The following is a 57,671-nucleotide window of genomic DNA, read 5'->3' on the forward strand; positions in this document are numbered from 1 at the left end:
TGGGATTTTTTTTGTATGCATTCAGTGCGGTTATCGCATAGTTCATCTGCTCCGTCATTTTTTGTACGATATTTTGTTCGTTTAATTGATTATCCTGTGTAAGTAAACCAGTTAATACTTGACCCTCATTGATAAATTCTTGGTGACTTTTAATGATTGTAGCATCTTCTACCTTCTCGTTTAGATTAGTTAACATTTTTACTGATTGGTCGGTTAAAAGAGTGACTAGTTGCTCGCCTGTATTGATCCATTTTGTGAAGCTTTCAGCTGTTTGCTTTGACATATTACCGTTAAAAGCAGGGATCACATACTCTTTTACATAGGCTTCCATACCGCTTTCTGTTAAGATTTCTTTTAACTTATCTGCGTTTTCTTTTCTTATTGCAATCCCCATAAATACCCGGTAAGGTGCGCTATTTGTTACCACACCTACTTTCCCTTTATTCACAAGCGTATTGATCACATTTTGCGCCCCAGTTTGGTCAGAAAATACCCCAGCTTGAATCATATACATGAATTGCTCTGGAACCAATGCAATAGCTCCTTGATTCTGTTCAGGATTATTCACCACAGAAATTTCATTGATCGGAGGGGTAGTAGGGGCCGCATCACCATTCATCATTGGATAAACAAAATATTGAAGGACGATCCAACCAAATAATAACCCAGTTGCAATGGCACTTACTCCTGCTGCAAACGTTTTTAGCCAAAGTAAATTCGAGTGGGAAGAATTTCTTTTTCTCTTTGAACTATTCCTAGGTAGTAGTTGATCATTATACATTTGGCGATTTTCTAATTGTTCATCAATTTCAATATCATATTTAGGTTTCGAATGTTCTTTTTCCAAGATGTTTTCATCTCTTTTTTCACTTTTCTTTTCGCTTTGCTTTTCGTTTTTTATATTTTGATTTAGTAATTCGATAGGTAATAATAGGGGTTCTGTAGGTTCTTTTTTCGATAGGGTGGGTTTTACACTTGGTATCGTTAGTTCCTTTTCCATATTCCAGGTAATCGTTTCCTTATTTCTTTTATCAAGAGGTTTCCATGCTCTTACATTTACTTTTGGTTTGTCCATCCTCAAACACTCCTTGTCCTAATCTCTTAATCCCATATATATGTATTTAGAAGATTAATAGAACATGGAGAACAAAAAAAGTAGAAAGAAATACACGGACAACGCAGCGCGTTGGATTGTACAAACTTATTTTATTGGATTTGTTTTATTTTCAGGTTTGTAAGTTGGGATGGCTGGAAGGTTTGGAATCAAGTCTTTCATCTCAGGGTAAAAATAGGTATATAACGTTAATTCTGCTGTCAGTTTAGTGCTTGCTTCGCTTTCTCCACTTACTTCCCATTTCCAATTGACTAAATCAATCAATCGCTCCGATTCATAAACATCTTGAATAAAAGCTCTCATTCTATCATAATCTCCCTCTAGCTTTAACTGAATTGCTAGAGTTTGCAATCCATTAGTTGGTTGCTCCGAACTTTTAGCTTGATTTGACTGTCTTTGCATTTCATCCATATTAATCGTGAGTATATCGATATCATTCTTGTCTGCTATTTGATTTAAATACAACAAAATCTGAGGTACCCCTTTATTCGCAGGTAAATGGACAGAATAATTAGTAACTTCCTTAGAGATCGGTTGTTTTTTTATTTTGGCTATTTGATCTGATGTCAAGGTGGATAGTTCTTTTTCTTGCTCAATCTCATTTACGATCTGGTCGATTTGTTTATCTAACCGATTCACTTTATAAAAGTAAAAGCTTCCCATCAATACAAAAAAGGCGAAGAGGAGAAGTAATGCTTTTTTACCTTCATTCATTCTTATAATTCCCCTCCTTTATGGCTAAGGATGGAAGATTAAGATCGATTTGAATTGTAATTTGATAAACGTCTATTTCAGGTGGTTGTATCAACGTTTCTGTAGGTTCCTTTGTTATTGTAAGATTGCTTTCAGAAACCAATATGTCTTGGATATACGTTTCCTGTGTCGTTGTTTCCTGTGTGTTAATAAAATTAGCTTCCTTTATCCATTCGATTTGATTTAACCATTGAATATATTGTCCCACTCTTTCTAATGAATGAAAATAACCGATCATCTCTATTTTCCCATTATTTTTCCAGCTCATGCTAATAATATTTCCATCTTTTGGTAATTTTTTGCTAATCTCATCTACTAATGATATCCAATTGATATGAGCCGAATCTAACTGTTTTATGGTTTCTAAATAAAGAGCAGGCAATTGACGTTCTTGCCTCAATTGATTTAATTGATTTGTAGAAGCCTTACGTTCTTTTTTTAGTTGCTCTAATATCTGCGTTTGACTCGTTAACTGGTTAGATTTACTCCAGATTTGTAGCCCTACAAAGGAACTATAGACAATGACAATCAAACCTATTACAACTGCTATCGGCCAAAGAAATTTTTTAGTTGTCGGCACCTGTGGTAATAAATTAATTTCCATGGCCATGTCTCACCTCTTTAAAAAGCATACCAGCAGCCACTTCATATCCCAATAATTGTTCATTAGTCATAGGAACATTGATTTGTTTAGGCTGACAAGTCAACTGATGAACAGTAACATCAATTCGCTCTTGTAAGTATTGGTAGAAACTATCCGTAAAAGGAAGATCAGTAGCAATCCAACATCCTTTCATTCGTTTGTCCCTCTTGTTTAAGGTATATTGGAAGAAATTGATGGCCCGCTCTATTTCATTTCCTAAGTCGAAGACATAGGATTGGTAATTCTCCTTCTTTTGAATTCTTTCCAACAAGGTTTTTGCATCCAAAACTTCTTCAACCGACAAATCAGATAAAAACGATGTAATAACCATGGGAATATGCCGAGTAAACCAAACAATTCCTTCATCTAAGATATGAATATCGATGCCTTCTTTTGTTACATATGACAGAAGGATCGGTTCATCCTTTAGTTGTGGATGTAGCTGTTTAAACAAACGATAAAGGCTTAAGGCTGGAATATCGATGATTTTTGCTTTCAAACGGTTTTCTTGCAGCCCTTCAACCAGTGGATAAATGAGTTGACCTGGTGCAGCTACTAATACGACTTGGGCAGCCAATTCCCCTTCTTCATTCAATATTGGTTCTTTTGTTTTTATTTTTACTAGGTCTATAATCGGTTGTTCAAACGGAAGATGGATAGTACTCCCTATTTCGAATTGTACCATTTGCTTTAAATCTTTTTCTTGCACGTCAGGCAAAGTAAGCTGTCGGACAATAATGAATGAACTTGGAATCACAAGATGTACCGATTTAGCTTTAATCTTATATTGTTTTACTTGAGTTTTTAACAACTCCGTCCATTTCTTTTTATCTAGTATCCCACCTTCATCTACGATGGAATTTTCTATGGAAAATACTTGATGAACGGTAGAGATTTCCCTTTCTATTATCGAAGCTTCTAAAAAACGAATCTTGTGCTCTTCAAATACAATCGATAATAGCCGTTGTTTTTTTGAAAAAATATTTCTCATGTTGATCCTACCTCCTCCCCGTCAAAAACAATATCTTGTTCAAATGATAATAAAATGCTTAATCTACTTTCCAGCTTATAATGCTTAGACCCTTTACCTTGTACCCTTTATTCCAACCATTGTGGTTTCCGTTATCATTGCCTTCATCTTGTATGTTTTCTTTGTCTTTATCTTTTTCCTTCTTTTGTTTGTCAATTTCATCAAGCCACTTATACCAACCATAATGGTTGCCATTTGTCGCGGTGAAATCAAACTCAACAGTGATCTTTGTGGAATAAACTAGATTGCCGTTTGTCGCCGTTCCTGTGGAAATTAAGTGTTCTCCATCTTGAACGACTTGAAACTCTAATTTTATCTTATCTTCAGATAATATCGTATCAGTTAACGGGAATTCAGAGATCGTATCACGGTTTTTAAGTCCTATTTTCTTACCGTTCCCATTCTCATTCCCATTTCCATTATTATTTTTCTCACCATCTACTTCATCTTCTTCTTGTCCAGCAAATAGACCAATAAGATCAATTCCCCTCGCTATCCCTGCCTCTGCAGCGTAATATGCTTGCATTTTTAATTCTTCTTTTAATACATTTTGATGATGTGTAAATAAAACATATAGCAAGCTTGTCCCTAATATACCAATGATCGTTGTGAATAATAGGACCATGATGAGTGCAGAACCATTCTCTTTATTCAATTGATTCTTGATTTGGCACATGGATCTCATCCTTAATTCTTTTTATCATCTACTTGAGAAAAAATGGTTATTTCAATAGGAGCAGATTGATTTTGATTCAGAAATTCTATTGAAAGGTTAACACCTATTCTGTTCCCTTGTATTCTTTTTACAACTTGAAAGGAAGAAACATCTTTCAACAAGGTAAGTTCAGAGTCTTTCATTTTGATTTTTTTCGTAACTTGATCATATTCAATTGAAATGGATGGTTCAATATTTTTTGTAATCGTGACTGATATGGCATTTCCTAAGAAATCTGTCTGAATAGTTATGTCACTAGCATCTCGGACTTGATTGGAAAACCATTGAATAAAAAAAGCGGACTCATCATTTTTAAAAGAGCCTTCATTGATTTCTTTATGACTTTTTAGAAAGTAAAGTTGAACAGAAGAGATCGCCAAAATAATCACACTTAGGATCATAATCACAGCTAATAGTTCAATTAATGTAACCCCTTTTTGATTCCTAAAGTATTTTCTCATCATTTTGGATCCCTTACTTCTGTCATTAAAAAGGTCAAACGTTGATTTGGATCAATATTTTGCCAATAGACACTTACTTTGATTTGATCCAATTTCGATTGATTATTTTTACTTACTTCTACTTGTGTTTTATATGACTCGTCTGTATAAACCCCAGCCATTTTTGAATCGATCTTTGCTTCTTCCATATACTTTTGAGCAAGCGAAATAGCTTTTACTTTTCTTAGATCATCGATGTAGGAGGAATAACTATACCCCAATAGCTGAAAAACAGGAATAATGATGATTGCTAAAATAGTAATGGCAGCAAGTAATTCAATCAGGGTAATCCCCTTTTGATTCTGTATATATTGATTTTTCAAAGGTACTACCTCCTTTTGAATTGTTAATATAACCCAAGATACCACTGCCAGATTTGATTTCCAAGGAAATAAGTAATCATTGTTCCAATAAAAATAAAAGGTCCAAAAGGAATCAATTGCTTTTGTTTTACAACCCCTAATAACATCAGGATTCCACCAATCACGGCACCGATTCCTGTCGACAAAAAGAGTGCCAGCAAGGTGTTTTGCCATCCTAAGACCAAGCCAATGAGGAAGAATAACTTAATATCCCCACCACCCATTCCACCTCGACTTAAAATAGCAATTAGTAAGAGTAACCCTCCACCTAAAACTGCGCCAATCCAATAATTCCAAATCGATAATGGATGAATCCAAAAACGAAGAATCAAAAATAAGGCGATCCCAAAATAAGTAATACGGTTAGGAATCACTTGATACTTAAGATCGCTTAAGGTAGCGGCGATCATGATCATAGCAAAAGGATAAGCGATGATAAGCTCCTTAGAAAAATCAAAAGAAAACTGAATCAAAAAAAATAGAACAAGAGTCAAAAGCTCTCCTAATGGATAAATAGGAGAAATCTTAACCCGACAATATCGACACTTTCCCTTTAACCCGATGTAGCTTAAAACAGGAATTAAATCTAGTACAGATAAACGATGTTGACAAGATGGGCAATGGGAAGGTGGATAAATAATCGATTCATTTTTGGGTATGCGTAAAGCGACTACATTTAAAAATGAGCCGATAAATAAGGTTAAGAGAATATAGATTGTCCAAAATAGTAAATTCATAGAGATCCCTCGATTTTTAAAAAATAGGGAAGTGCCAACTCAGGAAAGTTGGCACCTGAAGATAATTGAGTATAAGTTTATTTTAGTTTGCAGTTACAGTCACTTTTCCATTAGAATCAATTGTAGCACTAAAATTAGTCTTACCTTTTTCTTTTGGTACGGGAACTTCTTTTAAATATCCCTTGTCAACTAATACACTTAATTGAACCGGTTCAGTTTCTGAAGTTGGAGTTGTAATGTCTCCCTTAATAGCTGCCCTTTGAACAGCATCTGCTATAATTGCTATTGATGCTTCGTCAGTATTCTTGCCAGCATCAGAGATCTGATTAACAACTACCGGAACAGCCACTGCTGCAATAATACCTAAGATCACAATAACAGCCAGTAACTCAATTAAAGTAACACCGCGTTGATTCTTTACATGTTTACGTATCATTTCTCTCATGGTTCTCACCTCCCATTTCTCTTTTTATCTTTACATAAAAGTATTAACTTTGTTGTGGCCACTGAGGATCGCACTCTCGGCCACACTAACTCCCAATCAGATTATAAATTCCAAACATCGGCATAATGACAGCCAGTATTATTGTACCGACAATCACCGTTAAAAAAACGATCATCAATGGCTCAATCAATGATTTTAATTGGTCTGTCATCGTTTCTACGTCAGCTTCATAAAAATCCGCCACTTTATTCAACATTTCATCAATCGAACCCGTTTCTTCTCCAATCGCCATCATATGTGTTAATAATGGTGGGAAAAGCGGATTTTTTTTCAAAGGTTCGTGTAAAGGATTGCCTTGGCGCAAATGGTCTCTTGCATCGCGAATTGGTTTTGCAATCGCTTCGTTATTCACCACTTGACTCACCATCGTTAAGGCCTGAAGAATCGGTACGGCACTCGCTAATAAGGTACTAAAGGTTCTTGAAAATCTGGATAAAGCCGATTTTTGCATCAACTTACCAAATACAGGAATTTTTAATTTCGCATAATCTAAATAGTATTTCCATTTCAGGTTTTTACTAACCATATATAAAGAACCAACGATAAGAAGAACAAATCCGATCAGCATATACAACTGATGGATAAAAAAGTTACTGATTCCAATCACAATCCTCGTTGGGAGTGGAAGCTCCGCACCAAAATCGGCATACATATTCACAAACCCTGGTACTACTTTAATTAGTAAAAAGATGGTTACGAGAACGGCAAAGATACTGACCACTGTTGGATAGGTTAAAGCCGATTTTACCTTTTTCCTTGTGTTACTCTCTTTCTCTAAAAAAATGGCAACACCATTTAAAGTTTCATCTAAATTCCCGGAAATTTCCCCTGCTCTTACCATGTTGATGATTAAAACAGGAAAAATTTTAGGGTGGTTGGAAAGTGCTGAAGAGAAGGTTTCTCCATTTCGCACATCTGCTTCAATTTGTCGTAGGATTTTACGAAATTTTTTGTTTTCTGTCTGTTCAGTTAAAACAAATAAGGCATCAATAATTGTAACCCCTGCTTTGATTAAGGTAGCTAACTGTCTAATGAATACTACTAATTCTTCCACTTTGACTATTTTTCCAATTTCAATTTCTCTTTTTAAAGCATTGGTTCTCGATTTTTTAATTTGTAGAATATAGAAGCCTTGATTTTTTAATTCCATAATCGCCATATCTCGTCGATCGCTTTCGATGGTCCCATTGATTCGATTTCCTTTTCGATCAACGACTAGATATTGAAATTGGGCCATCCTTCTCACCTACTTATACATTCCAATTAAGTACTACTTTTTTTGCTATCTCATCATTAATTTTCCCTTGTGCAACTAATTGCTTTAATGCCATATCCATCGTTTGCATACCAAACCCTTTTCCTGTTTGCATCACGGTTTTAATTTGATGAACCTTTTCCGTGCGTATCAGATTGGCTACTGCAGGTGTATTCACCAAAATCTCCATTGCCACCACTCGACCTTTTTCATCAATCGTTGGTATTAGCCTTTGTGAGATGATTCCTACTAAAACCGATGCAAGCTGAATACGAATTTGTGATTGTTGGTAGGCAGGAAATACATCGATGATTCGGTCGATTGTATTCGCTGCATCAGTCGTATGTAAGGTAGCAAAAACCAAATGGCCTGTTTCTGCTGCAGTAATAGCAGTTGAAATGGTTTCTAAATCTCTCATTTCTCCTACTAAAATAACATCTGGGTCTTGACGTAAGGAGGAGCGCAATGCAGTTGCAAAACTAGAAGAATCAACACCGATCTCACGTTGGTCAATTAAACTTCTTCCATGGCGGTGTAAGTATTCGATCGGATCCTCCAACGTAATAATATGCTTATCTTGAGTCTGGTTAATCAGATCGATCATGGATGCTAAAGTTGTTGATTTTCCGCTACCTGTTGGTCCTGTTACCAAGATTAACCCCTGCGGTTTTTCAATAAAGGTTTTCAAGATTGGAGGAGCCCCTAATTCTTCTAAACCAGGAATTTTGGTAGGAATGACGCGCACAGCCAAACTTATTGTCCCTCTTTGTTGATAGGCATTGATTCTAAATCTTGAGATACCAGGGACTCCATAGGAAAAATCTAATTCTCTCTTTTCTAAAAACTCTTGGTATTGGCTTTCTGTTACAATTGATCTTAAAAAATCTACCGTGTCCGTAGGGGTTAACACAGTATCCCCCATCGAAACGAGTTTCCCATGAATGCGAAAGGTAGGTTTTGCCCCTACTGTAATATGTAAATCAGAAGCTTGTCGTTTAAATGCTTCTAGCATTAACTCTTCAATCGAATACATATCGATTCACCTCAATCATTCATCGTCGCCCTCATTACTTCTGAAATCGTAGTTAGCCCCAGGCGTACCTTTTTCAGTCCATCTTCGACCATCGTGACAAAACCCTTTTCTTTAAAATACTCTCTATAGGCTGAATCGGGCTTTTTCTCTACAATCATTTGTTTCATTTGCTCATCTAATTCTAACAATTCATGAATGGCAATTCTACCTCGATATCCAGTACGATTGCATTTAGAACAGCCCCGTCCTTTTAATAGTTTGGGCTTTTCTATATGATATTGATCAAGTAACAATTGTTCCTCAATAGTTGGCCTATATTCTTCTGCACAATCGATACAAACCCTTCTAACTAGCCTTTGGGCAACCACGCCACTTACAGAAGAAGAGATAAGAAAGGGCTCTATTCCCATATCGATTAACCGAGTCATACTTGATACAGCATCATTGGTATGTAATGTACTTAAAACCAGATGTCCTGTTAGTGCAGAACGGATTGCCATTTCTGCCGTTTCTGTATCACGAATTTCCCCAACCATGATAATATTAGGATCTTGACGTAAAATAGATCTTAAACCTTTAGCAAACGTTAGTTCAATTTTTTCATTTACTTGAACTTGGTTAACTCCTTGCAGTTGATATTCCACAGGATCTTCTACAGTGATGATATTTACATCGTCATGATTTAATTCATTAAGTGCTGCATAGAGTGTGGAAGTTTTCCCACTACCAGTTGGTCCTGTAATTAAGATCAATCCATATGCTTTTTTAAACATTCGGCGAAATTTTTGTGCATGCTCTTCTGTAAAACCAAGTTGTTCAATGTGTTTTACTGCTTGACTTAAATCTAATAATCTTAAAACTACTTTTTCACCATTAACGGTAGGAAGAGTAGAAACCCTAATATCTATGGTACGATGGTCAATTACCATTTGGATACGGCCATCTTGAGGCAGTCGTTTTTCAGCAATATTAAGGTTCGCCATCACCTTTAGTCTTGCTGTTACAATTGGTTGCATATGTTTGGATACCGTTTGTTCCGTACGAATGACGCCATCGACACGAAAACGAATCCTTAATTCATGATCTGTCGGATCAAAATGGATGTCACTTGCTTGTTGCTGAACGGCATTTTGAATAATTTGATTCACCATTCGACGAATCGGTGCATCATCCGATTGATTCTCTTCATCTTCATCTTCCTCTTTTGGAAGTTGTTGCATAATCTCTTTTACTGTTTCCTGCATCCCGTAATAGCGATCAATCGTTTTTGATAATTCATCTTTGGTTGCAATCACAGGTTCAATTTGAAAACCGGTGGTCATTCTCAAATCATCAATTGCATAATAATCTAAAGGATCAGCCATGGCAACAGTAAGTTTATTTCCTTTTTTTTTAATTGGAATAACTTGATAACGAATAGCTAACGATTCTGGAATAATCTGGGCGATTGAGCGATCGATCTGATATTTATATAAACTAACGTGAGGGATTCCTAATTGGAATTCTAATACTTCGATCAATTGTTGTTCTGTAATAAAACCATTTGTAATCAAGGTATCTCCTAATCTTTTTTTGGTTTGCTTTTGGATCTTTAATGCTTGCTCTAACTGCTCCTGTGTAATTAGACCACTTTCTACTAAAATATCTCCGATCCGTTTTTTTGCCATAAAAAGTATCCACCCTTCAACCCTCGGAATAGGACTATTGAACTATAATTCTTAATCTTTATATATTCGTTAAAAGGAGTCGTTTCCCTGCAATGATTCAATTGTTAATCAAGGAAATTTTTTTAAAAAACTGTGGCAAAAGGAAAGACACCCTTCACAACAAGAAGGATGCCTCATTGGTCACAATCATTCGATTTCTTTTTTCTTTCTCTTCCAAACCTCTGCCAGTTGGGAAGCTACCTTCCAAATATCTCCTGCTCCCATCGTTAGGATCAGATCATTTGGTCTTGATGATTCAACTAAATAGTCGAATACTTCTTCTTTTGTAGGAAAAAATTTCACGTTTCCATTACTGTTTTGGCGGATTAATTCCACCAATTTTTGAGCATTAACCCCTTCAATCTTATTATCACCCGCAGGAGAATAGATATTGGTGATGATTACTTCGTCTGCTTCTGCAAAAGCACGGCTAAATTGATCTAAAAGGAAAAAGGTACGTGTATAACGTTGAGGTTGAAATACAGCTACAATTCTCTTTTCAGTTGCTTTGGCAGCACTAATCGTCGCTTGAATTTCTGTAGGATGATGGGCATAGTCATCAACAACTGTCATTCCATTATATTCCCCAATCACTTGGAATCTTCTTTTTGCTCCTGTGAATTCATGTAAAGCCCGAGCAATTCCTTCAAAGGAAATGTCTGCTTCAAGACCAACAATCAGGGTAGCCATTGCATTTAAAATATTATGTTTACCAGGAATTGATAATTGCACTTGCCCTAACTCTTTTCCATGATAAACAGCAGTAAAAGAAACCGTTCGATCAACAAAAGTAAGCTCTTTTGCATACATATCTGCCTTTGGATCAAATCCAAATGTGATCACTTTACCTTTTAAGTCTGGAAGAAGCTCTTGTATGTAAGAATCATCGTAGCACACGACAGCGATCCCGTCATGTTTAACTTGATTAAGAAACTTGCAATAAGCTTCTTTTAAATTATCAAAATTTCCATCATAGTTTTCTAAATGATCGGCTTCAATATTGGTTACAACAGCAATTGATGGAAAGTATTGCAGAAAAGTCCCATCGCTTTCATCGGCTTCAGCAACCACATATTCACCTTTCCCAGCTTTAGCATTACTGCCAATATTCAAAACCTCTCCACCGATTACAAAGGTTGGGTCTAATTGATTATATTCCATGACTAAAGCTATCATTGAGGAGGTTGTTGTTTTTCCATGAGCTCCAGCAACAGCAACCCCTTTCTTTTCATTTAAAAGTCTTGCCAACATTTCAGATCTGTGAATAAGAGGAATATTCTGTTTCTCCGCTGCTAGCAATTCGACATTGTTTTTTGGGATATCTGTGGAATAGACAACTAATTCCGCACCGTCAATATTGGATTCGTGATGGCCAATAAAAATATTTGCTCCCCTAGCACCTAACTTATCTGTTAAATCCTTACGAGTGACATCAGAACCGCTTACTTGATATCCTAAATCAAGCATGACGCGAGCAATGGCACTCATTCCATAGCCACCAATCCCAATAAAATGAACATGTTGTGTTTTATTCACCTTATTCACCAACCTTCAATTCTTTTCACGTTCGTTTAAAAGAAATCGACGAACATCAGAAATCATATACAATGACCCAGTAATGATCACTAGATCATCAGGGTCAGCCATTTGAATCGCCCGATCAACAGCTTGTTGCCAATTAGAAATCTCTATCACTTCTTTTTGTTGATCAATAGAATGAATCTTATTTCTTACGTCTTCTGTTTTTGCTGCTCTTGGAAAATCAGGTTCTGTCACAATCAGCAGATCAGCAATGGGAAGTATCGCTTGATAAAAGTTGCTAATCGCTTTATCTGCTAAAATCCCTGTAACCATGATACAGCGCTGATAAGAAAATAGAGAAATGGTCTCTGCTAAGCTTTTAGCCCCTTCAGGATTATGAGCACCATCGATCACGATTTTAGGCTGTTCAGAAAGCACTTCTAATCGGCCTGGCCAAAACGTGCTTTTCATCCCTGAATAAAATGCCTCTTCATCTATATAGAAAGCATAGAACTGCCGCAAAACATCTAATGCCATAAGTGAGACAGCCGCATTTTTCACTTGGTGTGGGCCTAACATCCTAATTTGAATCTCAGGCATGGTCAAAAAAGGGTCTGTAAAATCAAAGGAACTTCCCTCTTGATTTATTTTATTGGCAGTAAAAGTAAAGTGTTCATTTAACTGATAAATTGGGGCTTTTTTAGACGCAGCCATTTCCTTGATCACTTGTAAAGCCTCTTCATCTTCAACCCCGGAAATAACAGGAACACCTGGTTTGATAATCCCCGCCTTTTCCCATGCAATTTCTTTGATGGTATCTCCTAATAGATTCATATGATCGTATCCCACATTAGTGATCACAGATACAATAGGGTGAACCACATTGGTGGAATCTAGCCTTCCTCCAAGCCCTGTTTCCCAAACCACTACATCAGGATAAGCTATAGTCGCAAAATATTGAATAGCAATCGCTGTTACCACTTCAAACTCAGTTGGCGCCCCCAATTCCAAATGGGAGAGCTCTTCAGCTAAAGGGATCACCTGATTTAAGGTCTTAACTAAGTCCTCGCCTGAAATATCCTTGCCATTTACTTGAATTCGATTGGTAAATTCAATTAAATAAGGAGAGGTAAAGGTACCTACTTTATAACCAGATTTCCTTAAGACTTGGCTAATAAAGCTTACTGTTGACCCTTTACCGTTCGTCCCTGCAACATGGACAAATTTAACCCTTCGTTCAGGATGGTCTAATCTCTCTAACATCCATTCCATACGATCTAGTCCTGGTTTAATCCCTAATGTTTTTAAACTGTGAATCCATTCAATTGCTTCTTCCTTTGTTCTCACTTTACCTAACCCCATGACAATCCACCACTCTCAAAATATACTATGACATTTTTAGCTCTTTGATTCTTGCTAATACTTTGTCTCTTTTTTCTAGATAGTCTTGCTCTTTTTCTTTTTCTTTGGCTACAACGTCAGCAGGTGCTTTATCTACAAAACCTTTATTAGCTAATTTCTTTTGAACTCGTTCTACTTCAAAATTAAGGGTCTCTAATTCTTTTTCCAATCTGCTTATTTCTTGACTAATGTCAATTAAGCCAGCTAAAGGCAAGTAAATCTCTGCTCCTGTCACGATGGCGGACATTGCTTTTTCAGGTGAAGTAACCTCTGTAGAGATTTCTAAGGTTTCTGGATTACAGAACTTTTTAATATATGAGATTCCTTTGAGTAAAATCTCTTCATTGGTTTTATTCACTGGTTTAATGAGAAGCTGAATTTTTTTACTTAATGGCACATTGACTTCTGCACGGATATTACGAACAGAGCGGATCACATCCATTAATAATACCATTTCTTTAGCTGCTTGTTCATTAACAAATTCTTCACGATATTCTGGCCAGCTTGCTAGAGTAATACTTTCCCCTTCATGTGGAAGGTGTTGCCAAATCTCTTCTGTAATAAATGGCATATAAGGGTGTAACAAACGTAAGGTACGATCTAAGACATAGGTAAGAACCGATTTCGTCGTTTTCTTCGCTTGCTCATGGTCACCATATAAAGGAAGTTTGGCTAATTCAATATACCAGTCACAAAATTCATCCCATATGAAGTTGGTCAACATTCTTCCAGCCTCACCAAATTCATATTGTTCTAACAGTCTTGTGACATCTTTTACTGTTTCATTAAAACGATGTAAAATCCATTGATCCGCAGACGTTAATGTACCTGATAAATCAATATCTTTTACAGAAAAATCGCCTAAGTTCATGATGGTAAAACGGGAAGCATTCCAAATTTTATTTGCAAAATTGCGGGCAGCTTCTACCCTTTCAAAATGGAATCTTAAGTCTTGCCCAGGCGTACCCCCTGTTGCCAGCATGAAACGTAGGGCATCTGCACCATATTGATCAATCACTTCGATTGGATCAATTCCATTTCCTAAGGATTTGGACATTTTTCTTCCTTCACTATCACGAACCAAGCCATGAATATAAACATCTTTAAATGGATTTTCTCCTGTAAATTCTAGGGCAGTAAAGATCATTCGTGCTACCCAGAAGAAGATGATGTCATATCCAGTTACCAATACATCTGTTGGGTAAAATCTTTGTAAATCTTCCGTTTGCTCTGGCCACCCCATCGTCGAAAATGGCCATAAACCAGAACTAAACCAAGTGTCTAAGACATCTTCATCTTGATTAAGAAGGGAATTGCCACAGTTTGAACATGATTTTGGCTCTTCCATTTGGACGATTGTTTCGCCACAATCTTCACAGTACCAAGCAGGTATACGATGACCCCACCATAATTGTCTGGAAATACACCAGTCGCGAATATTTTCAATCCAATTTAGATAGATCTTTTCAAAACGTTCTGGTACAAAGTGAACACCATTACCGCTTTTTTGTTGTTGAATTGCTTTTTCTGCCAGAGGCTTCATCTTCACAAACCATTGGGTAGATAAATAGGGTTCAACAACCGCCCCTGTTCGTTGACTATGTCCAACAGAATGAAGATGTTCTTCAATTTTAAAAAGAATCCCTTGTTCCTGAAGATCTTTGACAATTTGTTTACGACATTCAAAACGATCCATGCCTTGATATTTTCCAGCATTCTCGTTCATATGTCCTGATTCATCCATCACTAAAACCTGTGGAAGTTGATGACGTAAGCCAATTTCAAAGTCATTCGGATCATGGGCAGGTGTTATTTTTACTGCACCACTTCCAAACTCTTTTTCAACATATTCGTCTGCAATAATTGGAACCTCACGGCCTGTAATAGGTAAGACTACCGTTTTGCCGATTAAATGTTGATAACGTTCATCATTTGGATGCACAGCAACCGCAGTATCCCCTAACATGGTTTCAGGACGAGTAGTGGCAACGACAATATGACCACTTCCATCCTTCAGTGGGTATTTCATATGATATAATGCACCCATGATTTCTTTATATTCTACTTCAATATCTGATAAAGCGGTTCTTGCTTCTGGATCCCAGTTAATAATATATTTTCCACGATAGATGAGTCCTTTTTCATAAAGACTAACAAAAACCTTACGAACTGCTTGGGATAAGCCTTCATCAAGGGTAAAACGCTCTCTAGAATAATCTAAAGAGAGTCCTAATTTGGCCCATTGTTCATGAATTCGATTAGCATACTTTTCTTTCCATTCCCATGCGTGCTCAAGAAATTTTTCCCGACCAAGATCATAGCGGCTAATCCCTTCTTCTCGAAGCTTTGCCTCTACTTTGGCTTGCGTCGCTATTCCAGCGTGATCTGTTCCTGGTAACCATAAAGCGTCATATCCCTGCATTCGCTTCATCCGAATGATGATATCCTGTAAAGAGAAGTCCAATGCATGACCAATATGCAACATCCCTGTCACATTGGGTGGTGGAATCACAATACTATAGGGTTGTTTTGATGTATCTTTGCCTGCTTTAAAAAATTCGTGCTCTAACCAATATTCATACCACTTTTTCTCAATATCCTTCGGATCGTATTGAGTTGGGATTTGTAATTCAAGTTGTTCAGCCATTTATTTTCCTCCTATTCATAATACCCATAAAATATAAAAAACCCTTTCCATCCCAAAGGACGAAAAGAGTTTGTTTTCGCGGTGCCACCTTTGTTCATGAAACACAACTAGCTTAGACCTAGGTCTATTTGTGTGTTCATGCACTCAATCAGTAACGGTTGATGATCCGGTCCATTCTACATCATTTCAAATGGACAACTTCAGGGCGACCTTCAGTAACTTCTGCCTTAGGAAACCTTACAGCTAATGGTTTCCCTCTCTTGAAGGTAAGGTTACTTACTCCTCCCTTTCATGGTTATTCCTCTATTTACATGTTAACCGACAAAATATTTAACTATATTGTAATCACAACAAAAGATAAAGTCAAATTTCTTTTTACAATTATTCTATGAAAGTAGGTCATTGGTTGTTCATGAACTCATCTTTTAATATACCCATATAGATCACATCCCAAAACCTACCATGACGGTAAAGCTGCTGACGTAAGCGTCCCTCTTCTTTAAAACCGGCTTTAAGATAAGCTCGATGTCCCCTTTCATTAAATTGATAATGACGTAACACCACTTTGTTTAAGTTCATTTCCATAAAAGTGAAGTGAAGTAGCGTTTTGATTGCATCAGTTCCATAACCTTTACTTAAGTGCTTCTGATCGCCTATCACAATTCCTAATTCAGCGACTCGATTCCGCCAATCGATATGATGTAAGCTAATATGGCCGATATAGGATTCCTCTCCCTCAGGAAGATCTAGTGCATGGATAGAAAAGTGTTGATCTGTTTTTGAGGGTTGTTGAGCCTGATCCCCAAAATTCTTGGATAACTCCATTGGCATAGGAAGGGTACCCCATTGCAAATTTTCCGTAATGTGAGGATCATTAAACCATTGGTTAAATAATGGTGCCTTTTCTGGATCGATGGTCTTAAGCTGAACTCTCTTTCCTTTTAAAAGGTTTTCCATCTCTCTTCATCCTCCTTTTGGTAGCGTTCAAGGTACTCTTCTCGAAGAATAGACATCATCACTTCATCGTAAAATTGACCATTGCGGTACAAAAATCTTCTTCTTCTACCTTCTTCAACAAAGCCAAGCTTTTGATAGCTTTTGATCGCTCTTTCATTAAAAGCATAAACCCCTAATTCAACTCGCTGTAATCCTAATTCTTGAAACCCTATATAGAGACATAAACGAAAAGCCTCTGTTCCATATCCTTTCCCCCAATAATCTTTATCTCCTATAAAAATCCCTGCGATTGCCCATTGATTTTTCCAACTAATAGAATGTAACCCAACACTTCCAATCATTCGATCATCTGCTCGCGTATAAATGGAAAAGACAAACTTATCATCCTGCTTTAAAAGGTTATCGTACCAACGATGTTCCTCTGCAAGCGTCTTTGGAAAACGTGTTTGTGGTGATAAATATTGGGTGACTTCTGGATCATTCACCCATTCTAGGTATTTGGATAGATTTTCTCTTTCTACCGCTTTTAATTGAACCAGCTTTCCTTTTAACATCATAACCCTCCCCCTTTTTTATTTAATTCTTTATCATGGTAAAACAAAAAAGACTCGTTCCTGATAAGTTCACCATTGGAACTTACCGCACGAGTCTTTTATCCCCACGGTGTAGCAAAAAGCTTGGAATCGCTCGGACCTGTCTTTGCCTTTGCAAACGGAACCCTAGTTTCCCTTCCATTGTTAGAAATTATTATATTGACATTTATATCGCATGTCAATATAAAATTGGAATATTTTTTAAAAGTTCTGATATTAACCAAATGGATCTTTACTACATAAAGTATAGAAGATATAAAATAGGGTAATTGCTGATTAAGGAATATACAAACCCAAATGATAACGTAAAGGATGTGTGGTCATATGGATGGGTTGAAAAGGTTTCGTTTAATCCTTCGTACAATCCTCTTTCCTCTTATTGTTTTGCAATTTTTGAGAACCTTATTTTTCCCGACTCCGTTTGATGTGTTCATTTTATTCATTCTTTTCATTGCTTATATTGGTTTTATGATGAATATTATATAAATTGTTGGTCAATAAACCATATGATTTCTTTCATTTGACCCCAACGAATCTGAAGTTTTTTTAAATACTGTTCTTCTAATCCATACTGTTGCTTTTCCTCGTATTTTTTTGCTAAGGTGAAAATTCGTTCTGGAAAAAAAAGGTATATTGCTAATAATTTCTTTTCCGGTTCTGTCAAGGAAACAATTTTTTGATAGCGATCAAACCACTCTTGCGCCCAAAAACGGTGTTCTTTGTTTAAAATATATTTTCGGATAAAATTAGCCAAATCTCTAACAGGCGTATCAAGACTTACATGGTCAAAGTCAATCAATACCATTTTACCATTTGGTTTAAGTAGCATATTCCGATGATGAAATTTGCCGTGGCAGATGGTTTTCCGTAAATCACCAATCGAGTTATATTGTATGACCCATTGAGTTAAATGTTCTAAAGCTTCTTCAGACCATTCCTTGAGAAATGGTAGATAACTTAAAAAGACATGTTCAAAGGTGGTTAAAGATTCTTTTCTCGTTAATTTCTTTTGGTATTTTTTTAACCACTTTAAGCGTTCTTCCCATGAATTGCGAAGATACGTTTCATCAACAAAATGATAAGAAAATGGTTCGGGGTTATATTCAAACCCCAGCTTATGAAGATGAGCCATCACCTTTACCATGATCAAGAAATGAGGCCGATGATTTAAAGTTAAGTGTTCACCTTCAACCCACTTTGTCACATAAACAATCCCATTTTTGACTGGTACAAACGGTTCAGCAAATTTATTAGAAACAATTGTAGAAGTATTCCATCTATGTTCCTGTAAGAATTGTAAAATCTCATTCATCCGTATGGCTTGCGACCCACTCATATTTGCTTTTTTAACGGCAAAAACACCTAGTTGGGTTTCTATTTTCGCTACTGAACCATACCATTTTATCTGACTTACCTGAAAATCATACTCATCGATTACGTGGGGATGTATATCAAATTCAAACCATTCTTGGGTAAGGACCATGATATGCTCCTCCCTAATTACGTCAACTTAAAGTTGAAAATAAACATACAAGACCTGATAAAGTTGCTCAGTATTGATCTGCAACCCTACTAATTGTTGATATTGCCTCTCTAAAGAGTATCCCTTTTGAGGCACCTTTGCAATAAAATAGATATAAAGAAATTTCCATAGATCATGCGGATAGGACAAGTAGGTTAAAATCCACTTTTTATCGTCTATTTCTAAAGGATTCTTTTCTTGGTAAGCATCGAGCAGCTTATAGATGATATCTTCTTGAAATCCATTTCTTTGATAAACATGTGCAACCATCTTAGCCAAGTCATAAGCTGGAAGATCATAGATTGGTAAACCTAGATCAAAAATCCATCCCTCTTCAAATCGATCGATTCTAAATCGGTTCAGTTGGACATTTCCTAAGCACCATCCGGGTTCTTTTTCATTTCGAAAATAAGTTCGTTCCAACTTTTCAGACATTTCTATACTTCTTCTCATTTGTGCTTGTTGACTAGGGATATATTTTAATACAATGTCATCTAAGGGTGTTTTTCTTTGCTTTTGTGAGACAACCTTTTCTATTTGCATTAAATGTCCTAATCCCCGTTTAAAATGATGAGACCAAGGTTCAAACGTTTGGTTTGTCTTTATTTTCACCATCGCCTGATGAAACTCTGCTAATGTTTTCCCAATCGTTTTCATGTGTTCTGGGTTAGAGGAGACAGGGATTTTTCCTTCGATCCAATCTGTTAAAACAAATCCCTGATCCCCATTTAAAATATAGGGTTGCCCATCATTGGTTCTAATAAAGCGATCAATCTTTCGAAACCCTTCATACGCCAGAGATTCTCTAAATTGAAAAGCAAAATCTAGAGTTTCTACATCATTCCAAGTTCTTAATATTTTTGTTCCTCGGTTTGTTTTTAATTTATAGAAGGAGGAGTATTCTTCTATTTCCTCTACTTGTAGATTATAGTTTTTTAGAACATCATCTATTACAGGATAATCAATCATATCAAAAACTCCCTTTGTCTAACGGATCGGAAGAAAAAGAATCTGTCCTTCTTCTAATTCATCACTTTGCAAATGATTATGGTTCATTAAATCAGCAGTACGAAGCTGATATTTCTCTGCTATTTGTTCAAGTGTATCTTCCTTTTGTACAAAGTATATTTTTAACGTATATTTATTCTCTTCATTTCCTTTTAACAAACTAAAGAGCATATCTTTCGTTGATTGTTCTTCAGAATCTTCACCGATTTCTTCGGTTACCTCCTGTTCTACTTTCTCAATTGCTGGATTGATATCCGTTTCAACGTCTTCTGTATTTATCTTCTGCTTGGACTCTTCTTCCGTAATATTGGCTGCTAATTCCTTTTCTTCAATCACTTCTTCTGCCTTTTCTTCGACGACCTGTTCTTCTTTTATGACATTGGTTTCTTCCCTTTTCTCTTTTTTCAATAGGGAGTATAGCGGATTTGTTGAACTCTTCTGATCATGGTTAAATTCTCGATTTTTGCCTTGGATGCCTATCTTCATTGTAGGAGTAGGAAGAGGAGTCTCTACCGTCTCGACAGTTTCAATAGTTTCTGAATTTTCTGCAGTTTCATCTACTTTCTCATCTATCACTTCTTTTGCTTCAACCTCATCAACATTATCATCAACCGGATTTGCTTGAACTTGTTCTACTTCGGTTTCTTCTTCTTTCATGATATTGGCATCATTTTCGAAGGTAACATCCACAGGATATTCTGTTTCGAATTCTTCTGTCACATCGACTGGGGTCTCTTGTTTTGGATCAGGATGGACGCCTAGTAACTGAACCTGGGCAACGATCTCAATTTCTTGATCTGAAAGGACTTCATAATCAAAAAATTCTACCGTTACGAACACATCGTTTGGATCGTTTACTCTTTCATGTTGAATTTGAATTGAGATAGGGATTTGATATTGGAATGTATCAGCAATTTCATTTTCTGTAAAAAATGATCCATGATGAATAGCGTCTGCCTGATCTGCTTCTTCTTGCCAATTATTATCGAGTGGTTTTCTTTCAAATTCTCCATTTAATACCAAATGTCCTGTGATATCTATGTGATGTTTAGAATCATAAACTTTTACTATCGGATGTAATTCTAAACTAGATAGCGACTGAAAACTCTGATTTTCCTTAAAATGTTTTACCTTTTCCCTAATCTCAAATCTCATAAATGGTTGGTCTGTCAATTTACTCACCCCTTATAAAGGTCTTCTTCGATTAAATATATTTTAACTTCGTCCTTGTTATGACAAAAAAGTAGACCTAATCAGCCTACTTTAGAACTTACACGGTTATTTTTTTAAGAAACCTTTTTGCATTTTCAAGAAATTGTTGTAATAGAATGGGTGAAACACGTAAAACCTCTCCAGATTCTTGGAGAGGTTTTACCATTTATCATTTTATTATTTTATTATTATATTATTATTAGGCAGAAACAGGGTTGTTTTTCTTAAAGGTTTTATTGTAATATTGTCTGATGTATGGAAGTACCCAACGATCTAAACCAATTCTTCCAGAGTTAGCTCCACCAACTAATACGATGAAACCGAGAAGAGCCATCCAAGGGTTGGAAGAAACTGTACCAGCAAACATGAACATGAAGTTCATAAATACACCAAAGAACATTGCAGCTTGAGTTAAGCAACCAAGAATTAAACCAAGACCTACAAGGAATTCGCCATATTCAACTAAGAAACTGAAAAGTCCAACATTTGGTAAGGCAAATCCTTTAAGAAATGCAGTATAAGTAGGGTATACAACTGCATCATGACTTGTTACAGGATTTTCGATTGCTCTGTTTATTAATCCTGCTGCACTAAAAGGTTTTTCACCAGTAATCTTTCCCCAACCTGCAGTTAACCAATCGTAACCAAGGTATAAACGTAAAACTAAAAGACCAAAACTTGCATACAAATTTTCTCGTAACCACTTAAAAACCATATGATTCCTACCTCCTTAAATTATTATTATTTAATAAAGGGCCCTTACTACAAGATCATTATATTAAGTTCTTACAAATTTAAACATATCCTTATCACGTTTTTCATATTTTTGCAAAAAATTTATGACGTACTTGTGAATAAATATAAATGATACTAGTTTTTTCAATAAAGACGATATAAAATAATCTATACAACCCAAAAAGCACCTAGTTGACTGAGTCATTCAGTTCCTAGGTGCTTTCTCATTATAGGTTTATTGTTATTGAGGCAATATTACTTTCTGTATTGAAGTTTATATCTTTTGCATCTACTTCTTTACCGTTGATGATGAGTTTTAGATCGGGAGTTGCGTGATGAACCTTTAATGTCCAATGCTTCCATGTAGGTTGATAACCCGTTACAGAATTTTCAATCGTCAATTTGATGACATTTCCATTTGCTTGATAACGGATTTGTTTTTCTAGATATTCTCCTTTTTCATAAGCAAAGGTTTCACCATCATCATCATATAAAGTATAATGGGATTCCCCACTTTCTGTTTGATAAAGATGGATGGTCATATTCTTTTCTGGTACAGAAGTAGATTGTTTGATCGAACCGTGGCTAATCATTGTTCCTGCTTTAATAAAAATAGGTAATGTTTCAAGATTAGCCTCGACCAAGATATGTTTTCTACCTTCATAGATTTGATCTGTCCAATAGTCAACCCATGTACCCTCAGGTAAATAGACAACACGATGGTAGGTATCTGGTTTTATGATAGGGGCAATGATTACATTTTCTCCAATCATAAATTGATCAGATAAATTAAAAGTATGACGATCTTCTGGATATTCTATAAACAATGGTCTCATCACTGGAATTCCTGTTTTGCTTGTTTGTGCAAAAAGACTATATAAGTGTGGCAACCACTGGTAACGCAATTGAATATATTTCTTAATGATTTTTTCAATTTCTGGGCCAAATGACCATGGCTCTTGACGTGCAGTTCCAATGGCACTATGGTTACGGAAATAAGGAGTAAAAGCTCCTACTTGTGTCCAACGTGCAAGCAGTTCCCCAGTTGTATCATGGGCAAAACCACCTATGTCTGGTCCTGATAATGCAACGCCAGAAAGTCCTAGATTCATACACATTGGAATGGATAATGCTAGATGCTCCCAGAAACTACGATTATCCCCTGTCCATACGGCTGCATAACGTTGAACACCAGAGTAACCTGCTCGTGTTAATAAAAAAGGCCGTTTTCCATGAAGTAGATTTTTTATTCCATGATAAGTCGCTTCCCCCATTAATAAACCATAGAGATTGTGCATTTCCCGATGGGTTTTGGGATCACCATCATTCTCGTGAACAACGTTTACATCCATGGTTTTTGTTTCGTTAAATACAGCTGGTTCGTTCATATCATTCCATATACCTTCAATCCCTAAATCAGTATAGAAACGATGTTTTTCTCCCCACCATTTTCTTGTTTCTGATTTTGTGAAGTCAGGGAAAGCACTTTTTCCAGGCCAAACGTTTCCATAGAAAATATCGCCTTCAATATATTTAGAGAAATGGTTTTGGCGAATTCCTTCTTGATAAATGGAATACTCTGGATCCACTTTAACACCTGGATCAACAATCGGAACGATCCTCTTACCTACAGATTTTAAATCTTTCATCATTTTTTCTGGGTTAGGGAATCGATCGCGATCAAAGGTAAAGACACGATACTCATTCATATAATGAATATCCAAATAGACCGCATCTAAAGGAATCTCTTTTTTGATAAAGGAGTTCACTAATTCACGAACCTCTTGTTCACTTTCATAGCTGTATCGGGATTGATGGTAACCAATCACCCATTTAGCAGGTAATGGCATACGCCCTGTAATCCATGTATACTGTTCAAGAACCTGTTTTGGAGAAGGCCCTGCCATTACATAGTAATCGATTTGACCACCTTCAGCAGCAAAAGAGTATTCTTTCTCCTTTTTCATATCAAAGGTAGTTTTAAATGTATTATCAAAGAAGATTCCATGGGCTTTACCATTTCTTAATGTCATGAAATAAGGATGTGATTGATATAATGGATCGGTTTCTTGATTATGTGGTGCATAAACATCGGTATTCCACATTGTGAGTTTTTCTCCACGTTTGTCCAAGAATCCAGCTTTTTCACCAAAACCATAGAAATGGTCCTCAGGATCCATTTCTTTAAAGCAAATCACTTCTTTGCTTTCTTTAAAACCCATGCCTTTTTCTGATTCACTTACAAGTAATCTTCCTTCCTGATCATAGAAGTTAACACGGAATGGTGATTTTTGTATCATAACTTGAAGCTTTGAACTAGAAAGAGAAAAGCTGTCTTCTTTATCTTCAATTTTAACCTTTACTATTTCTGGTTCTGCAACTACTGCAAAACTACTTTTCATAGTTGGCTTATGAAATGGGTTCATCACAATACGAACAATATCATCACGATAGAACAAGATATTCACAAAACCTTGTTCACAAGTAAAACGGTATAGGTTATGCTCTTTGGCAAATTCTTTTAAATCACCAATATCATGGTATGGTGTATTTTCTAGTTTCTTTTTATTTCCCGGATGAATGGCGAAACTTGTATCTTGCATGACAGCCTCCTAGTGTTTTGAATATTTAACCGTTTACAAAGAAGTTGTGAAAACGATTGCACTACTATTATTATACTATTCAGATTCCATATGACAATACCTTTTTGCCCAAAAAAAGAAAAGTAGTATACATGTAATAAAACAACCACCATTAAAGGTGGCTGCGATCCCATTTTAGTTAGATGACTAACTGTTTTATCTAAATACCACATAATATCCTTTAAATTGAGCAAATATCTCTTCCCCATCACGAATGATTACATCTACTTCAATCCTTGCCTTCCCTAATTTTCTAAACGTATTTACGAACTTCTCTTTTTTTCTCTCATCTGTCAATTCACACTCAGCGACAAAATCTGTTTCGATAGGCTTTAAATATTGAATTGAACTTTTTTGTATTACAATATGTGCGTTCGGATCTATATCTAACATATTATTAAAAACCAAGGCCCACCCACATACTGTTGTTAAACTATTGATACTTCCCCCAAAAGCGGTTGATTTGTGATTGATGTTTGGTTTTAACTTCGCGCCAATCCTTACTTTATTTAGTTTAAATTCTTCGACTTTAAAACTCATCTCTTCAGTAATGGGAATCCGTTCATGTAGATAATTCTCAAATTCAGTCTCTAACATATTTTTTATATCAATCATAGGTACACCTCAATGCTAAAGGAATTATTTTTAAATATTATTATACAATAATTCCCTTGAACTACCTACAACTTATGAAATCAGAATCATATTTCAATGATCATAACTTGCGTAATCTAACTTTTTGTACCGAATGATCAGATCCTTTTTCAAGAATCAATCGGGCTCGTTGTTGGGTCGGATAGATATTCTCTCTCAGATTAATTTCATTGATTTCATGCCATACTTGTTCTGCAAAGTCATTTGCTTCCTGATCGGTTAATTCAGAATAGCGATGAAAAAAGGAGTTTTTATCTTTAAAAGCAGTTTGACGTAATAGCTGAAAACGTTCAAGATACCAGCTTTTGATGTATTCTTCTTCAGAGTGAACATAAATCGTAAAATCAAAAAAATCGGATATATGAAGCTGTGGTTTATGATCTAAACGGGTTTCTTTTGAAGTTTGCAAAACGTTCAAGCCTTCAACAATTAAGATATCCGGTTGATTCACGACATGATACTCATTAGGGATGATATTATAAGACAAGTGAGAATAGACAGGAGCAATTACCTCTGGTACACCTGATTTGACATCCCTTAGAAATGATATTAAACGGCGAGTATCATAGCTTTCTGGAAAACCCTTTCTATTCATGATCCCACGTTGCTCTAATAGCTCATTTGGGTATAAAAAACCATCTGTCGTAATTAAATCTACTTTGGGATGATTTGGCCATCGTGCAAGTAGTGCTTGAATAATCCGAGCTGTTGTACTTTTGCCAACCGCAACACTGCCAGCGATCCCAATAATATAAGGAACTTTCCTAGATATAGAACCAAGAAAGGTTTGGGTCACTTCAAAAAGACTTTGAGTTCCAGCTACATACAAGTTTAAAAGTCTTGAAAGAGGAAGATAGATTTTACACACTTCTTCTAATGAAATGCGTTCATTGATACTATGAAGATTATTCAAGTCATCTTCAGTAAGCGTGAGTGGAGTAGAGAGCTTTAGAGCAGCCCATTCCTCACGATCAAAAGAAAGATAAGGTGAAAATGTTTGATGATCCATTTATTTCAACTCCTACCTCAACGCCTTTAATGCTTTATATTGTACTTCTAATGTTCTTTCAATATCTTCATCTGTATGGACAGTAGACATGAACAAGCCTTCAAATTGAGATGGTGGAAGATGGATGCCATGATCAAGCATATAACCGTGATAATGTTTAAAGTATTCTAAATTAGAGGTTTTGGCTGTTTCAAAGTTAACGACTTGCTCACCTGTGAAGAAAAAGCCGATCATTGCTCCTACTTGGTTGATATGATGAGGAATGTCTAGTTCCTTCGCATTTTTACCTAAACCTTCTGCTAGAAGTTTAGACTTGCGCTCTAATTCATCATAAACACCTGGCTGTTGTAAAAGTCTAAGTGTGGAAAGGCCTGCAGCCATGGCCACAGGGTTGCCTGATAAAGTCCCTGCTTGATAGATTTTCCCTACTGGAGCGATGTTCTCCATGATCTCCCTTTTTCCACCATAGGCACCAACGGGTAAGCCTCCGCCGATCACTTTGCCTAAGGTTGTTAAATCAGGAGTGACACCGAAGCGACCTTGAGCACTATTTGGTCCTACTCGGAAGCCAGTCATAACTTCATCGAATATAAGAAGGGTTCCATATTGTTTCGTGATTTCCCGTAATCCTTCCAAAAAGCCTGGTTTTGGTGGAACCACTCCCATATTACCTGCTACAGGCTCTACAATTAAAGCAGCTATATCTTCGCCGAACTTTTCAAAGGCTATACGAACACCATCCATATCATTGTAAGGAACAGTAATTGTTTGAGAAGCAATACTTTGAGGAACACCAGGACTATCTGGTAAACCTAAAGTGGCAATTCCAGATCCTGCCTTGATCAATAAACTATCACTATGCCCATGATAGCTTCCTTCAAATTTCAAAATTTTACTTCTTCCTGTATATCCTCTTGCTAAACGGATGGCACTCATCGTTGCTTCCGTACCAGAGTTGACCATTCTCACGATTTCAATAGATGGAACCGTTTTGATTATAAGTTTTGCAATCTCTGATTCTAGTTCGGTAGGGGTACCAAAGCTTGTTCCTTTGACAAGGGTTTGTTGAACAAGATCGATCACTTCTGGATGGGCATGACCCACTATCAATGGTCCCCAAGAGAGGACATAATCAATATATTCATTACCGTCTACATCATATAGTTTGGAACCTATTCCATGATCCATATAGACAGGGTTTCGATCTACATTTTTAAATGCTCTTACAGGACTATTTACTCCCCCAGGCAACAGTTCTTTTGCCTCCGCAAATAGTTTGATAGATTTCTGATAACGATCCATCTTCCTTACCCCTTTATTCCGAATTGTTCTATGACTTGATTTTCCCATTCTTCCATTTCTGGTGTAAAATATTTTACCCTTGTTTTCTTGTATTCCTTAGTAGAGTAAAGCACGGCTCTTTTCGTTATGCCTGTTTCTTTAGACATGAGACTAAGTATTTCCTCCACTTCTTCTACATTACGACCATGTACCATGGTGAAGATATTATAAGGCCAATCTTCATACGTAGGACGTAAATAGCAATGACTGACAGCTTGATAAGCAGCAAAATTCGTTCCGATCTCTTCTGTCTTGTCTTCAGGTACTTGCCATACACCCATGCCGTTTGCTGTAAAACCTGCTTTACGGTGGTGCAAGACCGCCGCAAAACGACGCATTTGTCCTTTTTCTTTAAACTCCTTCATCGCTGTAAATAATTCATCAAGATTAACCCCTGCTTCTTCTGCAAAGGCATCAAAAGGTCTAGCAATGATCGGTAAATCTTTTTGTAAAACTCGAACCAATGCAATCTCTTTTTCCGATAAGGCTTGAGAGGTTTGTCGCTTTTTTTCACTGTAAACTGGGGATTCCGTTTTACTTTTTGTCTCTTTCCCTGTTAAATCCAATTGCACACCAATTTTATAAAGCTTAAGAGTTGGCAAAATGCGAATAGATTCTACATCTGCCATCTCACCCAATAATTCTACTGTTTTTTCTAATCCTAATTTACTGTTTGGAGGAACAGCAATGGTAAACCAAAGATTAAAGTCATGATTGCGTTTATAGTTATGAGTCACACCAGGATGTTGATTGATAATTGCTGCCGCTTGGTCAAGGTGTTCTGGGGCAATCTTCGCAGCCACCAAACTCGATTGATAGCCTAAGCTTCTGGTATCAAAAATAGCAGAGATTTGGCGAATCACCGTTCCCTTCAAAGCTTGAAGGCGTTCAATCACTTCTTGTTCTGAAAGCTTCAAATCCTCTGCCATAACGAGAAAAGGACGTTCTTGCAAAGGAAAATCTTTTTGAATTCGGTTTAATAGCTCCTGATTGATTGGATCCATCTGCTCTACACTCATTTTCATTCCTCCTTTAACCATTTGGCTACATCTTTTGCAAAGTATGTGATGATGATATCTGCACCAGCACGTTTCATCCCTGTTAACATTTCTAATACGATTTTCTTTTCATCAATCCAGCCATTTTGAGCTGCCGCCTTAATCATGGCATATTCTCCACTCACATTGTAGGCTGCTAGGGGTAGATTATATTGCTGCTTCACTTGATAAATAATATCCATGTAAGCTAAAGCAGGTTTAACCATCAGGATATCTGCCCCTTCTACCACATCAGAATAGGCTTCTCTTAAAGCCTCTCTTCCATTGGCAGGATCCATTTGGTAGGTTTTGCGATCCCCAAATTGTGGTGCAGAATGAGCTGCATCGCGAAATGGTCCGTAAAAGGAAGAAGCATATTTTACTGCATAAGACATAATCGGTACATCCTCAAACCCTGCTTCATCCAATCCTTTACGAATGACTGCAACAAAACCATCCATCATATTGGATGGAGCAATCATATCTGCGCCTGCTCTAGCTTGAGAAATAGCGGTTCTTGCCAATAGATCTAAAGATGGGTCATTCAATACCTTGCCCTCATGAATGACACCACAATGACCATGGTCGGTAAATTCACATAAGCAAGTATCGGCAATAACTAAAAGTTCAGGGGCGATTTGTTTGATCATACGTATCGCTTCTTGAACAATTCCATGGTCGTGATATGCACCACTTCCAACTTCATCTTTACTTTCTGGGATACCAAATAGAATAACGCCTTGGATCCCAAGCTCCACAATTTCCTTAATCTCTTGCTCTAATTGATCTAAAGAAAGCTGAAATACTCCAGGCATGGAAGAAATCTCATTTCTTACGTTATGACCATGAATGACAAATAAAGGATATATTAAATCATGTACGTGTAGATGATGTTCTCTAAACAAATTTCGGATTGCGGGATTTTGTCTTAATCTGCGATGACGAGTAAATTGTAAATCCATATCTGCCTCTCCTTCCCTAACTCTCTCTACTTTGATTTTGAAATAGCTTTAATTAATCCAGGAATGGTATATTCTGAAGCTGTAATATCTATGTTTAAGCCCAATTGTTGAGCGGTATTTGTCGTAATCGGTCCGATACTAGCTAAGGTAACCCCTTCTAACAATTTTTCTAAAGATTCGCCCTGAAGAGCCTCATAAAAATTCTTAACGGTAGATGAGCTAGTAAAGGTAATGATTTGAATCTGCTTCTCTTTTAGCATCTCAATGATTTCATCTTTGTTTTCCGCATCAATCACCGTTTCATATGCATTGATTTCTACTACTTCTAATCCTTTTTCCTTTAGTTGATCAGGTAGGATCTTTCGAGCAATATCTGCACGAGGAAGTAATACCTTTTGTCCAACCTTTAATTCGCCTGCCAAAGCATCAAGAAGCCCTTCTGCACGAAACTCCTGTGGTAGCACATCAACAATCAGACCTTTTTCTTCTAAAAATGTTGCAGTTTTTGGGCCAATGGCAGCTATCCGCGCCTTTGCCATTTTACGAATATCAATACGTTGTTCTTTTAACGTTTGGAAAAAGGATTGAACTCCGTTGACACTGGTAAACATGATCCAATCATATTGGTCTAACTGTTGAAAAGCCTGTTGATATTCCTTTGTATGCTTTGGTGGAACAATTTTGATGACAGGGAATTCGACAGTTTCTCCGCCTAATTCTTCAATTAAGGCAGATAATTCACTTGCTTGATTTCTAGCTCTAGTAACAAGGACTCTTTTTCCAAAAAGAGGCTTTTTCTCAAACCAAGCTAAATGCTCTCGTAATTTTACCACTTCACCAATAATAATGATCGCTGGAGAAGTAAGTTTTGTTTCTTCTACCACCTGTACGATATTTTCTAATGTTCCAGTAACCGTTTTTTGCTCCACTCTCGTTCCCATTCGAACAAGTGCAACAGGAGTACTTGAATCTCGGCCGTTTTCGATTAACTTATCACGAATCAGTTTTAAGTTAGAAACTCCCATGAGGAAAATCAAAGTACCAGTAGCAGTTGCAAGTTTTTCCCAGTTGATATTGGATTCATTTTTAGTTGGATCCTCATGTCCTGTTACAATAGCAATCGATGAGGTAAAATCGCGATGGGTGACAGGAATGCCTGCATAAGCAGGGACAGCAATTGCCGAAGTAATTCCAGGTACAATTTCAAAGGAAATCCCATGTTCAGCTAATAAAAGAGCCTCTTCTCCTACTCGACCGAAAATCGTAGGGTCGCCACCCTTTAGTCTGGTGACCAGTTTTCCTTCTAAGGCTAACTGAACAAGGAGTTGATTGATCTCTTCTTGTTGCAGAGTATGACGATTTGGAGATTTGCCTACATAGATTTTTTCCGCATCCCTTCTCCCATACTTTAACAGGGAAGGATGGGCCAAACGATCATATACAATCACATCTGCTTTTTGAATCGCTTCTAGGCCTTTCACTGTGATTAATTTGGGATCTCCTGGTCCAGCACCCACTAAAAATACTTTCCCTACCTTCATTATCTCCCCTCCTTCACCTCTGCTAATATTTGATCTGCTCCTTGTTGTAAAAGTTGGTTAGCTACCTTAATTCCTAAAGAAACAGCTTCTTCCTTTGAACCAGTTACTTCTGCTTTAAGAATACGCTTGCCATCTACTGCGGCAACCATTCCAACTAAATGAATTTGATCGTTTTGCCATCTCGCATAAGCTCCAATTGGAATCTGACAGCCCCCTTGTAAATGATGTAGTAACGCCCTTTCAGCTGAAATGATCATTCTTGTCTCTTGATCATCGATGGATTGTAACATTTGTATGGTTTCTTGGTCATTCTCTCTCACTTGAATGCCAAGGGCTCCTTGACCAACTGCAGGAAGACAAAGATCCACGTCTAGATATTGCGTAATCCGATCCTGCCAATTCATTCGTTTAAGGCCAGCAGCCGCTAAAATAATTGCATTCAGTCCATCAGTTTCTAATTTTGACAGTCTGGTGTTAACATTTCCTCTGATGGACTCAATCTTTAGGTCAGGACGATAGGCAACAATTTGAGCAGCTCTGCGTAAACTACTTGTTCCCACTTTAGCACCTATTGGCAATGTTTCTATAGTATAATCTTGGTTTGAAATAAGGCAGTCCCTTGGGTCTTCCCTTTCCGGTACTGCACCAATCGTTAACCCTTCTGCCATTTCAGCAGGCATATCCTTCATACTATGTACGGCAAAATCAATCTCTCCATCTAACAAAGCTTGCTCAATCTCTTTCACAAATAGTCCTTTGCCACCTACTTTTGAAAGGGTAACATCAAGAATTTTGTCCCCTTTCGTAACGATCTCTTTAATCTCAAACCTTATATTAGGATAAAGTTTTTTTAGCTTTTCGATCACCCATTCCGTTTGTGTTAAAGCTAACTGACTTTTTCGTGATCCAACGACGAATGTATTCTTCACGATAACAATTCCCTTTCCTTATTGATATTCTCTTTTATGGTTTCTTTGATCTTTAGAATCAGCAAGTCTTTACTTTCCCCTTTCTCGATCCTACATAAAAAGTCTGGTTCAAGTAAATATTCAAATAAGTTTTTCCGTTCTTCGTTTGTCAAACCCTGCTGTAAAATCCATTCTCTCATTTCTGCCAAGAAAGTTGTATACTCTTCGTATTCCACCCCGTATTGCTTTTCCAATTCTTGGCGGATCTTTTTTGCTAGTCCAGGGCTTGACCCACTAGTGGAAACCGCTATTTGTAAATGTCCTCGATCTATCATAGCTGGAACGATAAAGGTAGATAATTCTGGATCATCTACAATATTAACCCATTGGTACTGATGATCGATCTCTTGATAAATTTGTTGGTTTAATTCCTTTTGATCCGTAGCAACCACGATGATCGAATAACCCTTTACATCTTGACGTTTATATCCACGCTTTTCCCAGGAAATACGATTTTCCTGTACCAATGTCTCTAACAAAGGTGTAATTACCGGGCTGATTAATTTCACTTTTGCATTCGCTTTTAAAAGGGATAGAATCTTTCGTTCTGCTACCCTTCCTCCACCAATCACGAGACAAGGACGATTTGTAAGATTTACCATCATGGCGTAATAACGATTCATGGTCACAACCCTCCTAAAACCAACGGTGAAAAGAAACAAAGAGGTTGGAGATTGTAAAATTGATGATCAGCATCACAAAGCTCATCAAATTCCAGATGGCTAATTGTTTCATCATCCATCTTCTTTTTTGCCGATTAAAAATAAATAAACCATACATCAATAAAATAAAAAAAGAGGTTAATACTTTTGCATCTACAAAAATTTTCCAACCAAAAAGAACTCCTGCCCAAATCGATCCAAATGTCAATCCTAATAGCAATAATGGTGCTCCAATTAGATTAGATAGATAAGCATTACGATCTAAGCTTTCCAAACTAGGAAGTCCTTTTGAAAACCGATGCCAAATCTTCCTTTTTATTAAATATTCTTGTAGAATATACATCAAAGAAAAGATGGCAGAGATTGAAAAAGCGCCATAACTGATAATAGAAAAGATAATATGAATAAATAATAAATTAGAGATAAAAGAATCACTTAATTGGGGTGATGTTTCTCCAATCAACAACGCTCCCATCAGCATTATCATAGCAATCAATGTCATCACCATCTCAAACCATTCCCACTCGAAAAAGGAATGAGTGATTACAGTCAATAAAATAAGAAGTAATGAATAAAAAAAGAAAATATCAAAAAATGTAATAATTGGAAAGTATTGTTCAGATAACATTTTAAAACTAAAGACGAAGACTTGGATTATATTACCCGCTAAGATAAACCGATAAGACCATGGTGAAATACGAGTAACTCCTTTGATGATTGACATAAAGTAAAAACAGAAGCTAGTCGTATAAAGAAGAATGAGAATAAAAATCACGGTACTCATACTTATGACCTACTTCTTATCGTTATATATGTTGCAGTAGGTTCCTCATTCATTTTATCCTTCTCTATTTCTACCTTTAAATCAAAGATTTTACAAAAAACTTTCATCATCTCTTCTGCATTTGATTCAACAGCCATTTCTTTCACCCTCATAATCGGGTCTTTTAGCATTTGGTTGACAATACTTTTGGTATGTTTTCGAATGATCGTTTTCTCTCGCTCAGATAAATGTGGTAACTTATTTTCAATCGATTTCATCGTTTCTTCTTGTATTTTGAAGCTTTTTTCTCTTAATGCAGCAATTAATGGAATCACACCTAGTGTATTGATCCATTGGTAAAACTTATAGACTTCTTCATCGATCCATTCTTCTATTTGTGTAGCAATTCTTTGTCTTTCTTTTAAATTGGCATCAACAAGACCCTGTAAATCATCAATGTCAAATAAGTAAACCCCATCTAATTGGTTAATCTCTGGGTCAAGATCTCTTGGAACCGCAATATCGATCATGAAAATTGGTCTATTTTTACGCTCATGGATAATCTTTTCTACTTCGGTTTTATTCAAAATAAATGAATCTGCTCCGGTAGAGCTAATTACGATATCTGCTTTATTTAACGCCAATGGTAACTGTTCCAGTGTATAGGCTGTTCCATGAAAGGGTTCTGCCAATGCAGAGGCATGTTCATAGGTACGGTTGACAACCATCACTTGCTTTACACCCTGAGCATGAAAATGAATCGCCGTCAACTCACTCATTTCACCTGCTCCAATAATGAGGATCGCTTTGTCATCTAAACGGGAAAAGATTTTTTTGGTTAATTCAACTGCAGCATAACTCACGGATACAGCGCTTTCACCTAAACCTGTCTCCGTATGAACTTTTTTGCCAAAGGTAATCGCCTGTTTAAATAAGGTATTAAAAATTGTTCCTGTTCCCTGCGCTTTTTGCGCAAAAAGAAAAGCTTCACGGATTTGCCCTAAAATTTGTGTTTCTCCTAATACCATGGAATCTAAACCCGTAATGACCCGGAATAAATGTTCAGTGGCCTCCGCCTCCTTTTTTACGTAAAGAAAAGGAACGAATTCTTCTTTGGGAATGGCAAACCATTCGGCTAAAAATTTTTTAATGAAATGTTCCCCTGTATGAACTTGATCGACAACAGCATAAATCTCCATTCGGTTACATGTACCAACAATGACTGCTTCTAATACACTTTTTGTCTTTTTTAATTTATCTAAAGCTTCAGCTAAATCTTCTTCTGTAAAGGTAAATTTCTCTCTAATCTCTACAGGGGTAGTTCGGTAATTGAGTCCAACAACCATTACCAACATATGATTTCCCCCTCCCCCAATAAAAGTTTCTCATCATAGCAAAACCTTATGTTTAATTATACCATTGAAGGATGTTTTCATCACTTTTTTTTTGAACCATTTTCTTATTTAAATCATATGATACCAGTGAATTAGGCAAATGCGGAGGTGTCATATGTTTAAGAAAATTTTAAAAATCAGTTTGATCGTCATCGTTCTATTTTCCCTAACCTTTACTATAGCGTGTTCCAATACAAAAAGCAGTGATGCAAATCATAAAGTTAGGTTATTTGAGGTTACGCATTCCATCTTTTACACTCCTCTTTATGTCGCCATGGAAAAAGGTTTTTTTAAAGATCAAGGATTAGATGTAGAATTAACCAATGCCAATGGTGGGGATAAGACAATGACCGCTCTAGTTAGTGGAAGTGCAGATGTGATTTTGGTTGGAACAGAAACCACAATTTATGTGTATAGTCAAAACCCCAAAGATCCTGCGATCAACTTTGCTCAATTAACACAAACAGACGGTTCCTTCTTAGTCTCTAGAGAACCAATCAAAAATTTCACTTGGGATATGCTTAAAGGCAAAACCCTCCTTGGCCAAAGAAAAGGCGGGATGCCTGAAATGGTCAGTGAATATGTACAGCATTTAAATGGGGTTGAGCCTAAAGTAGATAATGAGATCATTCAGAACATAGATTATGCTAATTTAGGAAGTGCCTTTGTATCTGGTACAGGTGATTTTGTTCAACTTTTTGAACCCATTGCTTCGAAAATTGAATTAGAAGGAAAAGGTCATGTAGTGGCTTCCTTTGGACATGGAAGTGGAAAACTTCCATATACCGTATTTATTACAAAACAAAGTTTGATCGATAAAAATCCAGAGATCGTGCAGAAATTCGCCAATGCAATCTATATGGCACAACAATGGGTAAACGAAGCTTCTTTAGAAGATATCGCCGATGCAATTACCCCCCAATTCCAAGACTTTAATCGAGACGTGATGTTAAAAGTATTAGACCGTTATCGTTCCCAAGGTTCCTGGGCCACTGATCCCATTGTGGATGAAGAGGAATATCGTAATTTAGAAAAAGTAATGGAATATGCTGGAGAACTTAAAGAAAAGATTCCTTACGAAGCGATTGTGAATACAGAATTTGCGAAGAAAGCGATGGAACAGTAATTATAAAGGTTACCGTACCCTTCTATGAATAAAAAACAAGGTAAAAAGGGTACTCCTGAAAGTCGCTGCTTATGGGATATACAAACCCCTAAATGATAAATAGAAGAAAGGCGTTCAAATTTCGATATTTGATACGCCTTTTCGTTTGTAGTTCATTTAACCTAACAAAGCACTTACTGTATATGCACCAGGGCCAATCAATGCAACGCCAATGGCTACTGCAATCAAAATAAAATTGTATTCAAAACCGTTTGCTGTAGCCCAATAACCATTTTTACCGTGAACTGTAAAGATTGCGACTAACATCGTAATGACAATAAGTAAAGCTGCAAAGGGAATATATAAACCAAATGTAAATAAGAGTCCACCAACCAATTCACTTATACCTGCAGCAAATGCCATCAACACGCCTGGTTTCACACCAATCGATTCCATCCAACCTCCAGTTCCCTTTAATCCGTATCCTCCAAACCAACCAAAAAGTTTTTGAGAACCATGACCTGCAAATGTTAGTCCAACCACTAAACGAATAATAAGTAAACCTAAATTCATTTTTCTCATCTCCTTTAATTTGTAAAATTCATTTAAAAAAGTTATCAGCTAACTTTATGTAAGTAATGATAGATCAGTTACTTACTTTTGTCAAGTATATATGTTAAAATTATTTTTAAGGAGATGGTGATGATGGAAAATTTACATTTATGCCCAAAATTCGAATTTGCCTTTGAACTTTTAGGAAAACGTTGGACAGGTTTAATTATTCGTGTTCTCCTTCATGGAGCAAAAAGATTTAAAGATATATCCGAAGTCATTCCCAATATGAGTGATAAGATGCTTGTGGATCGTTTAAAACAATTAGAAGAAGCAGGAATCATTGTTCGAAAAGTTTATCCTGAGACCCCTGTTCGCATTGAATATGAATTGACCGAAAAAGGAAAAGCTCTAGAATCGGTTATGGATGAGGTTCAAAAATGGGCTGATACTTGGATCAAATAGACAACGGAGCCATTTGTAGCTCCGTTTTTAAATGACTATTTCATATGAATAAAGGTCTCAATATCTTGCTCAACTAATTTAAGGGAATTTCGCCAAAATTCTGGGGAACGAACATCAATCCCCATCGTTTTTGTGATATCTGCTACGTTCATTTTTCCTGTAACAGAAAGAAGTTTGTCATACTCAGGAACAAAATCTGCTCCCCTCTTTAAATATTCTGCATAAAGACCCTTAGCAAAAAGCATCCCAAAAGCATAAGGGAAATTATAGAAATGGCGCTCTGGGAAATAGTAATGAGGCTTACAAACCCACATGTACGGATGTAAAAAATCAGGTTCTAATCCATCTCCATAAGCTTCTTTTTGGGCATTTAACATGATTTCTTTTAGTTCATTCACTGATAGAGAGGCTTCTTTTCTACGCTTAAAGACTTCACTCTCAAATAAAAAGCGACTATAAATATCTACAATGACTTGGCCAGCATCAGATAGTTCATTCTCTAATATCGCAAAAGCTTCCTCTGGTTCCGCCTCTTGAAGAGCAGCATTTTTTACAATCGTTTCACAAAAAATTGAAGCCGTTTCGGCAATTGGCATTGGATAGTGGCTATTCAAAAAGGTTTGATCCATTAAACATGATCCATGGTAGCCATGTCCAAGTTCATGTGCCAAAGTCGTTACATCACTAAAGCTTCCTGTAAAGTTAGACAAGATCCTACTTTGCTTAATCACATGTAAATTAGAACAAAAGGCCCCGCCTCTTTTCCCTTCTCTTGGTTCTGCATCAATCCAATGTTCTGCAAAGGCACGATCAGCAAAATTTGCAAGTTTATCGCTAAAAGTTCTGAAATTCTTTACAATAAACTCTCTTGCCTCATCATACGTATATTTCATATCTACTTCACCCATTGGAGCAAACAATTCATAAAAGGGTAATCCGTTTTTATAGCCTAATAATTCTGCTTTTTTACGGAAAAATTTATGAAAAGAAGGTAAGCTTTCTCTCATCGCTGTTAACATAGCATCTAAGATTTCTTGATCCATTCTTGAATCTAATAAGGTTTTTTCCAAGGGGGATTGATACCCTCTTTTTTCACTAATGGTTATAAATTCTCCTTTGATTCCATTTAAAGAAGCAGCAGAAGATTCTTCAATTTTTTTGTAAGATTTTAATTCTGCCTCATAAGCCATCTTTCTAACTTGAGGATCACTATCGTAGGCCATATTTCGAACAACAGGTAACGGTAGTTGTTTTTCCTCGTCATTTACAGTGATCTCTACTAATAAGGTAGAGGTTAATAACTCTTGTAATTTTGCCCATGCTTTTGAACCTGTATTTTTCATTTTGGCAAGAATGACTTCTTCTTGCTCACTAAGGAGATATTGATTTTTATTCGCTTGCTCTAAAAGATAAAATCGGTGTTCTTTTAAAATTTCTGAAGATGAAATCAGCTGATCTAGATTGTTAAGAGAACCTAACCATTTCTGAAATTGAACAGTAGGTTCTGCCAATTCTGTACTCATCGTTTCTAACTTCTCCAGAGTCTTTAAAGCCTTCTCATTTTTAGCCTCAACACTAAGCGTTAGTTGCGCAAAACTTTGTAAACGGCTATATAAATGTAAAAAATCATTTTGAGTTGTAATGTATTTTTCAAGCTTTTTCACGGGTTCTTCTTGATTTGATAAATTGATTTTTGTCCATTTTTTAATCTGGCGAATCCCTTCTGTGCATTTTGTCAGATCTTGTTTAAATGCATCTGAATCAAATGATGGATATAAAGCATCTAGACTCCATCTCATTTTCATAGATTCATCCTCCTTTTTTGATTACACCTTAAGATTATTTCCAAATTTTTATATAATTCTCAATCCTATTGAAAAACCCTTCTTGGAAAGTTCATTTTTCCTTATATCTAAAGATGAACCCAACTTCTGCCTAGTGAATAGAATATGGAAGGAGGGATGACGATGAGTGAAATCTCCATTATTTTGGAACGCATAAGTAAGAACTATCATACACAAACAGATGAAATTCTAGCGGTCAAGGATATTGATTTATCGATAAAAAAAGGTGAATTTATTAGTCTGGTTGGACCAAGCGGATGTGGTAAAAGTACAATTTTGTCGATGATATCAGGCCTATTTCCACCATCTGAAGGGAAAATTATCATTAATGGTCAAGAAGTAACTGGTCCTTCACAAAAAATTGGATATATGCTACAACAAGACTATTTACTAAAATGGCGTACGATTGAAGAGAATATCCTCCTAGGTTTAGAGATACAAGGAAGATTAAATGAAATAACAAAAAAACATGCTCTATACCTGTTAGATGAAATGGGGCTATCTTCTTATGCTAAAGCACATCCAAACCAATTATCAGGCGGAATGAGACAGCGGGTTGCTTTGGTTCGGACATTAGCGACAAACCCAGATATTTTGTTATTAGATGAACCGTTTTCTGCATTAGACTACCAAACCAAATTAAAGTTAGAAGACCTAGTAGTAGAAACGATTCGTAAGCATCAAAAAACCACAATTCTAGTTACCCATGACCTTGGTGAAGCCATTGCCATGTCAGACCGAGTCGTCATTTTAGGAAAAAATCCTGGGCACGTGAAAAAAATCATTCCAATCCCCGATGGATTGCGTGATCCTCTTCCTTTTATAACAAGAGAAAAATCTGAATTTCAAACTTATTTTCATATGATATGGGGGGAAATGGATAATGATGAATAAGTTTTTTACAAAAGGTGCAAAATCTATTGAACACGGTGCCTACTTAGCCAAACTGCGGTTAAACCACATCTATGTCCGAATTACCCAACTGATCATTGTTATCATTTTTCTTGGTATGTGGGAATTAACCGTAAATCTTCAATGGGTTGATGAATTTTTATTTAGTAAACCCAGTAAAATCTGGGGATTATTTGTACAAATGTTGGTTGCAGGTGAATTACAGCATCATATCTATATTACCGTATTGGAGACCTTTGTGGGATTTATCTTGGGAACGGTCTTTGGTACTGCTCTTGCCACCCTCATCTGGGTATCACCTTTTATATCAAAAGTGTTAGATCCTTATTTAGTTATTTTAAATGGGATGCCAAAGGTTGCCTTAGGTCCTATTTTTATTGTTGCCTTTGGAGCTGGATATGTCTCAATTATTGTGATGGCTTTAGCTATTTCCATTATCATTACAACGATCGTCGTGTATACAAGTTTCAAGGAAGTGGATCCTAATTATCTAAAACTAGCCCAAACATTTGGAGCGAAAAAGTATCAAATCTTTTTCAAAATTATTTTGCCTGCTTCTTTTCCTACGATCATCTCCACATTAAAAGTGAATGTTGGTTTGTCTTGGGTAGGGGTCATTGTAGGGGAATTTTTAGTTTCTAAAGCAGGACTCGGCTATTTGATTATCTATGGTTTCCAAGTTTTTAATTTAACATTGGTTATGATGAGTTTATTTGTCATTAGCATTGCAGCAACCGTTATGTATCAAGCTGTATCTCTTCTTGAGAAAAAAATTCTATCGATTCATGAATAAGTTTATCATTGGAAAGATAGGTGTCCCACATGATATACTAAATAAGCCTAGCAAACTATAACTAACATTTTAGAGGTGGGAGTGGTAGATAGTGAAAAATAAACGTTTTCTAGCAGATTCTATTCTGCTAATAGTGGCTCTCATTTGGGGAACCACTTTTGTTATGGTTCAAAACGCGATCTCTATTTTATTACCACATAGTTTTAATGGTATCCGTTTTGCTCTTGCTTCATTAATTTTGTTTCCTATCATTCTCATGATTGATCGAAATAGTTTCACATCCCTTGGCAAAAGAGGATGGATCGCAGGAACCTTGTTGGGAGTTTTTTTATTTGGAGGATACGCATTTCAAACGGTTGGCTTATTGTACACCTCTGCATCAAAAGCAGGGTTTATCACCGGTTTAAACGTTGTTCTGGTTCCCATTTTCTCAATTCTGTTGTTAAAGGTTCTTCCAAAATGGCCAACGATTTTAGGGAGTATTCTTGCAGCTGTTGGACTTTATCTTTTGACGATGGTCGAAACATCAAGTATCCAATTTGGGGATTTCTTGATCTTTATGTGTGCGATTTTCTTTGCTTTACAAATCGTATTTACTGGAAAATACGCTCCGAATTATCCAACTTTACCCTTGGCTTGGATTCAAATTAGTGTTGTTGCTATCTTAAGTTTAATCTTTGCATTTTTGTTTGAGGACTTTACTCATCAAGTCATTTTAGGTGTTATCCTACAAAAAGAAGTATTATTCGCATTATTTATTACTGCAGTTTTTGCAACTACTTTTGCTTTTGTCGCTCAAACGATGCTACAAACCTATACAACATCAACTCGTGTTGCCATAATCTTTTCTATGGAACCTGTCTTTGCCGCTTTAACATCTTATTTGATTCAAAATGAAAGATTAACCTCTTTTGCTATCATCGGTGGATTGTTTATTATCCTTGGAATGATCTTAGCAGAGATTCCACCAGAAGCATTTGCAAACAAAATTCGATTTAAAAGCAAAAGAAATGACCTGGTATAATTTTATTCCAGGTCATTTTCCTCTTTATTTGTGATATAAGGGATGATTTCATTCCATAATTGATCTTTTCCATATCCTGTTTCTGATGAAAACAACACGATTTTATCTTCAGGAGCCAATTGTAAGATTTCTATGGCAATTTTACGATGTTTTTCCCATTTTCCTTTGGGAATTTTATCTGCTTTGGTTCCAATGACAAGAACAGGAATTCTAAAGTGCTTTAGCCATTCATACATCATTTGATCATCCTTTGTGGGCGGATGGCGTAGATCTGTTATTAGCAAAACAATTTTTAATTCCTCACGTTTGGTTAGATATTCTTCGATCATTTTTCCCCAAGCAGCCCTTTGCTGCTTAGAAACTTTTGCAAAGCCATATCCCGGTAAATCGACAAAATAAAATTGTTGATTTATACGATAAAAATTTAAGGTTTGAGTTTTGCCAGGTTTTGAACTGGTTCTTGCCAATCCTTTACGTTGGATCATTTTATTAATAAGAGATGACTTTCCTACATTGGAACGCCCTGCCAGAGCAATTTCTGGTAGGGCTTCCTTTGGATACTGGCTAGGTTTTACTGCACTTATGACAATTTCTGCTTCCGTTACTTTCATTGTTCCACCAACGCCTTTTCCAACACTTGATCCAGATGTTCTACAGGGATAAAAGTTAGATCCTTCTTCACACTATCAGGAATATCCTCTAGATCTTTTTCATTATCTTTAGGAATGATAATCGTTGTTAGACCGGCTCGATGAGCAGCCAAAGATTTTTCCTTAAGGCCACCAATAGGTAATACTCTCCCCCTTAAGGTAATCTCTCCAGTCATTCCTACGTGTTTAGAAACTGGAATACCTGTTAATGCGGAAACTAAAGCAGTAGCCATCGTAATTCCCGCTGAAGGGCCATCTTTTGGTATTGCACCTTCAGGAACATGGATATGGATATCATTTTTCTCCAAAAATTCTGGGTCAATTTTTAAGTCATTTGCCTTTGAACGTATATAGCTAAATGCTGCTTGAGCAGATTCTTTCATCACATCGCCTAATTGCCCTGTTAGGGTTAGTCTTCCTTTGCCAGGAAAAACAGATACTTCTATGGTTAACGTATCACCGCCAACAGCTGTCCACGCTAATCCTGTTACAGCACCAATTTGATCCTCTGTTTCAGCCATTCCATAACGAAATCTAGATTTGCCTAAAAATTGATTTACATTTTTGGCGGTAACTACCACTTTTTTCTTTTCCCCTATGACGATGATTTTCGCCGCTTTTCTACTTAATGTCGCCATCTGTCTTTCTAGATTTCTTACCCCTGCTTCCCTTGTGTAACGACGGATTACTTCGATAATTGCATCCTCATGTACTTGAAGCTTATCTTTCGATAATCCATGTTCTTCCATTTGTTTTGGAAGCAAGTATTTTTTGGCGATTTGTAGTTTTTCTAATTCTGTATAACCTGAAATTTCTAAGACTTCCATTCGATCTAATAAAGGCCTTGGAATAGTATGTACTGTATTGGCTGTTGTAATAAACATAACCTTTGATAAATCATATGGAATCTCAATATAGTGGTCACTAAAGGTATTATTCTGTTCTGGGTCTAACACTTCTAATAAAGCAGATGCAGGGTCACCTCTAAAGTCTGAAGCCATCTTATCAATTTCATCTAAGATAAAGACCGGATTGATGGTTCCTGCCGTTTTCATCCCTTGGATGATTCGACCTGGCATTGCTCCAACATAGGTTCTTCGATGACCTCTAATTTCTGATTCATCACGTACCCCGCCAAGAGAAATTCGAACAAATTTTCTTCCTAAAGATTTGGCTATCGACTTCGCTAGTGAGGTTTTACCTACCCCTGGAGGCCCAACCAAACAAAGGATAGGCCCTTTTAATTTTTTGGTAAGTTTTTGAACAGCCAAATACTCAAGCACACGTTCCTTGGCCTTTTCTAAACCATAATGATCTGTATCAAGGATTTCCTGAGCTTTTTTAATATCGAGATCATCTTCAGTACTTTGTGTCCAGGGTATATCAAATAACCAATCAATATAGGTTCGAATCACTGTTCCTTCTGCAGAAGCAGTAGGTATTTTCTCAAGACGATCAATTTCCTTGGTGATTTTCTCAAGTACATAGTCTGGAGCTTCAAGCTGATTTAACTTATTACGAAGCTCTTCTACTTCACCTGCTCGCCCTTCCTTATCCCCGAGTTCCTTCTGAATAGCTTTCATTTGTTCACGCAAATAATATTCCTTTTGCGTTTTTTCCATCTGTTTTTTAACTCGCTGGCTAATTTTCTTCTCTAGTTCTAGAACTTCTCTTTCATTATTTAGAATTTCTAAGATTTTTTCTAAACGTTCTTTTACAGACACCAACTCTAAAATATCTTGTTTATCTTTAATCTTTAATGGTAGATGAGAAGCAATGACATCAGTGAGACGCCCAGGCTCATCAATATCAACGATAGAGGCTAATGTTTCTGGTGAGATTTTTTTCGATACATTCACATATTGTTCAAATTGCTCTAGGGCAGATCTCATTAATGCTTCGACAATCGCATCCGCCTCATCCTGCTCTTCTAGCACCCGATAAACTACTTCAAAATAGGAATCTTCCTTAACGTATTCTACAATTCTCGCCCGATAAAGTCCCTCAACCAAGACGCGAATCGTACCATTCGGTAATTTTAACATTTGTCGAACCTTTGAAACGGTTCCGATTTTATAAATATCTTGAATGGAAGGTTCTTCTATTTGAACTTTTTCTTGAGTCGCTAATAGAATAAGGGAATCATCTTTCATCATTGCTTGATCTAATGCCTTAACCGATTTTTCCCTGCCAACATCTAAATGCAATACCATACTTGGATAAACAAGTAGGCCTCTTAATGGTAAAAGAGGAAGGGTTTTTTCTTTTTTATCACTTGAACCCATTCTTTAGCACCTCCATGCCAAAAATACAGAACAAAAAAGCAATATCTATGTACATTCAAATGAAATTTTAACCTATATTTATCTATTTGTCTAATTCATAGCTTTAAAATTTAATGTGGTAGGAGATGCTGAAAAAACTTCGGCAGTCATTGCATAAGACTCTTCTTCGACTTTTGTTAAAGCCCAATCTAAGACTTCTTCAATCGTCTCTACTTTTATTACTTCGATACCTTGAAATTCTTTGAAAATGTGCTGCCAATTTTCTTTTGGAATCAATATTCTTTTTACTCCTGCTTGTCTTGCTGCCTCAACCTTAGCAATCACACCACCAATCGGTTTTACTTTTCCATGAATACTTACTTCCCCAGTCATCGCCAGTCTTGAGTCGATCGGAATCTTTTTGACCGCAGAATAGATCGCCGTGGCCATCGTGATCCCTGCAGAAGGTCCGTCGATTGGAGTTCCTCCTGGGAAATTGATATGAATATCGTAATCATAAGGATTGATGTCTGTCTTTAGGTTTAGAACGGTTAACACATTTTCTAAGGAGCCTAAAGCCATACTCTTCCTTCTGATAGTTTTTTGGGAACCACCTATCTGTTCTTCTTCTACCACTCCAGTGATTTTCACCTTTCCTTGCCCAAGGCTAGCTTTTTTAGCAGTGACTTCAATTTCTAATAAGGTTCCCATATTTGGCCCATAGACAGCTAAACCATTCACTACACCAATTTCTGCTTTCCCAGAAATTTGGTGATCAGGTCTTGGCGATAATTGACTACTTTGAATAACCCATTCAAAATCTTTAGCTAAAATCATTTTTCGGTGCTCTGATAGCGCAATTCCTGCAGCAATTTGAACCAAATTAACAGCCTCACGGCCATTATTTGCATACTTTTTACCAATTTCAATCACATCTTGTTCATACTGTAGTTCAATTTTATCTAAAGCGTTTTTAATAATGATCGCTATATCATTAGAAGTTAATGGTTTAAAAAAGATTTCTACACATCTTGATCGAATCGCTGGAGGTATCTCATGGGGTTGTCTAGTGGTTGCACCAACCAAGCGAAAGTCTGCTGGAAGACCATTTTGAAAGATATCATGGATATGCTTTGGTATATTCGGATCTTCCGAATTATAATAAGCACTTTCTAGGATCACTTTTCTGTCTTCCAATACTTTTAATAATTTATTGATTTGAATCGGATGTAATTCACCAATTTCATCAATAAATAAGATGCCACCATGGGCTTTTGTTGCTGCTCCAGGTTTGGGTTGAGGAATTCCTGCTGCTCCCATCGCCCCTGCTCCTTGATAAATAGGATCATGAACAGATCCTATCAATGGATCTGCAATCCCACGTTCGTCAAATCTAGCAGTTGTTGCATCGATTTCAACAAACTTTGAATCCATATTAAATGGTGAATAAGGAAGTTGCCTTGCTTCATTTAAGACTAATCGAGCGGCTGCAGTTTTACCTATTCCTGGTGGTCCATAAATGATCACATGTTGAGGATTGGGACTGCAAAGAGCTGCTCGTAAAGCCTTTAATCCTTCTTGTTGTCCAATGATTTCTTGAAACGTACTCGGTCTTGTTTTCTCTGCCAATGGTTCGGTTAAGGAAATTTGTCTTAGTTTCTGCAACTTTTCTAATTCTTTCTTTGATTCTCGATCGACTGCTGTTCGATTTTGATGTTGGTTCCTTAGCAAATTCCAAAAATAGAGACCTATGATGATCCCAAAAAACACTTGTATACTTATAATTATCGCTGTAAAATTCATTGATATCCCCCCAAGGTTTTCCTTTTAGTGTTTAGAAACTAACATATAGTATTGCCTTAGGAGGGAAATGGTAATCACAAAGAGTAAAAAAGAAATGGCATGTTTCAGCCATTTCTAAAATGTGATTACTGTTTATTCATTGATCTTATGCACTTTCCTCTTTGCGGGTCACAGGAAGGATTTCTCCTTCATGATTATAAAGCGTAGGTGGTAGTTTTTTTACGATGCAATCTTCGGTAATGACACATTTAGATACATCATTTCTAGAAGGTAATTCATACATTACATTTAGTAGAACTCCTTCTATGATGGAACGAAGTCCCCTTGCACCGGTATTTCGTTTCATTGCTTCCTTAGCAATTGCAACCAATGCATCTTGTTCAAACTCCAATTTTACATTATCCATCTCAAGTATCTTTTGATATTGTTTCACTAATGCGTTTTTAGGTGTTGTTAGAATTTGAATAAGCGCCTCTTCATCCAACTGATCCAAGGTAGAAATCACGGGAATACGACCAACAAACTCTGGGATCAAACCAAATTTCAAAAGGTCTTCAGGTAATACCTTAGAAAGAATTTCTCCTTTTGTGGGTTCTGTTCCAGCAGTTGAGCCAAACCCAATCACTTTTTTACCAATACGACGTTTTATGATATTTTCAATACCATCAAATGCTCCACCTACTATGAATAAAATATTGGTCGTATCAATTTGAATAAACTCTTGATGGGGGTGTTTACGACCTCCTTGTGGTGGTACACTGGCAGTGGTTCCTTCCAAGATTTTAAGAAGTGCTTGTTGAACTCCTTCTCCAGAAACATCGCGGGTAATCGATGGGTTCTCAGATTTTCTAGCAATTTTGTCGATTTCATCAATATAAATAATTCCCCGCTCAGCACGTTCTATATCATAATCAGCCGCTTGAATCAATTTAAGTAGAATGTTCTCTACATCTTCCCCAACATAACCAGCTTCTGTTAGTGAAGTGGCATCAGCAATCGCAAAAGGAACATTTAGAATTTTAGCCAATGTTTGTGCTAATAAAGTTTTTCCACTGCCTGTAGGTCCTAACAATAAGATATTGCTTTTCTGTAATTCAACATCATCAAATTTATTGGTGATGTTAATTCTTTTATAATGATTATATACGGCAACAGAAAGCGTTTTCTTCGCAGATTCCTGACCAATCACATACTGATCCAATATTTCCCTAATTTCTTGTGGTTTTGGTACATCTTGAAGGTTTACTTCCTCTTCATGGCCAATTTCTTCTTCAATAATCTCATTACATAGTTCAATACACTCATCACAAATATATACGCCAGGTCCTGCAACAAGTTTGCGAACTTGTTCCTGGGACTTACCACAAAAAGAACATTTTAGTGTTCCCTTTTCATCGCTAAATTTAAACATTCTAAAAATTCACCCCTAACTAAGGTATAAAGTGAGGATCTTGCTACCATCAAAGTTCTATGCACTTTTTTACCTATTGTATCATAAATTGTGTCATGAATGTTAAAAACAAGGCACGGAACTCCGTGCCTTTTTTATTTTTTGTCAACTCTTTTACTTACTTTGCTCTAATAAAAAATCAATGGTTTTGCGAATTTGCAGATCTGCTTTTAAGCCTTCCAAACCATCACGTGCGGAGAAGATTTGACGAATTTCTTCTACATCACGTTGGTATTGTTCTGCTAAATGTTGTAATTCATGCTCTAGTTCTTCATCCGATACTTCAATATTCTCTGCTTTTGCAATCGCATCTAATACTAAATTGGTTTTAACATGATTTTCTGCGTCTTTTTTGAACTGTTCTTTTAATCCATTTTCATCTGTCCCAGAGAATTGATAGTAAAGATCTAAATTCATGCCTTGATAAGCAAGCTGTTGTTCAAAATCCTTAATCATTCGATCTACTTCGTTGTTAACCATCACTTCAGGAATATCTACAGTCGCATTTTCCGCTGCTTTTTCTACTACAGTATCTTTACGATAGTGTTCTTCCTCATGTGCGGCTTTCTCTTCTAATTTTTTCTTAATATCCGCTTTTAATTCATCTAATGTTTCAAAATCCACATCTTTTGCAAAATCATCATTTAATTCTGGTAATTGTTTTCGTTTAATATCATGGAGTACGACTTTAAATATTGCTTCTTTACCAGCTAAATCTTCACTATGATAGTTTTCTGGGAAAGTAACGACAACGTCTTTTTCGTCACCTTTTTTCATACCGATGATTTGGTCCTCAAACCCTGGAATAAACGTCCCAGATCCAATCTCTAATGAATAATTATTCCCTTTGCCACCTGGGAAAGCAACACCATCTACAAAACCTTCAAAATCGATCACTGCAATATCTCCATTTTCAACAGAGCCTTCTTCTACTACAATTAATTCAGCATGACGATTTTGCAATTGTTTTAATTCGTCTTCAATATCTTCTTCTTTTACAGAGAAATCTTTAGCTAAGATTTCTAACCCTTTATATTCGCCCAATTGAACTTCAGGTTTAACTGTAACTGTTGCCTTAAAGATAAAAGGTTGACCTTGTTTAATTTGTTCTACATCAATTTCTGGACGATCCACTGGTTCGATTTTGGTTTCTTCAATTGCTTGGGAATAAGCTTCAGGTAACAAAATATCCAATGCATCATTGTAAAGCACTTCTACTCCAAAACGTTTTTCGAAGATATTACGTGGTACTTTTCCTTTACGAAATCCAGGTACATTTACTTGTTTAACTACCTTTTTAAATGCTTGGTCTAAGGCCTTTGTTACTTTTTCAACCTCTACTTCTACCTGAAGAACCACTTGATTCTTCTCTTTTTTTTCGACACTTGCTTTCATCTTATAAATTCCCCTCCTAAAACTCTTCCACCTATTTAAACCCATTACATGGTTTACTTCTATTAGGTCAAATTCGATCTACATGACAGTATAACCATTACATTATAACATAAACCTGTTTCTTTTCAATAACTGAATAAACCATCTAAGTTGAAGGTTTTATCATCATAAGAAAACCCACAAAAGTAACAACTTCTTTAGAAGCTGCTCCGATTACTTTTGTGGGATAAATATAGAAAACAGTTATGTACAATATAAAGCTGGCGTCCCAGGAGGGATTCGAACCCCCGACACACGGCTTAGAAGGCCGTTGCTCTATCCTGCTGAGCTACTGAGACTTGTCTTAATACAAACAAGATGATGGAGCGGATGACGGGAATCGAACCCGCGTTATCGGCTTGGGAAGCCGGTGTTCTACCATTGAACTACATCCGCCTAAATAAAATATCTCTAAATGACAAATGTTATTATAGCAATTTTAGGATTTAAGGTCAACATACTCTATTTTATTTTTTAGTTTTCTTATTGCATGAGCACGATGACTAATCTTGTTTTTTAGTGTCGGATCGATTTCTGCCATAGTCATTTTATATTGTGGTAGATAAAAGATCGGATCATAACCAAAACCATGTTCTCCCTTTGGTTCATAACCAATCATACCCTTACACGTTCCTCTTACAATGATAGTTTCTTCTCCTGGAATGGCAAAAGCAATTACACTGACAAACTGTGCAGTTCTCTTTTCCATATCAATGCTAGTCATCATATTTAATAATTTATGTATATTTTTTTGATCATTCTTTTCTTCTCCAGCAAAACGAGCGGAATAGATACCCGGTTTCCCACCTAAGGCATCAACCATTAAGCCTGAATCATCAGCAATTGTTGGTAACTGTAGTTGATCACTTATGGTTTCTGCTTTTTTCTTCGCATTTTCCTCAAAGCTTTCTCCATCTTCTTCAATATCTGGAATCTCACCAAATTCTTCTAAAGATTGAACACGGATTCCAAATGACTGAAACATCTCTTGAAATTCTTTAATTTTACCTTTATTTGTTGAGGCTATTACTACTTCCTTGATCTTCAACCGATTTCACTCCTACTAAATTTGCAACCTCTGCTAGAGCTTCTTTTTGGTACTCAATTAATTGCAAAATTCCCTGTTTCCCTAAAGATAATAATTGTCCTAGTTCTTCTTCTGTAAATGGAGATTCCTCACCAGTTCCTTGTATTTCAATATATTTACCTTCACCTGTCATCACAATATTCATATCTACTTTTGCTTGTGAATCCTCTTCATACATTAAATCTAAACGAGGTTCACCGTCAATAATTCCAACACTTGTTGCAGCAATAAAGGTCTGAATGGGCATGCTTGCTAATTTACCGTTTGTTATTATATGATGACATGCATCGACCATAGCAACAAAAGCACCAGTAATGGAAGCTGTTCTAGTTCCACCATCTGCCTGAATGACGTCACAATCAATTAGAATTGTTCTCTCACCTAAGGCTTCAAAATTAATGACTGATCGTAATGCCCTACCAATTAACCTTGAAATCTCCATTGTTCTTCCACTTACTTTACCCTTTATCGATTCTCTTTGATTTCTTGTATGGGTAGCTCTTGGAAGCATCGAATATTCAGCGGTGACCCAACCTTTTCCTTCCCCACGCATAAAAGGTGGAACGCGTTCTTCAACCGTCGCAGTACAGATGACTTTTGTATCTCCGACTTCAATTAATACTGAACCTTCTGCATGTTTTATGTAATTTCTTGTGATCTTTACTTTTCTTAATTCATTATTCTTTCTCTCATCTGGTCTCATCATCAAATCCTCCAATTTTTGTTCTTCCATTACATATTATGACCAATATCGTTTGATCTTTGCAAGAGTTTTACCATTAACAAAAACCTCTATCAAAGTTTTCTCGAAGAGGTAGTCAACTCCTTCTTTAGAGGAAGTTTTTGATGCCGATTGTTCGAGTTTAACTTTACTTTATTACTTTAATAAAATTAAACTTTCCAATACGGTAATAAAGGGGAGTTTATCAACCAACCCCCCTTTAACTTATTTCTCAACATTTTTATTGTGGGTTTTATTACAATAAACTTGCATTGATTGCAATTGGTCTTACAATTGGCTTCGATTGATTCTCTTTTAAGGTTTCGGTTTTTCCTTGAACTTTAATTTGCACTGATTTGGCTGGAGTATTCTCAGTAAGTGACCATACGATCATATCTATCACTTTTTGAGATAATTCTTGATTAAAGCCTAATAAATCATCGCTAAAATCGGCAACGACAAGATTGTTACTTACTTTTACATCTAATACTTTGGTCGATGGAAGCAAGGAACTGGTTAGATCAGTTCCTGACTTTGGACCAAGAATTAATTGTTCAATCGTTGCTTTTGCAATATCTTCAGTTGCCGGGATCAATCTTGTCACGGGAACTAAATATTCATGATCAGCTGTTGTTCTTTGAAAATAGATTGTCACAGGTGTCGTATGACCCATTTGAATGTTGTTTGCTAATTCAAGATTAATTCCATCTAATCGACTTAAAGGCCCTAATATTGGAGTTTTCCACTTTGGCATCTCTGTTAAAGGATAACCATTTACAGTAATTTCCACTTGTTCAACTGTTGGAAATTCAGTTAATGTCCATGTAATCGCATCTAAAATCTTCTTCTCATCGGCTGCACTTTCTGCTTCATAATTTAAAAATTCTCTTGAAAAGTCTACTTTTGCCAATTTTTGATCAGCTACTACTTTCATGGATAGTTTTGTTCCTGCAGGAATGACTGGTTTAAATCCAGCTGGTAACATTGCAGCTGCTGGTCCATCTACGATCATATAATTTAATACTTCTTGACCAATTCCAACAACTTTAGGAATATCCATGGTTAAGGGCACGACATCCCCTTTTTCATCTAAAAAATAAATCGTAAATTTCACTGTCTTCATATCTTGGTCGTTTTCAGCACTTGAAGATGTTTGATCTGGATTTACATTCGTTACCTCAAGTGTACTACCTGTCGTATCTTGACTTTCTAAGGTTGCTGGTGGTGGATCAATCTCTGTTTTTTCTTCTGGTCCATATAATCCACATCCTGTTAAAAGGATAGCCACCATACTGAACATGATGATCCATTTCATACCGTTTCCTATCATCATCTTTTCCCTCCTCAAGGCAATATCTATAATTATTTATACGAGCCCTGAGGAGAAATAGACCAACATTGTCCAAAAAAATTACAAATTAACCGACTCTACTTCTATTTTTTGGCCTAACCATTGTTCTGCAATTTGTTTGAAATGTATTGGATCTCCAGTTGTATAAAAACGATGAGCAGATGAATTTAAATGATGAGCAGCAATGTTTTGGTAATGAAGAATCGTACTTACTTCTCTCGCTGTTTCTTCAGCCGAACTTAACAGCTTTACATGACTTCCTACCACCTCTTGGATGTACTCACTAAGAATCGGGTAATGGGTACAGCCTAAAATCAATGAATCTATTTCTTTTTTGGCTATAGGTTTTAATGCTTCATTTACAATTTTTTTGATTTCCTCTTTTTCTTGAATACCACTTTCTACGAGTGGAACCAAAGAAGGGCATGCTTGACTAACAATAGATAGTTTAGGATTAATCTTTTTTAATGTTTGTTCGTATGCCCCACTAAAAATCGTTCCCTCTGTGCCAATCACACCGATTTTACCTGTTTTTGTGTGTTTAATCGCAGCTAAGCTACCAGGTCCTATGACGCCAACAACCGGAATATTCACTTTCTCTTTCACTGTATCTAAAGCAGCAGCTGTAGCCGTATTACAAGCAATTACAATCATTTTCACTTTTTGCTTCACTAAAAAATTGACAATTTCTAAGGTAAATTCTTTTACTTCCTCAGCAGGTCTAGAACCATATGGACACCTTGCTGTGTCTCCAAAGTAAATGACTTTCTCTTTTGGTAGTTGTCTAAAGATCTCTTTAACTACCGTTAACCCCCCTACTCCAGAATCTAATATCCCTATTGGTTGTTCTTCCATTATCTTCGGTTCCCCCTAAGAAGTCTTCATTCAAAGTTAAATATCCTTATCCATTTTTTCAAATAACTGTTGAAGCGCTAACTGAATTTTTTCTACTTCTTTTGGTTCCATATCTAGCAAAATACTTGATAAATAATCCCTTCTTGCTTCTAACACATCAGAAATAATTTGCTTCCCTTTTTCTAATAAGTGAATCTGTACAACACGGCGGTCTTTTTGATTCCGAACTCTTTCTACTAAATGGTTTTTCTCCATACGATCAATTAAGTCAGTTGTTGTACTAAAAGCTAAAAACATTTTATTGCTTAATTCACCGATCGTCATGTCCCCTTCCTCATTTAGCCACTGTAAAGCAACAAATTGTGGTGGGGTAATCGGAAAATCATTTAAGATTTCTCTTCCTTTTCTCTTAATGATTCCACTAATTTTTCTGAGTACGTATTCAATTTTTTCAATTTGTTGACGAGGGTGTTCCATATCTAAGAAACCTCCAAATACTTTTACATTTACTTATGTATTATATCAGAAAATGATTAAGATAACCCATTAGATTAAAAGACCCTACTAAATAGTAGAGTCTTTTAGGGGGTTAGCAGCGGTCTAAATTTTAAGTTCCCCGAGCCGAACCAATTCAACAACTGCTTGAGATCTTCCTTTGACACCAAGTTTCTGTATTACATTGCTGATATGGTTTCTAACAGTTTTTTCGCTAATAAACAGTTGTTTTGCGATTTCTTTTGTTGTCTTATCCTGAACCAATAATTCAAATACTTCTCTTTCTCGATTCGTCAACAGTGGTTTTGCATGCTGGTCATTACCCTTCAAAAGTTCCATCCCTCCTTGCTCGGGCTCATCAATTCACAAGGGAGATTTCAAATTATATTATGTGAAATGCATGAAGAAAGTGCATGGGTAAACTAGGCGATCATGGAATTTTAATAATTTCTTCAGCTGCAAAAGATAAAGATTCTAAACCTTTTTCTGTAACAACATAGGTATTTTCGATACCTATCACCCCTTTACCTGGAAAGGTGAATTTAGGTTCAATTGCAATGACCATTCCAACTTCTAAAGGCTGGTCTAACCCTTTTGCTAACACTGGCCATTCATCTAACTCAAGTCCAACCCCATGACCTAAGAACTTAACTTGATCCTCCTTAAATCCCATAAAATAATCTTCTAAACCAGCTTCTTTTGCCATTTTTAAAGCATTTAAATAATGTTGTGACCATAATGTGCCAGGTTTTGCTTGTTTCTCCGTATCCTTTAAGATATGCAATGAAACCTGATATGCTTCTTCTAATTCCTTTTCCAGTTCACCAATGATTGCCATACGAGTTTGGTCAACAATATAACCATTCACTGCAATCGCCATATCAATTAAAATAGGTTCATTTTTCTCAATCTTTTTCCAACCGGCCCCTTGTGGCATGGCTGGAGTTAAACCTTCTCCACCGGCAGGGCCATCAAAAGATGAGGGTACTGTTGCTGAACCTCCAGAAACAACCATCCCTAATACGATTTCTTGGTTATATGCTCTCATTCTAACTTGACCAATATGTCCTCTCACTCTTATAAATCTTTCTAATTCTGCAATAAATTCAACTTCTGTCATACCTAATCTTAAAAGATTTGGAACAGCTTGCATGGCATCATACGCCACTTGAGCAGATTGACGAATCATCTCAATTTCGTAGGCAGATTTGATGCTTCGTTGTAAACGAATCGTTGGAGAAAGGTCATAGAATTGCGTATCTGAAAATACTTTTTTGATTCGTACAAATTGATTATAAGGCAACACATCTAATTCAATTCCTACTTTTCTAAAAAGGTATCCTTTTTTTAAAAGTTGCTCAGGCAAATTTTTTAACGAGCCTAATGCTTCGATATTAAAAGGTGTTTCCTCTTTTGCTCTAACCATACTCTTTTTGACGAACAAGAGAGGTTCGCCGATCTTAGGGATAAACATTATTGAGTTTTGCATCGTACCTGAATAATAAAAGAGGTCTACATGCTGAGTAAGCAATGCTCCGTCATATTGCAGATGCTCAAGTAGTTGTTGTAGTTTTGCTACTCTCTCTTTTAGTTCCTGTTTAGGAACAACTTGATAATTCATTCAATCACCTACTTTATATTTTTCATAATTTTCTGAACAATATGCATCTCTATTGTACCTTAAACTTAAAAAAGAAAAAACCTCGATTTTGAGGTTTCTTTTGATCGCCAATTCAATTTACCACTCCATTTTTATAGTTAAATTTTATTTTGACAGAATTCGAGTATTTTCTCCATCGGTAGATAGTCCTAATTTTGTTGGAATATTGTTGCTTTTTACAAAATAGAATAGGTAGATTCGGGTAAAGAGGTCGAATTTTATCAATAAGTTGATAATGGTTGACAAAAATCCAATTCGCTTCTCTTGTGTCAATAGCAGGAACCCCTACTTCATGCTCTGAAAGTTGCAACATAGGAAATGGTAAGACATGGTATACGAAAATAACATTACCAAATGCTGAACAAGCTTGTATAGCTTCTTGAATCGAATAAGAAGCACTTGATTCTAAAAAATGCACCGGTTCAAAACCAAACCGTTCTAATAAATGTTGTCTATCTTGTTGTTGTGTTTTGTTTTGTCTTAAAATCGTTAACCTCGGAGATAAAACAGGATATTGATAAAGTAAATACTCGTAATCAATGCCATGAAAGTACATCATTTATTAAATGGATTTAAATAAATCCAGCCAATGATTGTATTCTTTATCTGTTTGTTCTAAAGGGGTAAACTTAAAATATTGCTCTGCCCATTTTAGCAATTCGTTCCTCCCTGTGAATGTAAAGGTTTCTTCTCCCCATTCTGTCGATATTTTTCTAACGATGATTTGCCTTCCTTGTACTTCTACATGCATTTGATTCCATTTGTCAAATTTATAGATCTGATGTTTATCCAATTCGCTCTCTCCTTTAATTCCCTTGATTGATATAGTTGTTAATTAAGTGTACAATTTGTCTATCATTGTAAATAGTATAGCATTTATTTCCTATCTCTAGTATGTTCAAATGAAGGATACCTATTTCTGTAAGGGTGGAAAAAGATGAAAGAATTAATGAATGTAACGATTCCTATTGAATGGGAAGGAATGATGATCAAAGAAATTTTATTTGATCATTACCATTTTTCTAGAAAATCGTTAAGTAAAATTAAAACTAACAATGGAATTTACCTAAATGGGAAAGCAGTCTATGTATCAACCCGTGTAAAACAAGGAGATCAATTACGGCTTTTGATTCCTATTGAAACTTCTTTTGATATCCTCCCACAACCTATCCCTTTAGATATTCGCTATGAGGATCAGGATGTGATTGTAATCAATAAACCTGCAGGAATTGTAGTACATCCAACAAGAAATCATTATCTTGGCACGATTGCTAATGGGCTGATGCATTATTGGAATGAAAAAGGGGACCAATGTCGTTTTCGCCCTGTTCATCGATTAGATAAAGATACAACCGGCCTTTTTGTCGTCGCTAAAAACCAATATGCTCACCATCAATTAGCATTACAATTACATGATCGAAGTTTGAAACGAACTTATTTAGCGTTGGTTCATGGATATGTAACGAAAGAAAAAGGGGTAATCGATGCACCCATTATGAAAGATCCTAATCATGCTATAAAAAGAATTGTAGTAACAAACCAACAACCGGAAGCCAAATCGGCTATTACTTATTATAAAACCATCGAAAGTTTTACAGATTTTTCATTATTAGAGTTACTATTAGCAACAGGAAGAACCCATCAGATACGTGTTCATATGAGCTGGATCAATCATCCCTTAGTTGGTGATGAATTGTATGGCGGGAAGACAGGTGAACATTGGTTAAATCATCAAGCCTTGCACGCCTCTAAGTTATCGTTCTATCATCCAATCACTCGTGAATATTTAACCTTTCAGGCGGAATTACCAACAGATATGCAAACTCTTATTTTCAGGGCGATAAACTAAATTTTGGCATGATAAAATAGCACACTTCCTTTTTATTTCCCATATGCTGTGATGAACAAATGAAAAGGAGGTTTGTTAATGACTTACATTGTTCAACCTGGTGATACTTTATGGGCAATTGCAGCTCGTTTTGGTACGACACCCCAAGCCATTATGCAAGCAAATGGGTTAACTGACCCTAATTTACTTTATGTTGGTCAAAGATTAATCATTCCTGTTTCCACCCCAACACCAACTCCATATCCACCACAACCAAGAGATTTAATTAGAAGAGTAGAAAGACTAGAACGTAGGGTTGAGAGATTAGAACATAGAGTTGAACGTTTAGAAAGACCAAGAACCCGTACTGAAGAAAAAGAATAACACCATTTAAGAACCCTAACATTCTCCCAAGGGTTCTTATTTTTTTTAAATTACAATACATATTTTAGATAG

55 protein-coding genes, 2 tRNA genes and 1 other annotated feature are annotated in these 57,671 nt (G+C 36.4%); of the genes, 7 read left to right on the forward strand and 50 right to left on the reverse strand.

The annotated features are described in order from the left end of the window. The 32 genes from BEN26_RS04150 to hemA all read right to left on the reverse strand — a co-directional run. The coding region (locus BEN26_RS04150) for an SPOR domain-containing protein (RefSeq protein WP_181482188.1) at positions 1 to 1,075 on the reverse strand (1,075 nt) is incomplete at its 3' end. A 126-nt stretch (positions 1,076 to 1,201) separates the two neighbouring features. After that, positions 1,202 to 1,828 (reverse strand): type 4a pilus biogenesis protein PilO, encoded by a 627-nt coding sequence (gene pilO / locus BEN26_RS04155; RefSeq protein ID WP_069797297.1) that lies wholly within the window; start codon positions 1,826 to 1,828, stop codon positions 1,202 to 1,204. After that, the gene (locus tag BEN26_RS04160; RefSeq protein ID WP_181482189.1) at positions 1,821 to 2,477 is read right to left on the reverse strand and encodes a PilN domain-containing protein; all 657 of its coding nucleotides are present in this window, start codon (positions 2,475 to 2,477) and stop codon (positions 1,821 to 1,823) included. Before BEN26_RS04160 ends, pilO begins: the two co-directional genes overlap by 8 nt. Continuing rightward, positions 2,461 to 3,501 (reverse strand): type IV pilus biogenesis protein PilM, encoded by a 1,041-nt coding sequence (gene pilM / locus BEN26_RS04165; protein WP_069797301.1) that lies wholly within the window; start codon positions 3,499 to 3,501, stop codon positions 2,461 to 2,463. The genes BEN26_RS04160 and pilM overlap by 17 nt, the downstream gene beginning before the upstream one ends. Positions 3,502 to 3,559: 58 nt before the next feature. Then, complete coding sequence (locus tag BEN26_RS04170; protein ID WP_069797303.1) at positions 3,560 to 4,216, reverse strand: pilus assembly PilX N-terminal domain-containing protein; 657 nt, start codon at positions 4,214 to 4,216, stop codon at positions 3,560 to 3,562. Positions 4,217 to 4,227: 11 nt separating this feature from the next. Further along, a complete protein-coding gene (locus tag BEN26_RS04175) occupies positions 4,228 to 4,716 on the reverse strand; it encodes a prepilin-type N-terminal cleavage/methylation domain-containing protein (protein ID WP_308789519.1) in 489 nt (162 codons plus the stop codon). Then, positions 4,716 to 5,078 (reverse strand): prepilin-type N-terminal cleavage/methylation domain-containing protein, encoded by a 363-nt coding sequence (locus BEN26_RS04180; protein ID WP_068723067.1) that lies wholly within the window; start codon positions 5,076 to 5,078, stop codon positions 4,716 to 4,718. Before BEN26_RS04180 ends, BEN26_RS04175 begins: the two co-directional genes overlap by 1 nt. Positions 5,079 to 5,101: 23 nt before the next feature. Beyond that, complete coding sequence (locus BEN26_RS04185; protein ID WP_069797307.1) at positions 5,102 to 5,854, reverse strand: prepilin peptidase; 753 nt, start codon at positions 5,852 to 5,854, stop codon at positions 5,102 to 5,104. Positions 5,855 to 5,936: 82 nt separating this feature from the next. Next, positions 5,937 to 6,299: a competence type IV pilus major pilin ComGC gene (locus BEN26_RS04190; protein WP_068723065.1), complete on the reverse strand. Its 363-nt coding sequence runs from the start codon at positions 6,297 to 6,299 to the stop codon at positions 5,937 to 5,939. Positions 6,300 to 6,384: 85 nt separating this feature from the next. Beyond that, on the reverse strand, positions 6,385 to 7,596 hold the full coding sequence (locus BEN26_RS04195) for a type II secretion system F family protein (RefSeq protein ID WP_068723063.1): 1,212 nt from the start codon (positions 7,594 to 7,596) through the stop codon (positions 6,385 to 6,387). Between the two features lie 13 nt (positions 7,597 to 7,609). Next, positions 7,610 to 8,647, reverse strand: coding sequence for a type IV pilus twitching motility protein PilT (locus BEN26_RS04200; protein ID WP_069797308.1), 1,038 nt, complete (start codon positions 8,645 to 8,647; stop codon positions 7,610 to 7,612). Positions 8,648 to 8,658: 11 nt separating this feature from the next. Next, positions 8,659 to 10,314: a GspE/PulE family protein gene (locus BEN26_RS04205; RefSeq protein WP_069797310.1), complete on the reverse strand. Its 1,656-nt coding sequence runs from the start codon at positions 10,312 to 10,314 to the stop codon at positions 8,659 to 8,661. A 186-nt stretch (positions 10,315 to 10,500) separates the two neighbouring features. After that, on the reverse strand, positions 10,501 to 11,889 hold the full coding sequence (gene murC, locus BEN26_RS04210) for a UDP-N-acetylmuramate--L-alanine ligase (protein ID WP_069797312.1): 1,389 nt from the start codon (positions 11,887 to 11,889) through the stop codon (positions 10,501 to 10,503). A gap of 15 nt (positions 11,890 to 11,904) precedes the next feature. Further along, complete coding sequence (locus BEN26_RS04215) at positions 11,905 to 13,236, reverse strand: bifunctional folylpolyglutamate synthase/dihydrofolate synthase (RefSeq protein WP_069797314.1); 1,332 nt, start codon at positions 13,234 to 13,236, stop codon at positions 11,905 to 11,907. Between the two features lie 25 nt (positions 13,237 to 13,261). After that, the gene (locus tag BEN26_RS04220; protein ID WP_069797317.1) at positions 13,262 to 15,922 is read right to left on the reverse strand and encodes a valine--tRNA ligase; all 2,661 of its coding nucleotides are present in this window, start codon (positions 15,920 to 15,922) and stop codon (positions 13,262 to 13,264) included. Between the two features lie 52 nt (positions 15,923 to 15,974). Continuing rightward, positions 15,975 to 16,224 (reverse strand) — a binding site (T-box leader). A gap of 97 nt (positions 16,225 to 16,321) precedes the next feature. Beyond that, on the reverse strand, positions 16,322 to 16,879 hold the full coding sequence (locus tag BEN26_RS04225; protein ID WP_069797319.1) for a GNAT family N-acetyltransferase: 558 nt from the start codon (positions 16,877 to 16,879) through the stop codon (positions 16,322 to 16,324). Further along, on the reverse strand, positions 16,864 to 17,433 hold the full coding sequence (locus BEN26_RS04230; RefSeq protein ID WP_068723052.1) for a GNAT family N-acetyltransferase: 570 nt from the start codon (positions 17,431 to 17,433) through the stop codon (positions 16,864 to 16,866). Before BEN26_RS04230 ends, BEN26_RS04225 begins: the two co-directional genes overlap by 16 nt. Positions 17,434 to 17,950: 517 nt before the next feature. Further along, entirely contained in the window at positions 17,951 to 18,955 is a 1,005-nt protein-coding gene (locus BEN26_RS04235) for a phosphotransferase (RefSeq protein WP_069797321.1), read from the reverse strand. A gap of 27 nt (positions 18,956 to 18,982) precedes the next feature. Further along, complete coding sequence (locus BEN26_RS04240) at positions 18,983 to 19,963, reverse strand: phosphotransferase (RefSeq protein WP_069797323.1); 981 nt, start codon at positions 19,961 to 19,963, stop codon at positions 18,983 to 18,985. Between the two features lie 18 nt (positions 19,964 to 19,981). Further along, positions 19,982 to 21,175: a LysM peptidoglycan-binding domain-containing protein gene (locus tag BEN26_RS04245; protein ID WP_069797324.1), complete on the reverse strand. Its 1,194-nt coding sequence runs from the start codon at positions 21,173 to 21,175 to the stop codon at positions 19,982 to 19,984. Between the two features lie 238 nt (positions 21,176 to 21,413). After that, a complete protein-coding gene (locus BEN26_RS04250; protein ID WP_068723044.1) occupies positions 21,414 to 21,929 on the reverse strand; it encodes a DoxX family protein in 516 nt (171 codons plus the stop codon). 247 nt (positions 21,930 to 22,176) lie between these two features. After that, on the reverse strand, positions 22,177 to 24,552 hold the full coding sequence (locus tag BEN26_RS04255; protein ID WP_069797326.1) for a glycoside hydrolase family 31 protein: 2,376 nt from the start codon (positions 24,550 to 24,552) through the stop codon (positions 22,177 to 22,179). 195 nt (positions 24,553 to 24,747) lie between these two features. Continuing rightward, positions 24,748 to 25,206, reverse strand: a complete 459-nt coding sequence (locus tag BEN26_RS04260; RefSeq protein ID WP_220126407.1) for a YiiD C-terminal domain-containing protein — start codon at positions 25,204 to 25,206, stop codon at positions 24,748 to 24,750. A gap of 100 nt (positions 25,207 to 25,306) precedes the next feature. Then, positions 25,307 to 26,254 (reverse strand): type I pantothenate kinase, encoded by a 948-nt coding sequence (gene coaA / locus BEN26_RS04265; RefSeq protein WP_069797328.1) that lies wholly within the window; start codon positions 26,252 to 26,254, stop codon positions 25,307 to 25,309. A gap of 12 nt (positions 26,255 to 26,266) precedes the next feature. Further along, a complete protein-coding gene (gene hemL, locus BEN26_RS04270; RefSeq protein ID WP_069797330.1) occupies positions 26,267 to 27,556 on the reverse strand; it encodes a glutamate-1-semialdehyde 2,1-aminomutase in 1,290 nt (429 codons plus the stop codon). Between the two features lie 5 nt (positions 27,557 to 27,561). Then, the gene (gene ahbA / locus BEN26_RS04275) at positions 27,562 to 28,614 is read right to left on the reverse strand and encodes a siroheme decarboxylase subunit alpha (RefSeq protein WP_069797332.1); all 1,053 of its coding nucleotides are present in this window, start codon (positions 28,612 to 28,614) and stop codon (positions 27,562 to 27,564) included. Between the two features lie 2 nt (positions 28,615 to 28,616). Continuing rightward, positions 28,617 to 29,594: a porphobilinogen synthase gene (gene hemB, locus BEN26_RS04280; RefSeq protein ID WP_069797334.1), complete on the reverse strand. Its 978-nt coding sequence runs from the start codon at positions 29,592 to 29,594 to the stop codon at positions 28,617 to 28,619. A 26-nt stretch (positions 29,595 to 29,620) separates the two neighbouring features. Beyond that, positions 29,621 to 31,135 (reverse strand): uroporphyrinogen-III C-methyltransferase, encoded by a 1,515-nt coding sequence (cobA, locus tag BEN26_RS04285; RefSeq protein WP_069797336.1) that lies wholly within the window; start codon positions 31,133 to 31,135, stop codon positions 29,621 to 29,623. Beyond that, a complete protein-coding gene (gene hemC, locus BEN26_RS04290; protein WP_069797338.1) occupies positions 31,135 to 32,064 on the reverse strand; it encodes a hydroxymethylbilane synthase in 930 nt (309 codons plus the stop codon). The genes cobA and hemC overlap by 1 nt, the downstream gene beginning before the upstream one ends. After that, the gene (locus BEN26_RS04295; protein WP_069797340.1) at positions 32,061 to 32,726 is read right to left on the reverse strand and encodes a precorrin-2 dehydrogenase/sirohydrochlorin ferrochelatase family protein; all 666 of its coding nucleotides are present in this window, start codon (positions 32,724 to 32,726) and stop codon (positions 32,061 to 32,063) included. The genes hemC and BEN26_RS04295 overlap by 4 nt, the downstream gene beginning before the upstream one ends. A 13-nt stretch (positions 32,727 to 32,739) precedes the next feature. Then, positions 32,740 to 33,549: a cytochrome c biogenesis protein CcsA gene (ccsA, locus tag BEN26_RS04300; RefSeq protein ID WP_069797342.1), complete on the reverse strand. Its 810-nt coding sequence runs from the start codon at positions 33,547 to 33,549 to the stop codon at positions 32,740 to 32,742. Positions 33,550 to 33,551: 2 nt separating this feature from the next. Further along, a complete protein-coding gene (gene hemA / locus BEN26_RS04305; protein ID WP_069797344.1) occupies positions 33,552 to 34,883 on the reverse strand; it encodes a glutamyl-tRNA reductase in 1,332 nt (443 codons plus the stop codon). 154 nt (positions 34,884 to 35,037) lie between these two features. On the opposite strand from hemA, the gene BEN26_RS04310 reads away from it, so the two are divergent. Further along, the gene (locus BEN26_RS04310) at positions 35,038 to 36,048 is read left to right on the forward strand and encodes an ABC transporter substrate-binding protein (RefSeq protein ID WP_084818681.1); all 1,011 of its coding nucleotides are present in this window, start codon (positions 35,038 to 35,040) and stop codon (positions 36,046 to 36,048) included. Positions 36,049 to 36,204: 156 nt separating this feature from the next. On the opposite strand, the gene BEN26_RS04315 is transcribed toward BEN26_RS04310, so the two are convergent. After that, entirely contained in the window at positions 36,205 to 36,600 is a 396-nt protein-coding gene (locus tag BEN26_RS04315) for a DoxX family protein (RefSeq protein WP_069797346.1), read from the reverse strand. A gap of 132 nt (positions 36,601 to 36,732) precedes the next feature. Here BEN26_RS04315 and BEN26_RS04320 point away from each other — a divergent pair, with 132 nt between their 5' ends. After that, a complete protein-coding gene (locus BEN26_RS04320; protein WP_068723017.1) occupies positions 36,733 to 37,044 on the forward strand; it encodes a winged helix-turn-helix transcriptional regulator in 312 nt (103 codons plus the stop codon). A gap of 35 nt (positions 37,045 to 37,079) precedes the next feature. On the opposite strand, the gene BEN26_RS04325 is transcribed toward BEN26_RS04320, so the two are convergent. Further along, positions 37,080 to 38,849, reverse strand: coding sequence for a M3 family oligoendopeptidase (locus BEN26_RS04325; protein WP_069797348.1), 1,770 nt, complete (start codon positions 38,847 to 38,849; stop codon positions 37,080 to 37,082). A 162-nt stretch (positions 38,850 to 39,011) separates the two neighbouring features. Here BEN26_RS04325 and BEN26_RS04330 point away from each other — a divergent pair, with 162 nt between their 5' ends. The 3 genes from BEN26_RS04330 (at position 39,012) to BEN26_RS04340 (ending at position 41,617) form a co-directional block, all read left to right on the forward strand. Continuing rightward, complete coding sequence (locus tag BEN26_RS04330) at positions 39,012 to 39,782, forward strand: ABC transporter ATP-binding protein (protein WP_069797350.1); 771 nt, start codon at positions 39,012 to 39,014, stop codon at positions 39,780 to 39,782. Further along, a complete protein-coding gene (locus tag BEN26_RS04335; protein WP_082732331.1) occupies positions 39,772 to 40,593 on the forward strand; it encodes an ABC transporter permease in 822 nt (273 codons plus the stop codon). Before BEN26_RS04330 ends, BEN26_RS04335 begins: the two co-directional genes overlap by 11 nt. Before the next feature lie 91 nt (positions 40,594 to 40,684). Continuing rightward, positions 40,685 to 41,617 carry a DMT family transporter gene (locus BEN26_RS04340; protein ID WP_068723013.1) on the forward strand — a complete coding sequence of 311 codons (933 nt, stop codon included), beginning with the start codon at positions 40,685 to 40,687 and terminating at the stop codon, positions 41,615 to 41,617. Positions 41,618 to 41,619: 2 nt separating this feature from the next. On the opposite strand, the gene yihA is transcribed toward BEN26_RS04340, so the two are convergent. The 16 genes from yihA to BEN26_RS04420 all read right to left on the reverse strand — a co-directional run bounded on the left by yihA (position 41,620) and on the right by BEN26_RS04420 (position 56,180). Continuing rightward, a complete protein-coding gene (gene yihA / locus BEN26_RS04345) occupies positions 41,620 to 42,228 on the reverse strand; it encodes a ribosome biogenesis GTP-binding protein YihA/YsxC (protein WP_068723011.1) in 609 nt (202 codons plus the stop codon). After that, positions 42,225 to 44,552, reverse strand: coding sequence for an endopeptidase La (gene lon, locus BEN26_RS04350; RefSeq protein WP_069797352.1), 2,328 nt, complete (start codon positions 44,550 to 44,552; stop codon positions 42,225 to 42,227). The genes yihA and lon overlap by 4 nt, the downstream gene beginning before the upstream one ends. 90 nt (positions 44,553 to 44,642) lie before the next feature. Then, positions 44,643 to 46,334, reverse strand: coding sequence for an ATP-dependent protease LonB (gene lonB / locus BEN26_RS04355; protein WP_069797354.1), 1,692 nt, complete (start codon positions 46,332 to 46,334; stop codon positions 44,643 to 44,645). Positions 46,335 to 46,479: 145 nt separating this feature from the next. Next, the gene (gene clpX, locus BEN26_RS04360; protein WP_069797356.1) at positions 46,480 to 47,745 is read right to left on the reverse strand and encodes an ATP-dependent protease ATP-binding subunit ClpX; all 1,266 of its coding nucleotides are present in this window, start codon (positions 47,743 to 47,745) and stop codon (positions 46,480 to 46,482) included. 153 nt (positions 47,746 to 47,898) lie between these two features. After that, entirely contained in the window at positions 47,899 to 49,179 is a 1,281-nt protein-coding gene (gene tig / locus BEN26_RS04365) for a trigger factor (RefSeq protein ID WP_069797358.1), read from the reverse strand. A gap of 261 nt (positions 49,180 to 49,440) precedes the next feature. Further along, a tRNA-Arg gene (locus BEN26_RS04370) sits at positions 49,441 to 49,517 on the reverse strand. 23 nt (positions 49,518 to 49,540) lie between these two features. Beyond that, positions 49,541 to 49,614, reverse strand: a tRNA-Gly gene (locus BEN26_RS04375). A 43-nt stretch (positions 49,615 to 49,657) separates the two neighbouring features. Further along, on the reverse strand, positions 49,658 to 50,260 hold the full coding sequence (locus tag BEN26_RS04380; protein ID WP_069797511.1) for an XTP/dITP diphosphatase: 603 nt from the start codon (positions 50,258 to 50,260) through the stop codon (positions 49,658 to 49,660). Continuing rightward, a complete protein-coding gene (gene rph, locus BEN26_RS04385; protein ID WP_069797360.1) occupies positions 50,229 to 51,008 on the reverse strand; it encodes a ribonuclease PH in 780 nt (259 codons plus the stop codon). The genes BEN26_RS04380 and rph overlap by 32 nt, the downstream gene beginning before the upstream one ends. Before the next feature lie 274 nt (positions 51,009 to 51,282). Then, positions 51,283 to 52,359, reverse strand: a complete 1,077-nt coding sequence (locus BEN26_RS04390) for a GerMN domain-containing protein (protein WP_069797362.1) — start codon at positions 52,357 to 52,359, stop codon at positions 51,283 to 51,285. A 78-nt stretch (positions 52,360 to 52,437) separates the two neighbouring features. Next, positions 52,438 to 53,232: a glutamate racemase gene (gene racE, locus BEN26_RS04395; protein WP_069797364.1), complete on the reverse strand. Its 795-nt coding sequence runs from the start codon at positions 53,230 to 53,232 to the stop codon at positions 52,438 to 52,440. Positions 53,233 to 53,268: 36 nt separating this feature from the next. Then, positions 53,269 to 53,709, reverse strand: a complete 441-nt coding sequence (locus tag BEN26_RS04400) for a MarR family winged helix-turn-helix transcriptional regulator (protein WP_069797366.1) — start codon at positions 53,707 to 53,709, stop codon at positions 53,269 to 53,271. 123 nt (positions 53,710 to 53,832) lie between these two features. Next, on the reverse strand, positions 53,833 to 54,066 hold the full coding sequence (locus tag BEN26_RS04405; protein WP_153011981.1) for a helix-turn-helix domain-containing protein: 234 nt from the start codon (positions 54,064 to 54,066) through the stop codon (positions 53,833 to 53,835). Between the two features lie 91 nt (positions 54,067 to 54,157). After that, the gene (locus BEN26_RS04410; protein WP_069797368.1) at positions 54,158 to 55,348 is read right to left on the reverse strand and encodes a M24 family metallopeptidase; all 1,191 of its coding nucleotides are present in this window, start codon (positions 55,346 to 55,348) and stop codon (positions 54,158 to 54,160) included. A gap of 112 nt (positions 55,349 to 55,460) precedes the next feature. Then, the gene (locus BEN26_RS04415) at positions 55,461 to 55,946 is read right to left on the reverse strand and encodes a hypothetical protein (RefSeq protein WP_181482190.1); all 486 of its coding nucleotides are present in this window, start codon (positions 55,944 to 55,946) and stop codon (positions 55,461 to 55,463) included. Positions 55,947 to 55,949: 3 nt separating this feature from the next. After that, positions 55,950 to 56,180, reverse strand: coding sequence for a hypothetical protein (locus tag BEN26_RS04420; protein ID WP_084818682.1), 231 nt, complete (start codon positions 56,178 to 56,180; stop codon positions 55,950 to 55,952). Positions 56,181 to 56,324: 144 nt separating this feature from the next. Between BEN26_RS04420 and BEN26_RS04425 the strand changes: the two genes are divergently transcribed. After that, positions 56,325 to 57,236: an RluA family pseudouridine synthase gene (locus tag BEN26_RS04425; RefSeq protein WP_084818683.1), complete on the forward strand. Its 912-nt coding sequence runs from the start codon at positions 56,325 to 56,327 to the stop codon at positions 57,234 to 57,236. 78 nt (positions 57,237 to 57,314) lie between these two features. Next, positions 57,315 to 57,599: a LysM peptidoglycan-binding domain-containing protein gene (locus tag BEN26_RS04430; RefSeq protein WP_069797372.1), complete on the forward strand. Its 285-nt coding sequence runs from the start codon at positions 57,315 to 57,317 to the stop codon at positions 57,597 to 57,599. The last annotated feature ends 72 nt before the right edge of the window (positions 57,600 to 57,671 follow it).

It is taken from the genome of Tepidibacillus sp. HK-1, assembly GCF_001748485.2.
In the GTDB taxonomy this organism is placed as follows: Bacteria; Bacillota; Bacilli; order Tepidibacillales; family Tepidibacillaceae; genus Tepidibacillus_B; species Tepidibacillus_B infernus.

Coding starts and splice junctions, on each gene's coding strand:
- pilO (WP_069797297.1), bottom strand. CDS start 1,828: ATGAATGAAGGTAAAAAAGCATTACTTCTCCTCTTCGCCTTTTTTGTA.
- BEN26_RS04160 (WP_181482189.1), bottom strand. CDS start 2,477: ATGGCCATGGAAATTAATTTATTACCACAGGTGCCGACAACTAAAAAA.
- pilM (WP_069797301.1), bottom strand. CDS start 3,501: ATGAGAAATATTTTTTCAAAAAAACAACGGCTATTATCGATTGTATTT.
- BEN26_RS04170 (WP_069797303.1), bottom strand. CDS start 4,216: ATGTGCCAAATCAAGAATCAATTGAATAAAGAGAATGGTTCTGCACTC.
- BEN26_RS04175 (WP_308789519.1), bottom strand. CDS start 4,716: ATGAGAAAATACTTTAGGAATCAAAAAGGGGTTACATTAATTGAACTA.
- BEN26_RS04185 (WP_069797307.1), bottom strand. CDS start 5,854: ATGAATTTACTATTTTGGACAATCTATATTCTCTTAACCTTATTTATC.
- BEN26_RS04190 (WP_068723065.1), bottom strand. CDS start 6,299: ATGAGAGAAATGATACGTAAACATGTAAAGAATCAACGCGGTGTTACT.
- BEN26_RS04195 (WP_068723063.1), bottom strand. CDS start 7,596: ATGGCCCAATTTCAATATCTAGTCGTTGATCGAAAAGGAAATCGAATC.
- BEN26_RS04200 (WP_069797308.1), bottom strand. CDS start 8,647: ATGTATTCGATTGAAGAGTTAATGCTAGAAGCATTTAAACGACAAGCT.
- BEN26_RS04205 (WP_069797310.1), bottom strand. CDS start 10,314: ATGGCAAAAAAACGGATCGGAGATATTTTAGTAGAAAGTGGTCTAATT.
- BEN26_RS04215 (WP_069797314.1), bottom strand. CDS start 13,236: ATGGGGTTAGGTAAAGTGAGAACAAAGGAAGAAGCAATTGAATGGATT.
- BEN26_RS04220 (WP_069797317.1), bottom strand. CDS start 15,922: ATGGCTGAACAACTTGAATTACAAATCCCAACTCAATACGATCCGAAG.
- BEN26_RS04225 (WP_069797319.1), bottom strand. CDS start 16,879: ATGGAAAACCTTTTAAAAGGAAAGAGAGTTCAGCTTAAGACCATCGAT.
- BEN26_RS04230 (WP_068723052.1), bottom strand. CDS start 17,433: ATGTTAAAAGGAAAGCTGGTTCAATTAAAAGCGGTAGAAAGAGAAAAT.
- BEN26_RS04235 (WP_069797321.1), bottom strand. CDS start 18,955: ATGGTCCTTACCCAAGAATGGTTTGAATTTGATATACATCCCCACGTA.
- BEN26_RS04240 (WP_069797323.1), bottom strand. CDS start 19,963: ATGATTGATTATCCTGTAATAGATGATGTTCTAAAAAACTATAATCTA.
- BEN26_RS04250 (WP_068723044.1), bottom strand. CDS start 21,929: ATGGTTTTTAAGTGGTTACGAGAAAATTTGTATGCAAGTTTTGGTCTT.
- BEN26_RS04255 (WP_069797326.1), bottom strand. CDS start 24,552: ATGCAAGATACAAGTTTCGCCATTCATCCGGGAAATAAAAAGAAACTA.
- BEN26_RS04260 (WP_220126407.1), bottom strand. CDS start 25,206: ATGATTGATATAAAAAATATGTTAGAGACTGAATTTGAGAATTATCTA.
- coaA (WP_069797328.1), bottom strand. CDS start 26,254: ATGGATCATCAAACATTTTCACCTTATCTTTCTTTTGATCGTGAGGAA.
- hemL (WP_069797330.1), bottom strand. CDS start 27,556: ATGGATCGTTATCAGAAATCTATCAAACTATTTGCGGAGGCAAAAGAA.
- ahbA (WP_069797332.1), bottom strand. CDS start 28,614: ATGAGTGTAGAGCAGATGGATCCAATCAATCAGGAGCTATTAAACCGA.
- hemB (WP_069797334.1), bottom strand. CDS start 29,594: ATGGATTTACAATTTACTCGTCATCGCAGATTAAGACAAAATCCCGCA.
- cobA (WP_069797336.1), bottom strand. CDS start 31,135: ATGAAGGTAGGGAAAGTATTTTTAGTGGGTGCTGGACCAGGAGATCCC.
- BEN26_RS04295 (WP_069797340.1), bottom strand. CDS start 32,726: ATGAATCGTTATTACGCCATGATGGTAAATCTTACAAATCGTCCTTGT.
- ccsA (WP_069797342.1), bottom strand. CDS start 33,549: ATGAGTACCGTGATTTTTATTCTCATTCTTCTTTATACGACTAGCTTC.
- hemA (WP_069797344.1), bottom strand. CDS start 34,883: ATGTTGGTAATGGTTGTTGGACTCAATTACCGAACTACCCCTGTAGAG.
- BEN26_RS04310 (WP_084818681.1), top strand. CDS start 35,038: ATGTTTAAGAAAATTTTAAAAATCAGTTTGATCGTCATCGTTCTATTT.
- BEN26_RS04315 (WP_069797346.1), bottom strand. CDS start 36,600: ATGAATTTAGGTTTACTTATTATTCGTTTAGTGGTTGGACTAACATTT.
- BEN26_RS04320 (WP_068723017.1), top strand. CDS start 36,733: ATGGAAAATTTACATTTATGCCCAAAATTCGAATTTGCCTTTGAACTT.
- BEN26_RS04325 (WP_069797348.1), bottom strand. CDS start 38,849: ATGAAAATGAGATGGAGTCTAGATGCTTTATATCCATCATTTGATTCA.
- BEN26_RS04330 (WP_069797350.1), top strand. CDS start 39,012: ATGAGTGAAATCTCCATTATTTTGGAACGCATAAGTAAGAACTATCAT.
- BEN26_RS04335 (WP_082732331.1), top strand. CDS start 39,772: ATGATGAATAAGTTTTTTACAAAAGGTGCAAAATCTATTGAACACGGT.
- yihA (WP_068723011.1), bottom strand. CDS start 42,228: ATGAAAGTAACGGAAGCAGAAATTGTCATAAGTGCAGTAAAACCTAGC.
- lon (WP_069797352.1), bottom strand. CDS start 44,552: ATGGGTTCAAGTGATAAAAAAGAAAAAACCCTTCCTCTTTTACCATTA.
- lonB (WP_069797354.1), bottom strand. CDS start 46,334: ATGAATTTTACAGCGATAATTATAAGTATACAAGTGTTTTTTGGGATC.
- clpX (WP_069797356.1), bottom strand. CDS start 47,745: ATGTTTAAATTTAGCGATGAAAAGGGAACACTAAAATGTTCTTTTTGT.
- tig (WP_069797358.1), bottom strand. CDS start 49,179: ATGAAAGCAAGTGTCGAAAAAAAAGAGAAGAATCAAGTGGTTCTTCAG.
- rph (WP_069797360.1), bottom strand. CDS start 51,008: ATGAGACCAGATGAGAGAAAGAATAATGAATTAAGAAAAGTAAAGATC.
- BEN26_RS04390 (WP_069797362.1), bottom strand. CDS start 52,359: ATGATGATAGGAAACGGTATGAAATGGATCATCATGTTCAGTATGGTG.
- racE (WP_069797364.1), bottom strand. CDS start 53,232: ATGGAAGAACAACCAATAGGGATATTAGATTCTGGAGTAGGGGGGTTA.
- BEN26_RS04400 (WP_069797366.1), bottom strand. CDS start 53,709: ATGGAACACCCTCGTCAACAAATTGAAAAAATTGAATACGTACTCAGA.
- BEN26_RS04405 (WP_153011981.1), bottom strand. CDS start 54,066: ATGGAACTTTTGAAGGGTAATGACCAGCATGCAAAACCACTGTTGACG.
- BEN26_RS04410 (WP_069797368.1), bottom strand. CDS start 55,348: ATGAATTATCAAGTTGTTCCTAAACAGGAACTAAAAGAGAGAGTAGCA.
- BEN26_RS04415 (WP_181482190.1), bottom strand. CDS start 55,946: ATGATGTACTTTCATGGCATTGATTACGAGTATTTACTTTATCAATAT.
- BEN26_RS04425 (WP_084818683.1), top strand. CDS start 56,325: ATGAAAGAATTAATGAATGTAACGATTCCTATTGAATGGGAAGGAATG.
- BEN26_RS04430 (WP_069797372.1), top strand. CDS start 57,315: ATGACTTACATTGTTCAACCTGGTGATACTTTATGGGCAATTGCAGCT.